Origin of the sequence: Flavobacterium hydatis, assembly GCF_000737695.1 — a bacterium.
GTDB classification, from domain to species: domain Bacteria; phylum Bacteroidota; class Bacteroidia; order Flavobacteriales; family Flavobacteriaceae; genus Flavobacterium; species Flavobacterium hydatis.
The window spans coordinates 1-57671 of sequence record NZ_JPRM01000009.1; the positions used below are offsets into that span (position 1 = coordinate 1).

Sequence of the window (57671 nt, forward strand, 5' to 3'; positions counted from 1 at the left end):
ATTAAACTTTGCGAACCTTTGTGTAAGCCTTTGCGCTCTTTGCGTTAAATTATTTTTGCCCAATCCAAACTTTAGAGCATAAAAAAAGCTGTCTATAAAGACAGCTTTTTACCACTACAAATTAAATAGCCGTTATTAATTAAAATAACGGCTATCAACCTCAACTTAAATAAACCAGTAACATAAAAAGGGTCTTTTAATTTCCATTCTCTTCTGTAAAAAAAAATAGATTCAATTATATTTTTACGAAAATATTAGTGTAATATTTTCTTCCATTTACGGGATCTTGTTTTATTGCTATACCAAAATGCGTATAATCGCCTACGATATTATGTTTATGTCCTTCGCTGTCTAACCACGCTTTTAATACTGCCTGAGGCGTATTGTAATTGTAAGCAACGTTCTCTCCTACTTTTTGAGCTCCCAAAGCTTTTATTATATTTTCTGAACGAGCTACAAAATCATCATGATTCACAACATCTTTAGCAATCATGTAATCATCATGCTCTTGAGACTTAAACGAAATGTAATCCACTGCTTTTAGAGCGCTTAATCCCACACTAACTCTATAATCATTAATTAGTTGCATGGTTTCAAGCTCTGCCTGAGTATAAGTATAATTTATGGATTTTACTGATGAAACATCTGACTCTGAATTAACGGAGTCAACCGAATCAGATGCACAAGAATTCAGAATAAGCGCTATTACCATTAGCGAAAAAACACGAACTCTCAAATTCATAATATCAGTAGTTTAAGTTTAAAGTAGAATGTGGGGCAAACTCTTTAAAAAATTATATTTATTTTTGTATGCTTCTTAATTATTAGTTAAATCTACATCTTTTATCGTTTAACTACCAAAAAAAATCGACGAACTACATCATAAAAATTATTTATAATGTATTTTTCCTACTTTTAAGACGAAAGTCGCTCTATCTTCCAAGAGTAATCATCTTGAGCAACATATCTAATTCTGTCATGCAAACGATTTGGTCTTCCTTGCCAAAATTCTACCTCAACAGGAGTAACAAGAAAACCTCCCCAATGTTTAGGTCTGGGAATTGGTTTTCCTTCAAATTCTTTCTCTAGTTCTTTTAAGTTTTCTTCCAGAAACGTTCGTGACGGGATAACTTCGCTTTGGTTAGATACAATTGCACCTAGTTTACTTCCGTCTGGTCTTGAATCAAAATAGCCATCAGAAACCGATTCAGATGTTTTAGCAGCTATTCCTTTTATAATAACTTGACGTTCTGAGTTTGGCCAGAAGAAAGACAAACAAACGTGAGGATTATTTTGTATTGCTTTTCCTTTTTCAGAATTATAATTGGTGTAAAAAATGAAACCTTCTTCAGAAAATTTCTTTAATAACACAACTCTCGATTTAGGAAAGCCATCCAATCCTATTGTCGAAACCGTCATTGCATTTACCTCATCAACTCCACCAAAGTCTTCTACTTCATGAAACCATCTATTAAAAAGGTTAATAGGATCTTCTGGAATATTAGTTTCCAATAATTCACTTTTCTCGTAGGATTTTCTATAATTACTTAGATCATTCATTCTTTTAAATTTTAGATTGTTGATTTTAGATTTTAGATTGTTTTATTTCAGGTTTGTCAGGCTGAGCGAAGTCGAAGCCCAATTATTATAAAAGCCCTTCGACTTCGCTCAGGGTGACATCCGTATATTTGCTTTCCAAAACAAAACTTAGAAACTTAGTATCTCAGAACCTTAGTGCCTTAGAACTAAAATTCAAAACTCTTCCCATCATCACCTAACAATACATTAGGAAAAATAGTTTCGGCTTCTTCTTTAAACAATTCGATACTTTCGTATCTGGTCGAATAATGTCCGAGAACCAAATGTTTTGCATTCGCTTTTAAAGCAATTGTAGCAGCTTCTTTGGCTGTTGAATGTAATGTTTTAGATGCCAGAGCTTCTTCCGATTGCAAAAAAGTACTTTCATGATACAATACATCTACATTATTTATAATCGGTATTACGGCTTCATGATATACTGTATCTGAGCAAAATGCATAACTCTTAGGAGGCAAAGGATCAAATGATAGTTTTTCGTTGGCGATAATAGTACCATCATCCAACTTTATATCTCCTCCGTTTTTAATTTTCTGATAATAACAAGTCTCAATATTATAATGCTGAACGGCATCGACATCTAGTTTTCTTTCAGATAATTTTTCCTGAAATAAAAACCCATTCGTGTAAACCCGATGATTTAAAGGTATTGTAGTTACGGTTACTTTTTGATCTTCAAAAATAACTTCGCTTTTATTGGACTCCAATTCATGAAAGTACAAACCATAGTTTGTCCACGAACTTGATAACTTTAATTGTAGTAAGATGATTTCTTTAATTCCTTTTGGACCATGGATATGCAAATCGGTAGTACGTCCTAAAAGGCTAAAAGTAGAAATTAACCCAATGAGTCCAAAGAAATGGTCTCCATGTAAATGCGAAATAAAAACATGATTTATCTTAGAGAATTTCACCTTGTTTTTACGCAATTGTACCTGAGTTCCTTCGCCACAATCGATAAGGAATAATCTATTTTTTATTTCTAATACCTGCGAAGTCGGATTGGTAAAAGTTCTGGGAGTTGCGGCATAACAGCCTAATATGGTTAGTTTCAATTTTATGTTTATTTGTTTACTGGGCAAATCGTTTAATCGTTCAAGAATAAAACATCAAAATAAATCGACTAAACAGTTAAACAAATAAACAACTAACCCATATTTTATATTAATATATCTAAAATTAAGATTCGTTTAGTTTTCAAAATCTAAAATCTAAAATTAAAATCCAAGGTCTCTTTCTATTTCGTCCATCTCAATAATATCATGTGCTTCTAAAACAGAAGGAACAACAACTAGAGCGCCTGGTACGGCATTATAATCTATATCAGAAACAACAATTACAAAAGATTTCTTAGCTTTTTTTTGTTCCTTAGAAAGTGGCAATAATAATTTGATATCGCTTATGGTTAAATCCTTATGTGCCAATAAATCGATAATAATATTATGACTTCCGAAGGTTTTAAACTGCTGCGTTATTTTTTCCAGAAAAGAAGTAAAATCTCCCTGAGTATCTTTAATTATTGTTGTATGTCCTTTTTGATCTACTTTCATTTTTTCTCTTGCTATACATTCATTAATTCCCAAATATCTCTTTGGAATAACGAAGGTAGTTTCTTTTTCGAATTTATTGGATTTTTGAAGCCAAAAGATAAATAACTGCCATACGAACCGCTACTCCATTTTCGACTTGATTTAAAATAACCGAATGTTCAGAGTCGGCTACTTCAGATGTTATCTCTACTCCTCTATTTATTGGTCCGGGATGCATGATTACAATTTCTTTGTTTAAAGAATCTAATAATGCTTTGTCTACACCATATTGTTGCGAATATTCTCTTGTAGAAGGGAAAAAGTTTACATCCATTCTTTCGTTCTGAACACGTAACATATTAGCAACATCACACCATTCTAGTGCTTTACGCAAATTAGGTTCTACAGTAACTCCTAAGGATTCTATATATCTAGGAATTAATGTTTTTGGACCACAAACCTTAACCTCAGCGCCTTGCATTTGCAAAGCATATATATTAGATAAGGCAACTCTTGAGTGCAGAATATCACCTACAATTACAACTTTCTTTCCTGCTACATCTCCTAGTCTTTCTCTAATAGAATAACTATCCAATAAAGCTTGTGTTGGATGTTCGTGCGCTCCATCTCCAGCGTTTACAATACTTGCTTTTACATTCTTGGATAAAAAATAAGCTGCTCCGGGATTGGCATGACGCATAACGACCATATCCACTTTCATCGAAAGAATATTGTTTACCGTATCGATAAGTGTTTCTCCCTTTTTTACTGATGATTGTGCTGCCGAAAAACTAATTACATCGGCTGATAATCTTTTTTGTGCTAATTCGAACGAAAGTTTTGTTCTGGTACTATTTTCAAAAAATATATTGGCTATAGTAATATCTCGTAATGAAGGAACTTTTTTAATTGGTCGGTTAATGACTTCTTTAAAATGGTCGGCTGTTTCAAAAATTAGGTTAATATCATTCTCATTGATATATTTAATTCCTAACAAATGATTTACGCTTAATTCTTTCATGTTTAATGTTTAACTGTTTATTTGTCTAATCGTTTAATCGTTTTCTTTGCGATTAAACAGTTAACCGATTTAACGGTTCAACTTTTTTTATTTCTTCAATCGTTTAATCATTTCGTTTTTCCGATTAAACAATTAACCGGTTAACCGATTAAACTAATTTGTCACTAAGTAAACGACATCTTCGCCATCATTCTCTTTCCAACTCACAATCACTTTCTCATTATTGATAGCATCAACTTGTCTGCCGCGATAATCGGGTTGAATTGGTAAATGTCGGCTAAAACGCCTGTCGATTAATACCAATAATTCAATTTCTGCTGGTCGGCCAAAGGATTGAATAGCCGTTAAAGCCGATCGAATACTTCGTCCTGTGAATAATACATCATCTATAAAAATGACTTTTTTATTCTCTACAATAAAGTTGATTTGAGTTTTATTAGCTTCTAGTGGTTTATCTGTTCTTCGGAAATCATCTCTAAAAAAAGTAATGTCTAAATAACCCAATGTAATCTCAGGCGTTTTATATTCTTTTTCTAATAATTCTTTCAGTCGCTCTGCCAAGTAAACACCTCTAGGTTGAATTCCTACCAAAATCGTGTCTGAAAAATCAAGATGCTTTTCTATCAATTGACAGGCCAAACGATGTAATATGATAGTAACTTCTTTTGAATTAAGTAATACTTTTTGACTCATAGTAAAGTGTAGTGTTTGGTTGGGCAAATATACAAAATCAGATTTTATTTGTTGGGGTGTTCGGGTGGGAAATATTTTTTTTTGATTTTGGGAGGGAATTTGGGAGGTTTGGAAGTGTAATCTTTCTACTGTTATTAAAAAAAATAAAATCTTACTTTTCAAAAGCCATTTTAGTTAAAAAAATTATATTTTAGCAAAAGCATATAGATTACATAATTGACAATGAAGCAATTTATAAAAAACAGTAAGATGCTCGCATTTATTAAATAACTAAAATTGAGCATTAAAAAAAATTAATTAAAAAAAATGTAAAAAATGAAAGTTACACAAAATGAATTGCTACATGATATAGAAACAAGTAGAAATACTCTTCAAACTGATAAGTTAGATATGTCATTTGGTGAAATAATGAGTATGTACGAAAAAAAAGAGATTATTATTAATCCCGAATTTCAAAGACTTTATCGATGGACAGATTATCAAAAAACCCGCTTTATAGAATCAATTATAATTGGAATACCCATTCCTCCTATTTTTGTAGCTGAAGATAAAGATGGAAGATGGGAACTGGTGGACGGTTTGCAAAGATTGTCTACACTTTTTTCTTTTTTTGGAATACTAAAGACTCTTCCTGAAAAAAATAATTGGAAATTAACTGATGGTGATTTAATTCAATCATTAGAAAAATATAGCTGTCTTGACCTCCCTCTTAAAATACAACTAAATATAAAAAGAGCTGCTTGTAGAATAGAAATCATAAAATGGAATAGTCAATATGATTTAAGATTTGAATTATTTAATAGACTAAATACGGGAGGTTCTCCATTAACAAATCAAGAAATAAGGAATTCTCTTTTCCGTGAAACGTCAACAGAATTTAATTCGTTTTTAAAAAAACTTGGGCAAAATCAAAACTTTATAAAACTAATAAATGTTGGTAATGATCAATTAGATGAATTATACCATGAAGAATTAGTTTTAAGATTCATGTCTTTATATAAAAGTTCTTCTAAAGTAAAAAAAAGTATAGCTCAACATATGACAGATTTCATGAGAGATGCTGCTCAGAATAAATCTTTCAATTATGATTTATATGAACAAGTTTTTAATAAAACTGTAAATATATTAGCGCCATTAGGTTCTAATGCCTTCAGAGCAAAAGGTACTGTTTTTTCTACTGCTGTCTTTGATACTACAATGATTGGAATAGCTGAAAACATTCACTTATATGGCAGTGCAAAAATAGATAAAATAAAATCAAAGATTGAGATAATCAAAAGCGATGAAAAATACAAAGCAATGACTCGCTCAGGAGGTAACAATTCTATAGAAAGAGTTCGTAAAAGATTAATGTTCTCAAAAGAAATTTTTGGAAGATTATGACAACATTAAATGCCATTCAAGCGGATATAAATTGGAGGATGTCCGAATTAGGTTCTTTAAAAAGTATCCCTGTAAGATATAATTTATTATCACATCACAAAGAAATGATTATTAAATATACTATTCCTTCTATATATTCATTATGGGAAGGTTTTGTAAAAAATTCATTTAGAAAATATATAGATGAAATCAATTCTCTAAATCTTCCAATTAACGAAATCCATATAAATCTTTTAGTTCATTCTTTAACTACATTAGACAAACTACGTTTAGAAAACCCACGAAATTCTTTTAAATCAAAAAAAGAATTTACCAAATATTATTTTGAGGTAATTTCACAACCTTTTGTAATTTCAGAAATAATACCAACAAGATCAAATGTTAACTTTGAAGTCATCAATGAAATTCTTTTATTATTTAACTTAGAATCACTTCCAAAAGACTTTGAAAAACCATTGAGTAAATTAGTATTATTTAGAAATAGTATTTCACACGGTGAAGTTCGCATACCAATTAAAATTAAAGATATAGAAATTTTTGCTCAATTGTTAAATGATTTGATGGTAGAAATTATTTTAAGAATTGAAAAAGGGTTGGTTTTAAAAACATTTCTAAAATAAATATTACTCAACGATGCGCGGAAATTCTTTCCGTGCCCACTAAATATATTCACCTATCGAAGTATTAATTTATAATATCCTAAGTCCCATATGGACGCTATATTTATAGGAATTCACAAAACCAATTAAAAAAACCCATCGGGGTGATATATTAATCTAAAGGTAAAACCCAAATATCGCTACGCTGTAGCTTTACCGAAAAACCTATAAATTAGCTATAAATATGATGCTCCTCTGGAGCAAATCCCCGTCGTGTTTTCTAAAACTAATAAAACAAAAAAAAGGCTATCCAAAAATTACTTTTCGAATAGCCTTTTACTATTTTAAATATTCTTGTTTTATTATTTCACAATTAATTTAGCTGTAAACAATTTGCGAGAATGTATTTTTAGGATATAAACTCCTTTTGGTAAATCTTGGTTTATAAGAGAGAACTTATTGTTGTTTACATTTTTTGTAGCATACAATAATTTTCCTTCCATATTATAAATTTCAATTTCATCAATAGGGTATTCCGACTGAATAAAAGTTTCCGCATTACTATTCGTAGGATTTGGATATACTTTTAATCCATTATCGATTTTAAACTCATCGTTACCTAGAGAACTATCAATTACTTCAAAAGAAACTCTGTTCGACACTTCGTTATAAGAATCATTGGTAAACATTACCAAAAAGTAATTTCCTTTTTCGGTAGGTAACTCTGTAGTAGCAATGGCTTTAGTTCCTTCCGAAAGTCCTTCAAAATAAGTATAACTCACCAATGGCTTTTCGTTAGGATTATCGCCTTCATGGTAAATTCCCAACCAATCTTTTACAATTCCTGGAGCATCAGTCCATGAAGCTGTAATTTGTTCGCCAAGATCATATACCGGTTTATTAATCCATAATTCGGTAACCACTGCTCCAACTTTAAAGAATACTTTATTCCCGATAGCATTAAAACTATCCTGCAAATAATATTCGGCGTAATAATATCCCTTTGGTAAATTATTAAATGACTTGGTATCTGCAACTGTGGTAACATATTGCCAACTTGTAGACGTAACTCCTGATCCTGGATTTACTCCCATTCTGTATATACCAATCCAATCTTTTGCCAATTGTGGTCCATTAGTATAATTAACAACTATTGGTGTTCCTACCGAATATTCTGTATTATCTGTAGTTAATACAGGAACTGGTCCAACATAAAAATATTTTCGTGGTGCAATTTCTGTATAACCACCATTAGAGAATATTACGGCATAATAACGTCCTTTATTAGCCAATCCGTTAGGAAAATTAATAAATCCGCTTGGGCTACCATTAGTATATTGCCAAGTTAGCGATGGTGTTGATGATCCCGGTGTTTGCCCTTCTTTATACAATCCTATCCAAGTTTTTGTACTCGCTGGAGCATCAGTAAAATCAACTTTAATAGGTGCGCTTTGTGAATAAGTTAAAGCATCGGTAACAATCTCAGTATTTACATTATTACTTCCTGTTACAGTAAATGCTTGAGCATCACTCCAAGGAGACCATTCTAGATTACGGTCTCTATATCTTAATTTCACATAATACTTCCCATTAGGAAGCGAGTTCGAAGCTAAATCCATCTTGGTAATATCTATACCTAGATTTATATCGACAGTTGAATCTTTTTGAGTCTTATATTTTCCATATAAATTTTCGAAATCACGATATACTTCTTTTTTAATTATATCGAATGTTGGCGTTTGCGAAATTAAAAACTGACTTGTATTTAATAACTCATTTGTTGTAGTGCTATATGCCGAACCTGATATCGTTAAAGGCAAAGTAACATTTGCTGCAAAAGTATTTGTGATTGCTGGTTTTACTGGTGCAACTTTGTTTTTATATCTATGAAACTCGTCCATTAACTGGTTGTTTTTCCATTTATCAACGCTTCCGATAGAATAGCTTTCGATATCCATTTTTCCGTTGGTAACATCAATATCTACAATTTGGTAAATCCAGTTGCATATTGTTTTTTGTACATCTTCAAAATCTTGTTCTGTAGATGATCCCCAATATTGATCCCAAGCTGTTCCTCCCGAAATAATATTATAGGTAGGTGTGTTTTTTAATTGTCCTCTGTGATACAAATGATGGTGCGCCCCAATATGCATGGAATATTTTGGAGAAGTTACCAATAAAGGAACGGCTGTATTACGAACCCATGTAGAGATATCTCCAACATATTGCTCTGCCTGATATGGTCTGTGGCTAAGTGAAAAAATCCACTCTACGGTATTATCAGCATTTGCAGCAGCTAGAACCTGTTGTAACCAAGTTAACTGTGCAGCTCCTGTATGTTCTGAACTTAAACTGATAAATAAAACATTACCCGCTTGTTGTGCATAATAGTTTTCTGTCCCTGATGAAATCCCTTTATAGGAAAGCTCACTGATATAAAAATGATCGTAATACGAATTCATACCAAGTGTTCCATATGTTTCATGGTTTCCCACTGTAGTCTGAATCGGAATATTACCAGATAATCCTCTGTTCTTCTTGAAGTGTACGTTTTCGTAATGATCTAAAGTTCCTACATCGACTTGATCTCCAACCATAAATGTCATCGAAATATTATCCTCTGGAGATAATTTAGCACCCCATTTTTGTTTTATTTTTCTTTTTGCAGCCGATACTAATGAATCGTAACGAGGTACAGCTTTTAACTGATTATCTCCCATAATCAAAAAGCGAATATGTCCATCGGCAGTAGCTGCTTGCCCAGGATTAGGCAATGTTTTAAAGGAATAAACGGTAGACACATCTGCGCCTGTTTTTATTCTGTAGTAATATTTTGTGTTTGGCGAAAGGTTCATCAGTTTCGCGCTGTGATAAAAGTAATTTCCCGGATAACCTGAATCTGTAAAAACATTGGTATTACCTGTAACTGTAACATTAAGATTAGCTTCTGTTGTTCCGTATTCTACTATCGTTTCTGGATTGCTTTCTGTTTTCCAGTTAACATAAATAGATGTGGGGGTTGCGTTTTGCAAATAAGGAAATAGTTTTTGTGCCTGAGCAGTAAAACCTATTCCTAAAAGGGATAATAGTAAGTAGATTTTTTTCATGGGTTGTTGTTTCGTTGTTAGACGAAGCAAAAGTATTCTACCAAAATCCAAATACTTTTAAGACAACATTACCCTTATTTTATCTTTACTTCTCTTTATTGTAAAGTTAAAAATGCATTGATTATCTGAAAAATGGAACGCGGATGACGCGGATTCGCCAAGGCGAAAACGCAGATAAAAACGGATTTTTTCTCTTTATAATCTTAAGAAATCTGTTTTTATCCGCGTCTTTACTTTAGTAAATCCGTTTCATCCGCGTTCCTTTTTTAAGTTACAGTATGTTAAGCTGCAATTGTCTAGATTGTCTAAAAAACAGAACACGGATGATGCAGATTCGCCAAGGCGAAAACGCAGATAAAAACGGATTTTTTCTCTTTATAATCTTAAGAAATCTGTTTTATCCGCGTCTTTACTTTAGTAAATCCGTTTCATCCGCGTATCTTTTTTTAAGTCACAGAATATTTATGCCGCAACTGTCTTTTTCTCTTTTCCGAAAGAAATCCAAGTTGCTTTATGCCAGATGTATTCTAATGGTCCTTGTTTGTGTGTTTTTAACCACCATGTACAAAATCCTAATTGTAGCAAAAACAAAATAATTCCTATTAGTAATCCAAATGTTGCACCAGTATATTGGTAAAGTCCTAAACCAAAACGGTAGTATATAAATGATCCTAAGATTGATTGCGAAAAATAACTTGTTAAGCTCATTTTCCCAAAAGGAATTAATTTTACTAGTACTTTGTTTATGGCTTCTTTTTGATATAGTAATACAAATGTGCTTACTAAAACAACCATAAAGGTAACATTAGACCAAGATGTAAAAATGATTAATAAACTGTTTACTATGTCTTTGTTTGCTATAAGTTCTGGCAAATACGTTTTGAACGCAAATAACGGAATGAATAATATTATAGCGTATAGCAATGCTTTTTTCCAAAATGCAATACTAGCTTCCGAAATAACAAAAAGTTGTTTTCTTCCTGCAATCATCCCAAACATAAACAATGCTGGCGCCTGAAAAAATCTTCCGTTTTCCCATGACCAAAATACCGATGCCCATCTTCCTACTGATATATTCCCCACTGCGTGATCTACAAATGAATTACTCCCTGTTAAGTAGGTGTACATATCTCCATAATATGCATTTGATCTGTTAAGAGGAAGTATATAATCGGGATTAAAAAGTATATTGAAAAAATTGAACCATTCCATTGGTAGCATCAATAAGAAAGTTGCTATTATTAATACATACTTGGTATTTAAATTACAAATGGGAATTAATATTAATCCTAAAACGGCATACATCATTAATATATCGCCTGAGAAAAATAGTGTATTTACTATTCCGAAAATAAATAATATAGTTAGTCGCCAAACATATCTCCATCTAAAATCATTTCCTTTTTTACGCTGATTATCATATTGTATAAAAAAACTAAATCCGAAGAGTAACGAAAAGATTGCATACGATTTTCCTGCAAAAATGAAGAATAATGTATCCCAAATTATCTTGTCTAATACCTTGATAGGTTCGGGTAAATATTCGGGCAAATAATAAAAATCAAAGTGTTCTAAATTATGAAGTAACATAATCGCCATAATGGCTAAACCTCGTAATGCATCTATGACTTCTATACGGGGAGTTTTTAAACTAAAAGCATTTTCTGACATAATTTTTTAAGGATTAATTTATAGTATATTAGCTCAAATATAATTTTATTTCGCTAAAATCTACAATCGAAATCCTCAATTATAGCGGGGTCTAACAGTCTAATTTTCAATTATTCTCAACTATTTTTCATAAAATTAAAAATCAAATAATAAAACATTTTACAGGAATTATATAACGTTGTTTTTGTGGTATTTGTTAATTTCACAATAAGGCAATAGTGATTGTCATTTTTAATTAATTTAAAAACCCTAAATCATGAAAAGTAAGTTATCTACAATATTAGTCGCTTTAATTATCTCGTTATCCCTAACTAGTTGTGAGGCTATCGAAGGCATTTTTAAAGCAGGAATGGGTGTCGGTGCTTTTGCCGTAATTATTATAATCGTTCTTATAATTTACCTGATTATTAAAATTTTCGGTAAGAAATAGAATAAAAAAAATCCCATTTGCCGCTGCAAATGGGATTTCAAAAAAGATATTTTTAAGTATTAAGAATACATTTTAACTCTTAATTCTTGTATTTTTTCATCATCTAGATATTCATCAAATGTCATGTAACGATCGATAACTCCATTTGGTGTAAGCTCTACTACTCTATTACCTACAGTTTGAGCAAACTCGTGATCATGTGTTGTAAATATCACTGATCCTTTATAGTTTTTTAATGAGTTGTTAAATGCTGTAATCGACTCTAGATCTAAGTGATTTGTAGGTTCGTCTAGCATTAATACATTTGCTCTTTCCATCATCATTCGAGATAACATACAACGTACTTTTTCTCCTCCTGATAAAACTCTACTTGTTTTTAAAGCTTCTTCTCCAGAGAAAATCATTTTCCCTAAGAATCCTCTAATAAAAACTTCGTCGCGCTCTTCTTCTGTTTTTGCCCATTGACGTAACCAGTCTACCAATGTTAAATCATTTTCAAAAAATGAATGATTCTCTGCAGGCAAATAAGCTTGATTTGTTGTAATTCCCCAATCAAAAGTACCTTCGTCTGCTTTTTGATTGTTGTTTAAAATTTCGTAAAATGCTGTTGTTGCACGTGAATCTTTAGAGAATAAAACAATTTTATCTCCTTTTGCCATATTCAAATCAACACCTTTAAATAAAACGTCTCCTTCGATTGAAGCACTTAAATTTTCAACATTCAAGATTTGATCTCCTGCCTCTCGATCCTGATCAAAAATAATCGCTGGGTAACGACGGCTAGAAGGTTTAATCTCAGAAATATTAAGCTTACTAATCATTTTTTTACGAGAAGTTGCTTGTTTAGACTTTGCAACGTTGGCACTAAAACGACGTATAAATTCTTCTAATTCTTGTTTCTTTTCTTCAGCTTTTTTGTTTTGTTGTGCACGTTGTTTAGCAGCTAATTGGCTAGACTCATACCAAAACGTATAGTTACCTGAATAATGGTTGATTTTACTAAAATCGATATCTGAAATATGTGTACAAACCGAATCTAAAAAGTGACGGTCATGCGATACTACAATTACTGTATTTTCATAATTCGCAAGGAAGTTCTCTAACCAAGCGATTGTTTCAAAATCCAAATCGTTGGTAGGCTCATCCATGATAAGTAAATCTGGGTTTCCAAATAAGGCTTGCGCCAAAAGGACACGCACTTTTATTTTACCCTCTAGATCACCCATTAATGTATAATGGTGTTCTTCTGAAATACCTAAGTTAGACAACATCGAAGCAGCATCAGAATCAGCGTTCCATCCGTTCATTTCTTCAAACTGAACTTGTAACTCCCCTATTCTATCAGCGTTTTTATCGTTATAGTCTAAATAAAGTTCATCCATTTCTTTCTTAACCGCGTACAATACTTTGTTACCCATAATTACGGTTTCTAGTACGGTATGCTCATCGAACATGTTGTGGTTTTGGTTTAAAACCGACATACGTTTTCCTGGCTCTAAATGGATATGTCCTGAAGTAGGATCCATTTCGCCTGAAATTATTTTAAGAAAAGTTGATTTTCCAGCACCATTGGCTCCGATAACTCCATAAATATTTCCGTGTGTGAAAGTTGTATTTACTTCGTCAAACAAAATTCGTTTGCCAAATTGTACCGATAAATTATTGACTGTTAACATGAATGTCTATATTAATTAATTTTGTGCAAAAGTAGTGAAAAAGGTTCAGAGGTACAAAGAATCTAGGCCGCTAAGTTTTTTTAATATGAAAATAGCTAAAAATGTTTTGCCACAGATTAAATAGATTAAATAGATTAAATAGATTAAATAGATTAAATAGATTAAATAGATTACAAATAATAGCGGACTCCAATTATCTAAAAGGGAACGCGGATGATACGGATTCGCTAGGGCGAAAACGCAGATAAAAACGGATTTTCTTTCTATTGTTTTTAAAATCTGTTTTTATCCGTGTCTTTACTTTTGTAAATCTGTGTCATCCGCGTTCCCCTTATAGACAATCTTTGCTTACTTTGCGGTTAAATTTTACAATTTACTTTCTTTTTCCAAAGCCTCTTCTAAGCTTTTATAGTTATTTAAAACTTTGACAATTAATCCTTCTTTGTTGATGATGAAATGTGTGGGAAAAGCATTTAGCTGTAATGTTTCATTCATATAGATTTTCATATTTGGAATAACGGAATATGATAATGGTTTTCTAGCCAAAAATGTTTTTAATTGTTCGGGGGTATCTTCTGCTAAACTCACAAAAAGAATATCTTTTCGATCTTTATATTTCTCTGCCAATTTATTTACATCTGGAAATTCTTTTATACATGCAGCACAATGTATATACCAACATTTTATTACTATAATTTTTCCTTTCATCGTTTCATTAGAAACCAAATTTCCGTTTAAATCCTTAAAAGAGAATTTAGGGAAAGGCGTATTTTCCATTTTGAAATTCTTATACGCATCAAAAGCTTCTTGGTTTATTGTTGCTTTTATACTCGTATCGGAATTGGGATTGATTTTAAATAATTTATAGTAATAAATGGCATCATCCGATTGTAATCGAATTGGAATATAATTACTATTTGCTAATTGATCTAAAAAAGCCTCTTTTGGTATTTCTCCCGAAAGGGTGTCTAGCGCAACAAAATCTCTGGAAAGCATTATGTTTTTACTCTGATATGTCCACCAACTGCTGTAGTCTTTCTGAATTTGTATTGGGTCAACTTCTGGATTTCCGTATTTTGTTTGGGCGAAAGAAAGTGTAAAAAATAAAAATGTGATGATACTGCTAATCGATTTCTGCATGAGTTTTTTAAGATACAATTGAGTTTCAAAAGTAAAAAATTAATCTTAAAAACATTTTTAATTAGATTTACCTATATTCGTTAAAAATTCTGACTAAAAATGACATTCCCCTTTCAGTTTGAAATCTTTGAAAAAACATTTTACTGGCATTTTATTTTTGAAACATTAGCTTTTTTTGTTGGTATAAGAATTTATTATTTTCTAAAAAAAAGAATTCAGGATCCCATATCAGATACGAATCGTTTAATAATTATGATTGGTGCTATGATTGGTGCTTTAATAGGATCAAGAGTAATTGCTTTACTTGAAAATCCTTCACAAATTGCTCATCAGACTTTTCTAACTTTATATCAAAATAAAACTGTTGCCGGCGGATTTTTAGGTGGGTTAATGGGAGTTGAATTAATTAAGAAATGTATTGGTGTAAAAATCGCTTCGGGAGATTTATATGTTATTCCAATTATCGCAGCTTTATTTATTGGTCGAATTGGCTGTTTTTCAATGGGAATAGCTGAACCGACTTATGGCAATGAAACTACTTTTTTTACAGGAATGAATTTAGGCGACGGATTAAAAAGACATCCCATTGCCTTATACGAAATGGTATTTATGGTTTTGCTTTTTATTTTTTTTGAAAAGATAAAAAGCAAAAAGCTAATTAATGGTGATCGATTTAAACTCTTTATGGTTTTATATTTTCTCTTCCGATTTTTAGTCGAATTCTTAAAACCTTATGAGCCTTTATTTCTTAATTTAAGCAGTATTCAATGGAGTTCTATATTTATTTTTGGATACTACTGGAAGTTTCTTTGCCGAATATTTGCCTTTAAAAACAATTAAATTTTACTTTATAATATAAAAATATTTTAATGAAAACTCGCGATTATATATTTTACGACTATACCAAAAGCTTATGCCACCATTGTCTGGCTCTTGTAGATACTAAAATTGTATTTCAGGATGACAAAGTTTGGATGCTGAAACATTGCAAAACACATGGCGAAATGAGATCTATGATTGCAGATGATGTCAATTATTATAAGCAGTTGCGTAATTACAACAAACAGTCTGAAATGCCATTAAAGTTTAATACAAAAGTGCATTACGGCTGTCCTTATGACTGCGGATTATGCACAGATCATGAGCAACATTCGTGTTTAACAATTGTAGAAGTCACAGATAGATGTAACCTCGCCTGCCCTACTTGTTATGCAAGTTCGGCTCCTAATTATGGTAGACATCGTACTTTAGAAGAAATTGAAAAAATGTTTGATACCGTAGTGGCAAACGAGGGTGAACCTGACGTGGTTCAGATTTCTGGAGGAGAACCAACAGTACATCCGGAATTTTTTAAAATTTTAGATATTGCCAAAAGTAAGCCCATTAAACATTTGATGTTGAATACAAACGGTATTCGAATTGCAAAAGACATTAAATTTGTAGAAAAACTGGCTACTTATATGCCTGATTTCGAAATATATCTACAATTTGATAGTTTTAAACCCGAAGTATTAGAAAAATTAAGAGGCGAAGATTTAACTGAAGTTCGCAAAAAAGCAATCGAACATTTGAATCTATTTAATATTTCGACCACGCTAGTAATCACGCTTCAAAAAGGAGAAAATGACGACGAAATTGGTCAGATAATTGAATATGCATTAAAACAAAAATGTGTGCGTGGCGTTACTTTTCAGCCTACACAAGTTGCCGGACGAAATGACAATTATGATGATATTTCAGGAAGAATAACATTAACTGAAGTTCGCAGAAAAATTTACGAACAATATCCTGTTTTTACTCCACAAGATTTAATTCCGGTTCCTTGTAATCCAGATGCTTTATGCATGGCTTATGCACTAAAAATTGACGGAGAAGTATTTCCGATGACTCATTTGATAAATCCGGAAGATTTATTAAATAACTCAAAAAACACAATAGTTTTTGAGCATGATGAAAAACTAAAAACCCATATGCTGAATTTATTTAGTACTGGTATTTCTGTTGATTGTGCCGAAGGTGAATTTAGCGAACTAATGTGTTGTTTACCAAGAGTTCAATCTGACACACTTAATTACAATAATTTATTCCGAATTTTAATTATGAATTTTATGGATGCTCATGATTTTGATGTTAGAGCCGTTAAAAAATCATGTGTTCATATTGTAAGCGATAAAATGAAGATTATTCCGTTTGAGACTATGAATTTATTTTATAGAGATAATAAAATTGAAAAAATAAGAGAAAAATTAAGTGTTTAATATAACTTTTAAAATATGGAAGGTTTAATATTTATCGGGTTTCTTCTTGTAGCGATGTTTTTAATTGGTCTAATTGGTTTGATCTTTAATAAAGAAAACAAAAAGTTTTTCCTGACGCTTTTGTTAATTCCAATAATCATTGTCGTAATAGGCTTTGGAACGTGTGTTGTAATAATGAGTAATTGATAATTTTTGATTTAAAATCAGACAATAAATAAAAAAGAATATGGAAGATTTTTTAGTTTTAATTGGAGTGTTAATAGCTTTGATAAGCGTGCTTGCTTTTTTTTTCGGAATTGGTCGTTTGATCTTTATAAGTGATGATAAAAAACTTTCATTAAAAATTATTTTATTTTCCATAATAGCCTTTGTAATTGGTTTTGGAACCTGCGCTGCAAATTTTTCTTTAGGCGATATGCATTAATAAAAAAAACCTGGCACTAAGTGCCAGGTTCATAATGATTTCCTCTAGGTAAAAACCAAATAACAAATTACCCAGATTCAATACATTTATCCAAAATATGAAAAATCAAATTAAAAAATAAATAACCAAACTCAATTTTAACTGCCCCAATTTTTCACTTTTTTGAATTTTTAAATTCTTAATTTAAGAAGTTCATTACCTTAAATGATTTTCTGTTTCCAGATTTATCAGTCACAACTACGATAAATAATTGTTTGGTTATGAAGCTTCTGTTTTCTAGCAACAAATTGTTACTATTTTGTATGTTTTCGTAACTTAATATCGATTGTCCGATTGTGTTATACACCTCAACTTTACCGATATTATTTGCTTCGTTAGATATTGCTAGTGCATTACCTTTAAAGTATGCAATTGTTTTATTGCTTGTTACTTCTATCATGTCTTCGGCTTTTATTTTAGCAGTTAGTCCTGCAAAATATGCTGCATACGCTTTAGATAATTCAGATGAATTACCACAAGAAGATGCATCCCAGTTTACAGACCAAGTCATTAAACCTCTTAAAGATGGGTATGGTCCGCCTGGCTGCATAGTATAGGTTCTTCCTGTAAAAGTAGTTCCAGTTCTTAAGTAATGCATCGCATTAATTCCTTCTGTAGGAGTTAAATAACCACTACCTGCTGCACTTGGACAAGCTGGTAATGCAATAAGAACTTTTGAAGCTGGTAAACCATCAAAACGCATTCCTGTTGTACCAATGTTATACCCTTTTATGATCATATCTGTTAGAGCTGTTACCATGTTTGATTTCTTAGCTGAACCATAATATTGACCATCTAATCCGTTTTCTCCTCCTGTATTATACAATTGTACAGCTAACAAATCTAATTCGTTACGCAAGTTTTGTATGATTGGAAGGAAAGAACCAAATGTATCATTATAGGTAGAATATCCTCCTTGTACATATTGTGTTTCTGGAGCTGCAGTTAATAAAAATCCAGGACCATAGTAAGCTTTTAATTCTTTGAAAGCATCTACTACATTTTTTAATCTTGGATAAGCAGAAATACCAGCATAAGAAATATCTCTTAAAGCTCCTGCACTAAAATTCATCGATCCGCCTTCAAAATCAATATCAACTCCATCAAATTGATACTCATCAATAATTGCTTTTAGACCATTAACAAAAATATTCTTTTGTGTTACATTCTCTAAAACAACATGACCATTCTGACCTCCAATAGAAACAATAACAGGAACTCCGCTATCTCTTAAAGATTTTATATCATTTTTCAATAATTGTTTATCGAAAACACCATTGGTCAAATATCTAGTATCATTTGTAGTTAATACTGGTGTATAACCATCACGATTAACTGTTTCTACGAAAGCATAATCAACTACGTTAAATTTACTTCCCACCATTTGAGAAAAATATAAAAATGGAGCACCAGTATTTTCCCAAGAATGTGCGTATCCTAAAAGAACTTTAGCTGGAAGCGGAATGAATATACGTGTTGAATTAGTAATCGTAATCGATTGATTTAATAATTTTTCGCCCCCTGCATTATCTATCGCTTTTACTATTAATGAATATGTTACATAAGCATTTGGAGTAAATGTATAGTTGTATGCATTTCCTGTGCCTTTTGTCATAGGAAAAGAAGTTCCGTTTATGCTTACCGAAACGCTTGCAATTGTACCATCGGCATCTGTAGCATTAACACTTATTGCCACTGGTTGGAAACCTGAAGGCTGATTAATTGTTGTCGTTGCTGGTGAAACCCAAGTAATTACTGGCAACGAATTAGGACAAGTTGTTCCTGAACATTGTAAAGAGAACGCTTTTGTATTTTCGGCAGTTGTACCGCTTGAAGCCGTTACTGTAGCTTTCAACGTATAATTTTTGTTGAAATCTGCTGCAACTGGTGTCCAATTTGCCACATATTCTGATCCTGAAAGTGCTGCTGTAATATTTTGTCCGTTGATGTTGAATATAACTGACGAAATAGTTAAGCTAGCATCTACACTTGCAGTTGCTTTCAGCTGAATCGCTGTTCCTGGAGCAATCGCTACAGTTGCAGCTGAAGGAGCCGTAATAGTAACCTGAGGTGGTGTAACTGTATTTGTATTAAAGTTATAAACCTGAGGCGTTGTTGGCATTGCAAAGTTGGCCAGATTATTTGGAAAATATGCAGTATTATTATTTTCCCAAGCATTTAATTTTAAACTTAAAACTTGTGTATAACCTGCTGTAACTGTATTATCGTAGCTAAAAACTCCTTGTGCATCTGTTGTTGCAATAACACTTTTCCAGTTGTGCGTGCTATCTGTCCAAGGCACAACTAATTCTACTTTAGCTCCTGATACTGGAGTTGTTCCATTCTTAACTGTTCCGCTAATTATAGTACCTGGTGTAACTAGCTCTTGTGTAGCGCTTAAAACTTTGCTTTCTACCAGGCTTTTATCAACTGTAGTCGCTGATGGTGTTTTAGTTTCTGATACCGCAACTACTTCGCTTGGTACACTTTCGCCTGCAACTTTTAATGGTGCTACTGTTCCTGTACTAAAGTCATAGACTTGTGAAGTAGCTGGAATAGGCAAATTTGTAAGATTAGAAGGAGAATAGTTAAGACCATTATTCTGCCATGAATTCATTTTTAAACTAGCAATGACAGTATATCCTGAGAATATTGCATTATCAAAACTATATTTTCCTTGTGCATCTGTAGTAGCTAGGAAAGTAGCATAAGGATGAGCATTATCTGTCCAATTAAAGATTAACTCTACCTTGGCACCTGCTACTGGATTTCCACTATTCTTAACTGTTCCGCTAATTTTACTAGCTGGAGCTGCATTTTGTGTAAAGTTTAAAACTTTACTTGCTGTAAGATTGTTGTAAACTGTAGATGCTGGTGAGAATGTTACTCCTGCTTTTGCAATTGTTACTGTATAGTTTGCTCCCGAAGGTAAATTAGCAATACTATACGCTCCTGTAGCATTAGATACTGATGTAAATGTTGCTGTACCAGAAGTCGCTGTAACTGTAGCTCCAGAAACTGCTGTAGCTCCATCTAATACAGTTCCGCTAATTGTATAATATACTGTTTGAGTAAAATTTAAAACTTTGTTCTCACTCAAAACTGAATATACTGTAGATGCTGGTGTAAATGTTACTCCTGTTTTTGCAGCTGTAACTGTATAATTTAATCCTGCTGTAAGAGCTGTAATAGTATACGCTCCGCTTGCATTACTAACTGCAGTAAATGTTGTTGTTCCTGCTGTTGCTGTAACTGTTACTCCCGAAACTGCTGTAGTTCCGTCTAATACTGTTCCGCTAATTGTATAAAGCGGTTGTGTACCCTGAATAACAACATTAGCTTGATTTGCAACAAGATTTGTTAATGTTACTGGCGTAAAAGTGTATGATGCTTTTAAAGCTGTAACTGTGTAATTTGCTCCTGAAACTACATTGTTAAACGCATAATTTCCATCTGTAGAATTAACTGTTTGAACAATGGCATTGGTAGCGTCTTTAAGCTGAACTGTTACTGCTGGAACTAAATTTGTGCCATTTTTTACAGAACCACTTACTGTTAATGTTCCGATAACGGCAGCACTAAAAGTAGTATTTACTTGTCCTAACAATGCATTAGGTATTGCTCCTCTTGTATCTTGAGATAGTTCCCAGATCATACCTCCTCCAAGATTTTTGGATTTAATATACTCTGCTTTTAACTCCATCGATTGTTTATCTTCATAAGTAATAAACTGACGTAAAGAGGCATTGTATAGGTAAGGAACTTTGGTTGTGTTATCCCAATATCTTACCCATCCTGCAGATGCTGCTGCTGGAGTAACCAACATAGTGTTTGGGTCTAAATATGGATGCGGGTTTGTTACCGGATTACCTACTAAATCGCAAATCTCGATACTTCCTGATTTTTCGCAAGCTGCGGGACCATCCCAAGTTCCTGTTGGATTTTGCGGATTAGTACATCCTGAAACGGCATCTCTTGGTGCTGTAACAAATAATCCTGGCATATTAGGCACTGTATTAGTTGTTCCAACATTTTTAAATATTTTTCCGTAAAATGGTAATCCCATTACTAGTTTATTAGCAGGAATACCTATAACGTTTAAATATTGGTTTGTTAACTCATCTAGTGATTCTGATTGAGTTGCATTGTATAACGGATCATTTGTATTTCCGCTTGGATATAAAGGGGCATTGTAGCATGTTTTATCATACCAGTTTCCTCCTAAATCATATCCAAAATATGTGATATAATCGCAATAAGTCGAAATATCTTCTGTCATTCCGTATTGTGCTCTATTGTTTGGGCCTAAATATTGTGCTCCTACTTTTCGAACATTATTACCTGCGGCAATTGTAATTAATTTATTAGGCATTGCTTGTCGCATTGCTTTTAATAAATAAACCAAATTCTTGTTGTCATCCGGACTGTATTTTTGAGGAGGTATTGGAGCTCCGTTAATAACTTCTGTTCCATCTGTTCCTCCAGAAAGGGGATATTCCCAATCGATATCAAATCCATCAATAAAAGGATAAGTTACCAAGAAATTAGCCATATCTGCTGCCAAAGCTGCTCTTGCAACTGGGCTTGCAGAAATTGGAGAAAGATCTTGTCCTTTTGTCCAACCTCCTACAGAGATTAAGATTTTTAGATGTGGGTACTTTTGTTTAAGCTTCATTAAATCATAAAAATTTCCTTTAACTGGAGCATCCCACGGTATTCCACCTTCCATATGCTCAAAATCGGCATAGGTATCCAAACATTTTAATTTGGTGTTTTCGGGGCGTGCCGGATCAAAAGTTGTTCCGTAAAAAGAATAGTTTAAATGGGTTAATTTACTTCCGTCAATTTTTGGGACATTAAAATCCCTTGCGTAAATGGCCCATTGAGCATAGTATCCGACAACTTTTTTATTATGTGCTGGTTGGGCAAATAATAAGATCGGAAACAAAAATAAAAACAGCAATCTGTAATAATGTTTCATAATAAATAATAGGTTGGTTAATAAAAAATAAATATCCAATTGCATCAAATGAGTGATTGATAATACAAAAACCAAAAAATCACTTTAAACAAATGGTAATCACAAAACCCAGTTACATTTGGGGCAACTGAATCATTTTTAAATTAAAACAGATAAACTTGGGGCTTAGCAATCTTAATGTAAATCTTTATTATATTTTAAATTTTAATATCTATTTTATCATGGATTCGATATTCTAAAAACATCTAAACCGAATCTTTACCATAATTTATCTCTCCTGAAAATTCCAGAAGAGATAAATAAATTACTAATTAATTATGGCAACTAAACTTCAACTAATTCAATTATTAATCTAACTCAACTTTTAATTTTACTCTTATACTAATTTTACTCTTATATTAATTTTTTTAAGCTTTCATATACTGCCAACTCTACATCTCCGTAATCTTTAGAGTTACATTTCTCTAATAATTCATTTAGAACTGCTGGTGCAACTGTTGCTTTATTATCCAAAACATTTACTAATTGCTGTGATAAATCACTAAGATTACTAGCAAGTGGCAAAATTGGTTGGATTAAAGGCGCATTTTCACTTAAACTTGTCAGGCTTGCTTTTAAACCAATCCATTTATTTAAGAATGAAGTTACTTTGGCTTTATTAGCTGCTGATTTGTCTGCTAAATATTCTTTTACAACTCCATCAAAAGCTATTGCATCTGAAGCATCTGGTGTACATGCATCTGCAAAAAGTGTAAATGGTGAATACGTTTGATATTCAACTCCTCCTTTATTTCTCTTATATCCTTTTAGAGGTTCACATACATTAGAGAAATCATTTAATGCTGTAATGTTTTGATTATTTGTAATATTTCTTAAGATTACATCTTTGTTTCTTATATGTGTAATTCCTAGTTCTTCAAGTCTAAATGAAACAACTGCTAATCTTTTGCGCATGCTGTTTAAATCTGTAATATCTTCTGCAGACCATAATCTTTCGGCAATAGCTGCTGTTCTTGGCCAAAGTCTTGAATCTATAGTTAAAGGTGTTACAAGTTCTGTCCACATTGTAGCTTCACCTCCTAATACTCTTGCTTTTTCTTCTGGTGTAAAGTTTGCACTTTTAGGCAATGGATCGTTTAAATAATGTGCTTCTACTCCTTGTACTAAATCAATATAATAACCATTAGATAAAACTGTTTTGTAACCATTTTTTACAGATTCTGTTAATGATTTTCCAACTGCAACTCCTTCATTTGGTCCTCTCCATGCATGAATAATTGCATCTTTAGACATGTCTTTTGTCATAATCTCTTCCCATCCCATCAATTGTTTTCCGTGTTTTTTAAGCATCGGAACTAATTGCATTGTAAAATAAGTTTGCAAATCATGATTGGTTACTAACTTATTTTTCTTTTTAAACTCTTGTATTTTAGGGTTTGAATCCCAGTCTTTACCTTCGTTTTCGTCTCCTCCGATATGAAAGTATGCTCCTGGAAATAACAGACATGCTTCATCAAAAATCTCGCTTAATAATTGGTATGTTTTAGGATTTGATGGATCTAATGTTGGACTAAAAACTCCCGCATTACGTTCTATACTATAAGTAGATACCACTGCTGCTTTTGAGCTATTCTCTGAAGTTCCGTTAGATATATTTACTACTTTACTTCCTATTTCTGGGTAAGCTGTTAAAATTGCTGATGCATGCCCTGGAACATCGATTTCTGGCACGATCAAAATTCCTCGCTCATCAGCATATTTAACAATATTTTTAATTTCTTCTTGTGTATAATAAAATCCATCTGAAGCTAAATCTGTAAGCTTAGGATGTTTTTTCAATTGTATTCTCCAACCTTGATCATCTACTAAGTGCCAGTGAAAAACATTCATTTTCATAGCTGCAAGCGCGTCCAGGTTTCTTTTAACTACATCAACAGGTTGAAAATGTCTAGCAACATCCATCATTAAACCTCTCCATGTAAATCTTGGAAAATCTGAAATTTGAGAAACTGGAAAATAGTAAGAAGTACTATTATTTTGTAACATTTGTAACAATGTTTCAAGACCATGTAAAGCTCCTAAGTCACTTGTTGCATTAATTGTAATTTTATTTTGCTTTATATCAAGATGATAACTCTCGTCTTCATATAAACCAATTTTACCACTTTTGGTGCAATTTATTTGTAATTGTGCTGTAGGTGCTGAATTAAGCTTGGTCAAAAAATCTTGTTCAAAAAACAATCCTGTTCTACCATCTAATCGTCTTAAAAAACGAGTTGCCCCGCTAAAAATTCTCGGATTAGGATTTCCTGTAATATTTATTCTAAAACCTTTTGTTAAAGCAAATGTACCCTCGGATAAATTTATTGTTTGTGGCCATGGCATAAGGTTTAATTGCTCTTTTTTGATTTGAGCATTAGCTACTATACCTGAAAATAATAAGATCAATATATATTTCATACTTTTTGTTGTAAAAGAGTCTTTTGCAATCAATACATATTGACTTAAAAACTCGGGTAAAAACAAAACTCAGAATAAAACCTAATTGAACCTCTTTATCATCAAGGTATCACTCTGAATTTTGTAACTTAAATTATTCTAACTCGTGTATTCTTTTAATAATCAAAGCGTTTAAAAGCTTCGATTGCTTCATATTCGGCAAGTCCTAAATCATCATATAAAATCGCTGTGTTTTTATTACGATCTTCGGCTCTTACCCAAAACTCTCTCGAGTCGTTTCCTTGAAACATTACTCTGTCTTTTTGAGATTGGTGGTATAAAATAGCGTGACGTTTTAATAATACTTCTGATGGGCTTAATGGTACTGCCATGTCTATTTCATGAATATCCCATTCGTGCCAAGCGCCTCGGTACAACCATAACCAACAATCATCCATGTATCGTTCTGGTTTTAATTCTTTCATTGCCGCAAATATGGCGTTCAAACATACTTCGTGCGTGCCGTGTGGATCTGCAAGGTCTCCTGCTGCAAACACTTGGTGTGGTTTTATTTTTTCGATAATGTCCTTTACAATTGCAATATCTTCCGGACCTAACGGATTTTTCTTTATTTGTCCTGTTTCATAAAATGGTAAATCCAGGAAATGGGTATTACTATCTTTTAAACCAATATATCTTGTAGCTGCATAAGATTCTCTTCTTCTTATTAGCCCTTTTAGTTTGCGAACTTCTAAGGAATCAATTTGATTCTCTGATTTATTGTTCAAAAACTCTATTACTGATTTAAAGTTAACCTTGGTATCTGCATCAGTTATAAAATCATTACTTACTTCTGCAAACTTTAATGCTTCATCATCGGTAACGGCAATATTTCCTGACGTTTGATATACTACGTGTACATCATGCCCTTGTTTTATTAATTTTGAGAATGTACCTCCCATCGAGATAACATCATCATCTGGATGTGGACTAAAAAGAATAATTCTTTTCTTAGCAGGGTTAGCTCTTTCTGGACGGTGTGAATCGTCTGTATTAGGTTTCCCTCCTGGCCATCCTGTAATGGTGTGTTGCAATACGTTGAACATATTAATATTCAAATCGTAAGCAGAACCTTCTTGAGCCAATAAATCGGACATTCCGTTATTGTTGTAATCTCTGTCGGTTAATTTTAAAATAGATTGTTTTGTTTTCTGACATAACCAAACAATCGCTTTGCTTTTTAGTTCTTGGTTCCAAATACACTCTCCTACCAACCATGGCGTTTTAAAACGGGTTAGTTCTGATGCAGCCGATTGATCTAAAACAAAAGTTGCATTGCCATGATTTTGTAAGAAAGTAGCCGGAACTTCTGAGCTGATATCTCCTTGAATTGTTCTCTTGATGATATCGGCTTTGTTTTGTCCCCAAGCCATAAGTACAATTCTTTTAGATCTGAGAATTGTAGATACTCCCATTGTAATGGCCCTTTTTGGCACATTATCAATTCCGTTAAAATCGGAAGAAGCATCTACTCTCGTTATATGATCTAAAGTAATTATACGTGTTCCTGAATTTATGTGAGAACCTGGCTCATTAAATCCAACGTGTCCTGTACGACCGATTCCTAATAATTGGAAATCTAATCCTCCAGCATTTTTTATGTTCATTTCATAATCAATGCAATATTGATTTAACTCATCGATTGCAACGGTACCATCTGGAATATTAACATTATCCGGATTAATATCGATGTGGTTAAAAAGATGCTGATGCATGAAATGATGGTAGCTCTGATTATTCTCTTTTGTCATTGGATAGTATTCATCCAAATTAAAAGTAATAACATTGCTAAAACTTAATCCTTCTTCTTTGTGCATTCTAACTAATTCTTCATAAACCTTTATAGGCGAAGAACCTGTGGCTAAACCTAGTACGCAAGTTTTATTTTTTTCTTGCTTAGATCTAATTAATTGAGCAATTTCCTGCGCAACAATTATCGATGCCTCGGTAGAGTTCTTGAAGATTTCATTATGAATTTTTTCAAATCGAGTCTCTTCAAACTTACCAGCACTTTTATAACTAATGTCAGGTTTAATTTCTATAGCACTTTTCATTTTATATTTTTTATAATATTTATTATAAAGACATGCGCGTTTAAAAGAGGCATAAGTAATTTTCATTACTTATGCCGCTTACATTCTTTTTTAAAAAATCAGTTTTTAATTAGAAGTTTGGACCTGTAGTATCCCACCAAAGTCTAGTTCCTCCATTATCTGGTCCTCCTAGTTTGGCTAATCCTGAAGCTACACCTTGAGGGTTGTTTGCTTTTTCAGATTGAGAAAATTGCATTCTTCTTACACCAAATTCTGTACTAATTATACCTCCACTTTGGTTGTTATTAATTCTGAATAATTTAGGATAACCTGTTCTTCTATATTCAGACCAAGCTTCTTGTCCATCAGGATATGTAGCAATCCATTTTTGAGTAATAATTTTTTGAAGATTTATTTCTCTGTCAGCACCCCACGCAACAGTAACATTATTAATTGCTGGTGTATTGTTTTTCGGTTCAATTAAATCAACATAATCTTTTGCAGTTTTAGTATTATCAGCAATATATGCATCTGCACCAGCTACTCCGTTTTGTTCGAAAGAAGCTTTAATTCCTCTTTCATAAAGAGTTTTAGCATCTCCTTTCATATCCCAACCTCTTAAAGCTCCTTCGGCTCTTAAGAAGTAAACCTCAGCAGTAGACATCCATGTAACTTCTCCTGTTCTTGTTCTTGGACCAGTTTGTGAAAATTTAGCATAGGTAGTGTTATTTGGGTATACAATACCAGTTCTAACACCTTTATACTCACCTGGAGCAATTGCAGATGTTTCCCAATATTTAGCTATTCTAGGGTCATCATAACCTCCTAAAATAGATTCCATATCTGCTCCCATAAATAAACCTCCCCAAGCATGACTCATTTGGTCGATTACATTAAGATCTACTGGAGACTTAATTTTCATCACATCACCATTTGTTTCTAAAACTCCAAATGGATGATTTATTGCTTTTTCAGCTTCAACTTTAGCTAATGCCGGATCAATTTTAGAAATTCTCATTGCTAATCTTAATCTCATAGAATTTGCATATTTTATCCATTGCAAATACTTACCATCATAAGATGATAAATCTGTTCCTGTAAATACTGATTTTTCTCCAGCCTTTTCTCTTGCTGTTAAATCATTAACTGCAAAATCTAGATCCTTAAACATGTGCGTGTAAATTTCTTGTTGAGAATCATAAAGAGCTGCCCCTTCTGTTCCGTAACTTGAATATACTGCCGGCCCATACATATCTGTAATTCTAGCCATTGCAACTGTTTTTATGATTAATGACCATGAATAGAAATTATCATATTTCCCTTTTGCTCTTTGCTCAACTTTATAAAGATATGATATGATGTTAAGGTAAGCATCATCCCAAGCACGGGTATTAAAGTAATCGTTTAAAACGTAGTTATTATTAATCTCAATATATTTAAAAGGATTTGGAGTAATCATATATCCAGACCAAGCATCTCCTTGTAAACTTTGTTGCTCTTGGTATTGCCAAGTTATATCAGAAATATACATTCTGTTAAAACTTGGTACGAATAAACTTTTTATATTATTAAAATTTTGCTCTAAATCTGCAGGACTTGCTCCAACAGGATTAGTATTTATTTCCTCAAAATTATCTGTACAACTAAATGCTGCAAGTAAAGAAAGGCATATTGCACTTCTTTTTATTTTATTTGATATCATGACTTTTTAAATTAGAAAGTTAAGTTTATATTAAGACCAATACTTCTTGTTGATGGTAAACCATACACATCAACACCTTGTAAACCTTGACCAGTACTTAATGCAATATTTGGATCAAAAGGAGCATCTTTATAAATAAAGAATAAGTTTCTTGCGATTAACGATATACTCGCTGATTGTACAAATGGTAACGTTTTTCTATTAAAAGTATATCCTACAGATACCTCTCTAACACTTACGTTTGTAGCGCTATAAGAATATTCTCCAGTCGCTCCATTTCTACCTCCTACACTATAATAATATTTATATGCATCCATAGTACTCACAGCAGTTCCATCAGGTTTTACAGCATTAACAGCAACTCCTCCTGCATTTCTTGCATCCCCAGTTCTTTTAGAAACTCCATTTGCATCATTCATTGCTTCTGTTAAACTTAAAACTTCACCTCCAAAACGACCATCTAACAAGATATTAGCTGTAAAAGCTCCAAATTTGAAAGTGTTTGAAAAACCAATCATAAAATCAGGATATGAACTTCCTATCTCTTCCCAATCAGTTTTTTGAACGTTACCAGCATCATCAAGTACAATTCTGCCTTGTGCATCTTTTAATATATTTTTCCCTTCGATTACTCCAAATGGTCTACCTTCAATAAGCGAATATCTGTAATTACTTGATCCTGCTGTAGTAAGAATGATTCTTCCTCCGTCTAAACTTTCTTTCGGTATACTATTAACTTTGCTTTTATTTGTAGAAAAGTTTATGCTTGAATCCCAAGAGAATTTATCTCCTTTAATTATGTTTGCATTTACAACAGCCTCAAAACCTTTGTTTGTAATACTACCTGCATTAATTGCGTAGTTAGTATATCCAAATGGGTTTGTAGCTGGTGCTGCAACTTGAATAAATTGGTTTTTAGTTTCTGAATCGTAGTATGATAATTCAAAACCAAATCTGTTATTAAACATTCTCCATTCTGTACCTATCTCAACCTCTGATTTAAGCTCTGGTTTTAATGAAGTCCCAGGCATTGGTCCCACTAGAGGATTTACTGAAACTCCTGCAACAATTGTAGTTGTTGGACTTGTCATAGATATAGCAATATCATTACCAACTTGTGCATAAGTAGCACGTACTTTACCGTAGCTTATCCAATCTGGCATTGAAGTCATTTCGCTCAAGATAGCCGATACCCCTACAGAAGGATAAAAGAAACTTGGATCTTTTGTATTTACTAATGTTGAAGACCAGTCATTTCTAGCTGCAACATCTAAATATAAGTAGTTTTTGTATCCAAAAGTAGTAGCTGCAAATATAGATTGTACTTCTCTTTCAGAACCTGTTTGTACGTTTCCGTTATTAGATTTAAAATTTCCTAATGTAAAAATGTTTTCATAAGCTAAACCTCCACCAATTCCTGAATCCAAAGTAAGACCAGTAGATTTAGAGTTATTAATACTTGCTCCTACTGTAGCATTAAAAGAGAAATCCTCAGAAAAATTAGTACTAATTAAACCTATTAAATCAGCATAATTTTGAGTTCCAATTAAGTTAGCATTAATATATCTTCCTGTTGGATGAGCCAAAGCAGAAGCAGTTGATGCAAACATTTTCTTTTGGAAATTACTTTCACTTCTGTTATAACTATATCTAGAAGTTAAACGAAACCAGTTATTTACTTTATAGTCTAATGCAATTGCTCCATTAAAAAAGTTATTCGTATCAAGCGATGCTTCTCTATTAATTACCCAATACGGATTCTCATTACTATCAGAAATAATCATACCTGGATAGTTTTGCACCATCATGTTTTTTACTGGATCAAATACCTCATAAGTTTTTAAATCATTTAAAGAGTAAGCTCTAGGATGAGAATAAATAGCATTTACTGGATTAAAATATAACCCGTTTGTAGGTCTGTTATTAATTGTTTGCGAAGTATAGTTACCTGTAACTGCAACACTTAATCTATCATCAAAGAATTTACCTGTTTGGCGTACACCAAAATTATTTTTCTTTAAACCATTGTTAGGAATAATTCCAGAAGCACTTGTATTAGAATATGTTAAACTAGTTGACATTCCCTCATTTGCTTTAGAAAAAGCCATAGAAGTAATTTGCGTTACACCAGTTTCAAAAAAATCTTTTACTTCATCTTTTACTTTTTCTTTAGCTCCCCAAGTTACATCACTTCCTGCTGCAGATGTATAATCTGACTGGAATTTAGGTAAGTAAGCTGCAGTATCAAATGTAGAAACTGAATTTACATTAAATGATTCAACTCCAACTTTTCCTTTTTTAGAAGTAAGCAAAATTACCCCATTTGCTCCTTGGCTACCATATAATACAGAAGCTGCAGCACCTTTAAGAACTGTCATACCTTCGTAATCATCAGGATTAATAAGAGATACAACATCTCCTCCATCTCTGTTACCTCCAGCTAAATCTCCAAAAGTTCCGTTAGGCTGTCCTGAACCTACATTGTACAATGGAATACCATCAATAACATATAAAGGTTGAGTATTAGTAAATGAAGAGTTACCTCTAATCGTTACCTTAGTAGAACCTCCTGTACCAGAAGAACTTTTAGTAACAGCTACACCGGCAATTTTACCTGCAATAGTATTAATAACGTTAACATCTCTTACTCTAGTTAATTCTTCTCCTTTTAATTCCTGAGTAGCATAAGTCAAAGATTTTTTTGCTTTTTTGATACCAAGAGAAGTTACAACAACTTCATTAAGAGAATTTGATAAACCTTGTTTTAACTGAACATTAACTGTTGTAGCATCTCCTACAACAATATTTTGTGTTTCTAAACCTACATAAGTAAAAACCAAAGTTTGGCCTTTTTGAGCATCAATTGAGAAAACACCATCAAAATCGGTAACGGTACCTTTTTGCCCCCCTTGTACTGCAACGGTAGCCCCTGGCAACGGCATCCCATCAGAATCTGTAATCACACCTTTGATATTTTTTACTTGTGCAAGCGAAACCTGCGCCGTAAAAACAATCATAAAGATTAAGAAAATTTTTTTCATGTTTATTTATTTTTGTTAGTTATGGTGTAAATTTATTCTTAACGGATTGTTAATAAAAATAAATTATACCAACAACAACAAACTTTAAACAAACGACATAAAATATTCAATAATACGTTATACGAAAACGTTTTCCTATGGATATTATGACGCATTTTTTATTTTTTTTAAAGTTTAATGTAAAAAAAAGTTGGTTTTATTAACTAATTATTCAAATTCTTAAATAAAAATATTTTTCGGCTTTAAAGTTTCCTGTTAATTAAAACAGAACCAGCAAAATAAGATTTTATGACGATCTTAACTTTTACTTAATTACAATCAAGTCTTCTACTATTATTAATCTGCTATTATTAATCTGCTATTCGATTAAAAAACATTAAATACCCATTCTATTAACTCTTTTAGCATAAAACCAGAATAAAATAAATCCTGATTAAGCTTCTTTTTTACTAAAGATGCCTGATTTAATTTCTATAATACATTTTATATTTTTTATACTATTTATTATAAAGCTGTGTATGTTAAAAAAGGCATAAGCAATTTTTATTACTTATGCCTTTTACATTCTTTTTTAAAAATCTGTTTTTATTAGAATTTATTAACTCCAGTATCCCACCAAAGTCTGGTTCCTCCTGTATCTACACCACCCAGTTTTTGAACTCCTTCTGCGTATCCTACTGGATTAGAAGTTTTTTCCTGAACTGGAAAGTTTAACCTTCTTATAAAAGTTCCTGCAGGAATTTTACCTGAAGAGAAATTATTTGTTGGTAAGAATAATTTAGGATAACCTGTTCTTCTAGTCTCAGCCCACGCTTCTTGACCATCAGGAAAAATAGCTAACCATTTTTGAGTTTGAATTTTTTGAAGCTTAACTTCATTAGATGCAGCATCTGACCATTTAACAGTAACAAGATTTTGTCCAGTAATATTATTAGCCGCATTTAAAGGATCTGTAAAATTCGCTGCTACTAATACATCATCATTAATATAAGTATCTGCACTTCCTGAACCATTTTGTGCAAAAGAAGTAGTAATACCTGACTCATAAAAAGACTGAGGAGTCCCCCCCATATTCCATCCTTTTAATGCTCCTTCAGCTTTTAAGAAATGAGATTCCGTTGCTGTAAACCAAGGAATTTGTCCATTAGTTACAATAGTTCCTACTTTTGAGAATTGATCCGCTTTTGCAAATCTGTAATCATCATCAACAAGACTTCCCAATCTAATAGCTTGATAATTGCCACTACTAACAGCTCGGCTAAAATATTGCTCTCTTCTTGGATCATTATAACCATTCATAATTGACGCAATTGCAGCTCCCACATTAATATCTGCCCACTCATTAGTATAAGTATTAACTGGATGGTCTGCTAAATAAAATATATTGTCAGCATTTAAATCAATAACACCAAATCCCGCAATAGCTGCTTCTGCCTCTGCTTTTGCTTTTATTGGGTCAACATTTGAAATTCTCATTGCTAAACGAAGACGTAGTGAATTAGCAAATTTAATCCATTTTACAACTACTCCTTTTGCAGTTGTACCATCAGTTGCATCTTTTGCATCTACGAAAAAAGTACTTTTTAAATCCGCAGTAGCCAAAGGTGTTAATATATCAACAGCCGTTTTTAACTCTGTAAAAAACTGATCATAAACTTCTTTTTGAGAATCATAAGGAACTGTTGCAGCCTCAGATCCAAAAGCAGAATATACCATTGGTCCGTGATAATCTGTAATTTTATGCATTGCATATACCTTTAAAATTAAAGACCACGCATAATACCTAGGGCCTTTTTTCTCTACTAATCTCTTAACTGTAAGAGCATTCACCATTTCTCTTCTGTAAGCTTGTTCCCATGCAGCATTATTCCATCCGTCTAGAAGTACATAAGTTGAATTATTATTATTCCCTTCAAAATTGTGAGGCGTACCCATATAGCCAGCAAAAATATCTGCATTTAGGTTAAATTGAATATCTCCTTTCCAATCATCTTCAACCAATATATACATCCCTCTTTGCATTGCCTTAATAGGTGCCTTTATATTATTAAAGTCTTGCTCTAATTCCTTATCAGTAAAAGCAGTGTCATTAGAATTGACATCCTCAAAATTACTTGTACAACCTCCAAAAGCAAAGGCTAAGACTGCACTAAAAATTAATAATTTATTTTTCATTTGTAAATTTTTATTGTTAATTAAATTATTTTTATTAACCTATGATTAAGTCCATTAAGACTAATTAATTACCACTAATTTAATCTCAGTAATTAAAACATCATAAATCAAAAGGTTTTATCCTTTCATAAAAAAACATCCTTAAAATGTTAAATTCAAGTTCACACCTATGCTTCTTGTAGATGGAGCACCGAATATATCTATACCTTGTAATCCTTCACCAGTACTTAAAGTTACGTTTGGATCAAATGGAGCATCTTTGTAAAAGAAAAACAAGTTTTTTCCAACAAGAGAAAGATTCACCGTTTTAAAGATAGTTTCTTTACTAAAATCAAAAGTGTATCCTAATGAAAGCTCTCCTAACCTAACGTTTGTAGCTTTGTACATATATTCTCCTGTAGCACCACTTCTATCTCCCACTACATTATAGTATTTTTCAGTATTGTATAATCCTTGAAATTTAGTACCATCTGCATTTACTGCATTTATAGCAACTCCACCAGCTTGTCTTTGTTCTCCCGTTTTTTGAGAAACACCGTAATTATCTAACATTGCTTCTGTCAAACTCATTACATTTCCTCCAAATCTTCCATCAATAAGAACATTTAAGAAAAACTTCTCATACTTGAATGTATTAGAGAACCCTAACATAAAATCAGGATTAGAAGTTCCCATTTCTTGCCAATCTGTTTTTTGAATATTCCCACTATCATCAAGCATAATTTCTCCTTGATCATTTCTTAAAATATTTTTACCTTCGATAATTCCAAAAGGCTTCCCTTCTACCAAACGGTATCTGTAACTATTTGGATCACCATCTGTTAAAAGAACTCCATTAGCTTTAATTTCCTCTCCTAAAGATTTTACTAAATTTTTATTTGATGCATAATTAAGAGCTATATCCCAAGAAAATTTATCAGTAACAATAGCCTTTGCAGATACTGTAATCTCAAAACCTTTATTTTCGATACTACCTGCATTAAATGCATAATTAGTATATCCAAAAGGGTTTGTTAACGGAGCTGGAATGGTTACCAATTGATTTTTTGTTTCGTTTTGATAATAAGTAAAATCAATTCCAAATCTATTATTTACAAATCTCCACTCAGTACCAATTTCAAATGAATTTTGTTTTTCTGGTTTCAAAGAAGTTCCAGGTCTAGGACCAGTTATAGGGCTAACCACATTTCCAAAAGAAATTGTATTTGATGGAGAAGTTAAAAAAGGAGTAACATCGTTACCTACCTGAGCAAAAGATGCTCTAACTTTTCCGTAGCTTATAGCTTCTGGAAGTTTAACCATTTGGCTTAGGATAGCTGTAAGACCAACAGATGGATAAAAGAATCCTAAATTTTCTGTATTAACTAATGTAGATGACCAGTCATTTCTTCCTGTAACATCTAAGAAAAGCATATCCTTATAACCAAAAGTTGCACTACCAAATAAAGATTGTACGTCTTTTTCTGCTCCAATAGTTTGGCTATTTCCTGAAGTAGCAACAAAATTATTGATATTAAACCAGTTTGCATTTATCAAACCTTTTACACCAGAATCATTCGTTACTGCATTATTAACTGTTGACTTTGTAATACTCGCTCCTAAAATAGCATTGAAACTAAAATCACTATTAAATTTTGTATTTACAGTACCAATAAAATCACCGTACAATTGAGAACTTTCACTATTTGACAAAATATATCTACCAGTAGAAGCTGCTAAAGTTGTATTAGTACCTGCAAAAACTTTTTTGTCAAACTTACTATACATCTTATTGTAACCACCTCTAGTTTTAAAACTCAACCACTCATTCGCTTTAAAAGTTAACGCGATAGAACCGATAAAAGATTGATTAATATCAGTAGATACGTTTCTATTCTGAATCCAATATGGGTTTTGAATGATATCACTTGTCCCACTTACCCATCTTTGCGTATTTAAGTTTCTAATAGGATCAAATACTTCATAATTATTCTTGTAATCATTAAAATCATTTCCTCTTGGAAACAAATACACCCCTGTTAAAGGATTATAATATAATGCATTCGTTGGTTTGTTTGTAATTTTTTGATCTGCGAAAGAGAAAGCTGCATCTACAGTTAATTTATCTTCAAATATTTTTACACTTTGACGAATACCGATATTATTTTTCTTCAATTCATTTGTTGGCATCACACCAGCAATATTAGTGTTTGCATAAGTAAGACTTGTAGTCGCTTTTTCATTTCCACTATTAATTCCAACTGAGTTTATAAAAGTCATCCCCGTATTGAAAAAATTATCTACATGCTCTGGAGAATCTTTCGCAGCTCCCCAAGTTTTTGTTGCACCTGCATTTGCTCCATAAGTTGTTTGAAATTCTGGTAATGAAATTACATTATCTACAAAAAGACTTGAAGTATAGTTTGCAGTTACAGTTCCAACTTTACCTCTTTTGGTAGTTACAAGAATAACTCCATTTGCTCCCTGACTACCATATAAAGCGGCAGCAGAAGCTCCTTTTAATACCGTCATAGATTCGATATCCTCAGGATTCATCATAGATACAGCATCACCACCATCTCTATTACCACCTGCTTTATCTCCAAAAACTTGATTCCCTTGCGCAGTTGAAGAGTTTAACAATGGAATTCCATCAACAACATACAATGGTTGGTTGTTTGAGATTGATGAATTACCACGAATAGTTACCTTTACAGAACCTCCAGAACCAGAAGCACTTCTTCCCACAACTAAACCTGATACTTTTCCTGATAAACTATTAATAAGATTCGCATCTTTTACACGAGTCATTTCTTCTCCTTTTACCTCTTGTGCTGCATAAGTTAAAGACTTTTTAGCTTTCTTAATACCTAACGAAGTCACAACAACTTCACTCAACGCATTCGAAGCAGCATTTTTCAACTTCACATTAACCGTAGCCGCATCACCCACAACAACATTTTGTGTTTCCAATCCTACATAGCTAAAAACTAAAGTCTGTCCTTTTTGAACCTCAATAGAAAATACACCATCAAAATCGGTAACTGTACCTTTTTGTCCTCCTTGAACTGCAACTGAAGCTCCTGGCAACGGCAATCCATCAGAATCTGTAATCACACCTTTGATATTTTTTACCTGAGCAAGCGAAACCTGCACCGTAAAAGCCATCATAAAGATTAAGAAAATTTTTTTCATGTTTATAAATTTTTGTTAGTTATGGCATAAAATTATTCTTAAAGAATTGTTAAAAAAAATATTTTATACCAACAACAAAAAACCATAAACAAACGACACTAAATAATCTATAATATGCTAAACGAAAACGTTTTCCGTATACAAAATACCCAATATTTTAAGTTTTAAGATACGATATAATCAAAAATATAGCCTTTTTAACAAATTATTACATATTCAAAATAAAGCCAAGCCAACAAATATGCAACATCAAGCATACAATCAAGAAAAACATTATACGAAAACGTTCTCTAAACTAAAAATTTCACGTTTTAAGATATTTTTAAAAATTTTATTCAAAAAAATTGTGTTTTCATTAACTAATTGATTAAAGTTGCAAAATAATATTTCATTCATTATCTAACCCTACCAAAAACCTACTATATAATTGAATAGAATCAGTAAAATGAAATTTGATATAAAACTTCAAAACCACCTTTGGTTTTGGGGAGTTTATTTTTTATTAAATTTCTTAAGATGGGGAGCTTACTTTAACAACTACCAATATTCATTCAAGTCGAATCTTATTGAATTCTCCTTACACATACCTTTAGTCTATTTTAATTTATTTGTTTTAGTGCCACGTTATGTATTAAAATCGAAATACATAACATACACTTTCAGCCTTATAGCAAGTTTGTTTGCTATTTATTTAATAAAAACCGCACTTACTTACTATATAATATCACAAAACATTTGGCCAGAAGCAAATCGTGAATACAAACCATTCGAAATAAATCATATAGTAGCTGTATGTATTGGAGAATTATATGTATTAGCAATGGCATCATCTGTTTACCTAACCCTTACTTGGTTGCGAGAAAGAGAAAGAAACCGATCCTTGAGAGAAAACCAGTTTAAGATTAAACTGAAATATCTTGAAAATCAAATACAACCGCATTTTTTCTTTAACACCCTAAATAATCTATACGCACTATCGCTAGAATCATCAGATAAAGTTCCAGATGTAATTATCAAACTTTCCAGACTAATGGAATATGTTTTATATGACATAAAAGGAACAAAATCTGTTAAATTAATTCAGGAAATCGACTATATACATAACTATATAGAAATAGAAAAACTACGATTCCAGAATGTAGAAGTTAGCATTAATTTAGAGTCAGATATCGATGATGTAGAGGTTCCACCCCTAATTTTCATCTCATTAATAGAAAATGCCTTTAAACATGGCGGTCTCAACAACCCAAATTTAAAGATAAAAGTAAACTGTAAAATCATCGACAACAAAACACTGGATTTTGAAGTATTAAATAATTTCGTACATTCACAAAATCTTAAAACAAAGAAAGGAATTGGCTTATCCAATACCCAAAAAAGACTAAAACTAATCTATAAAAATAATTACAATTTAGAATATAAAACTAAATTTAATTACTATATAATTCGCTTGCAAATACCTATTAATAATGAAGATTAAATGCGTATTGATTGATGATGAACCATTAGCAATCAAAGTTCTACAAAATTACTTTACAAATTTTACCGATTTTGAAATTACCGGTACATTTGTTAATGCGCTAGAAGCACTAGACTTTATAAACAACAATAGTGTCGATGCCGTTTTCCTAGATATTAATATGCCAATGATGACTGGCTTTGAACTCATTAGTTTAATAGAAAACAAAACCAAAGTTATAATAACTACAGCTTTTAGAGAATTTGCAGCCGAAAGTTATGATCTGGAAGTTTTAGATTATTTGGTAAAACCAATCCCGCTTCCCCGATTTATAAAATGCATCAATAAAATTACGACCGAGTACAATTTAAAAAACAATATCAAGGTCGAAAATCATCGTGTTGAGCCACATCTTTTTATCAAAGTAGATAAAAAAATGATTAAGATAAATATTGATGAAATTTTATTTGTAGAAGGAATGAAAGAATACATCAAGGTTGTAACACTCGATAAAACCTACATTACACACAAGTCATTAACCGCTTTGTCAGACGAGTTACCGGCCGATAGATTTATGCGTATTCACAAATCATACTTAATAGCAGTCAATAAAGTCAAATCTATTGAAGGAAATCGCATACAAATACAATCCTTTACTTTACCAATAGGTAGGAATTATAGCAAAGATGTAAAAAGCAAAATACTCGAATAACAACCTAACAATCATACATTTTACGACTTAAAAAAATAACACTTTGTTGAATAATTCATGCCGTTGGTATAAATTTAACATTATTTGTTCTGTTTTATTTTTTTTTAAACGAGTTTACAAATATATTTACGCTCGTCAAAAAACAAATAAAAACAAATAAAATTAACCTAATCGCATTATGAGTTCAGAAAATGTACAAACCAAATGGGGACAATTTATCTCATTGATAATAGTCTTCTTCTTTTGGGGCTTTGTTGGATCCGCCAACGACATCCTAATTCCAGTATTCAAAAAAGTATTTACTTTATCTCAAGTACAATCACAACTAGTAGCTTGGGCTTTTTATGCTGCGTACTTTGTCGGATCTATGATTTTCTTCCTAATATCTCTAAAAACGGATGTTCTTCAAAAATTTGGATATAAAAAAACACTTTCTGCTGGTTTAATTCTTTCTGCTGTAGGTTCATTTTTATTTGTTCCCGCTGCAACTATGGAAAGCTTTCCTTTCTTCTTAACAGCATTATTTACTGTAGGTTTAGGATTTTCAATTCAACAAATTGTAGCTAACCCATTGGCAATTAAAATGGGAAGCCCACAAACTGGAGCTCACCGTTTAACTTTAGCTGGAGGAATCAACTCTTTCGGAACAACAATTGGAGCTATTTTACTAGGAATCGCTTTATTTGGAATGGGAGATAACAAAAACACTTCACTTTCATTAGAGGACATCAAATTGCCTTTCATAATTTTAGGAATTGCTTTTATTGTAGTAGCTATTTTCATGAATTTTTCTAAAATTGAAGATCCTGCAAAAGAAGACGAAGAAGAAGTTAAAGTAGCACACGAAAAATTCAACATTTCAGACTATCCACAATTATACTTAGGGATGTTAGGGATCTTTATCTATGTTGGAACAGAGGTTACAATTATTAGTAATTTACCAGCTTTACTTCATACTGCCGAATTTGGAAACATTCTAGAAGATGCAATCGCTCCATTTATAGCTCTTTATTGGGGAAGTTTAATGATCGGACGCTGGAATGGTGGTGTAAACGTTTTTAACACCTCAAACCTAGTAAATACAGCCTTAAAATTCATTGTTCCAGCCGTAGCGTTTGGAGTAATTATCGGAGCTAACATTTTTGCTGCGCATGATGTATCTTCATTCTACATTTACCCAATCTGGATTTTAGCATTCATTGCAGTAAGTTTTGTAGGAGGTAAAAATGCTGGAAAAACATTAATGCTTTTCGGAATATCAGGTTTAATAATGATGTTAGCCGGATTAGTTTGTCCAGACCCATCAATTGCTAAATTCTTCTTTATCTCTGGAGGTTTATTCTTATCAATTATGTGGCCGTCTATATTCGATTTAGCTATCGCTGGTTTAGGCAAAAACACAGGAAAAGCATCTTCATTCTTAATCATGATGATTCTTGGAGGAGGAATTATTCCTTTAGTTCAAGGAAGTATCTGCGATATTGACCTTACTAGTCCAGAAGGATTTTTTGGAATAACATGGACACACTTTTCATATATCGTTCCACTACTTGGTTTCGCATATTTAGGATTCTACGGCTACTATTGCCCTAAAATATTAAAAAGACAAGGAATTAGTCATATCCAAAGCGAAGGCGGAGGTCACTAATAACTAAACCGAATAGAAAAAGTCCCATCTCACGATGGGACTTTTTTATTTATATTTTACAACTTCCTAAATAACAATTAAGGATTAGGTAAAAAAAGTTCCCAAAACTTAATGATTAAGCTTTGGGAACTTTGCGTTTTCTAATTTTGCGAACTTTGCGGTTAACTTACACACCACCAGTTCAAAAGAAACAACAACTATTTAGCACTAAGAATATTCTCTAAATTCTTTTTAAAAATCACCCTATTCTTTTCAGGAATAGTATATACAACATCTTTATTAGCATGTACTATAATTTGCTTGATGTCTAAATTCAAAAGCTTTTTAGGATCTTTCATTTTCAGCGTACAAGCCCCGTCAAAATAACCATCCTCTTCAATAATTTTCTCCGTTTTAAGAATAGTTCCATCCGCGAGTACTGCCGATATTGTCATTACACTATTAAGAGTCGTAGTATAAAAACCATCCATTACCAACATAATACGGTAACTATTTTTCATCTCCTCCCCTTTAAACTCATGCCGTACAATCGTATAGCGCAATCCCTTATCAAGAACCTGAAAACTCTTAGAACAATCCAGCTCAAATGTTGCCACATCGCCCGCATCATTAAGTCCTTTTATAATTTTTGCCTGCGCATTAACCGACAATCCAATTATTGTAAACACAAACACAACCAGTAGCTTTTTCATATGTAGATAATTAATTATGAGACATATAAAAATATAAAAAAAATCGCCATGTTTATGACAAACATGGCGATTTAAAATTAATTTTAAGGATAATTATTTATTTCCTTTTTCAAAATCAGCAACAAACTGTGCCAATCCGATATCTGTTAATGGGTGTTTTAATAAACCATAAATTGCAGAAAGAGGTCCAGTCATAACATCAGCACCAATTTTTGCACAATTTACAATATGCATAGTATGACGTACAGAAGCAGCTAAGATTTCAGTTTCATAACCATAGTTATCATAAATCAATCTAATCTCTTCGATAAGCGCTAAACCATCTGTAGAAACATCATCCAAACGACCAATGAATGGAGAAACATAAGTAGCTCCAGCCTTAGCAGCCAATAAAGCTTGTCCCGCAGAGAATACTAAAGTTACGTTTGTTTTAATTCCTTTATCCGAGAAATATTTCGCAGCCATAACACCTTCTTTTGTCATTGGCAATTTAACCACAATTTGCTCGTGTAATTCCGCCAATTCTTCACCTTCTTTAATCATTCCGTCGTAATCCAAAGCATTAACTTCGGCACTAACATCACCTTCAACAAGATTACAAATATCAACGTAATGTTTCAAAATGTTGTTTTTTCCAGTAATTCCTTCTTTAGCCATCAATGATGGGTTAGTAGTAACTCCGTCTAAAACACCTAAAGCTTGTGCTTCTTTAATTTGAGCTAAATTAGCTGTGTCAATAAAAAATTTCATATGTATTATATTTAATTGTGTTCCTAAATAGGGCGTGACCACAAGGGTCGGGTTTTTCATTACAATCTTTTATTTTTCCTAAAGAAAAAAAATAAAAGGATTTCCATTTCACCCCCTCACGCAAAATGAAAAATCGCTGCAAAATTACAACTTATAATGATTCATTAACATCTTTTCATAAACTTTATCAGGAAGAATACGTTTCAAAACAATTGAAAATTTCTGCATAAAAGCGCCAACTTTATAATGCCCTTTAGGATGCTTAGTCAGCATGATTTTATAAATAGCCTCAGCCATTTCATTAGGGTTTCCACCCGCATCTACATGCTCGTTCATAGTTTCAAGCGTACGTCCGTACACCGCTTCATAAGCCGAACCTTTTATTACAGGAGCATGATAACGTCCTGCAGCAATATTAGTAGCAAAATCACCAGGAGCAACATTCGTAATATTAATTCCAAAAGACTTCACCTCCATACGCAAAGCTTCCGTAATTAACTCCAAAGCTCCTTTCGAAGCCGAATATACACTACGATAAGGCAATCCCATATAACCAGCAATAGAAGTAATATTAATAATCAAACCCGATTTCTGCTCACGCATTTGTGGCAAAACAGCTTTCATTACCTCAATTGGACCAAAAAAATTAGTTTCAAAATTATTCTTGATTTCCTCAGTCGGAATTTCTTCCAAAGGACCAGTAATCCCCACACCAGCGTTATTAATAACAACGTCTAAACGACCGCTAGTTTTTATAATTTTTGCAACAGCAGATTTAATCGACTCTACATTACGAACATCTAAAGCGATTAAAGGAAATACAGAATTTAAAACATTCTCAGGAGTTCTGCTAGTTCCATACACCACAAATCCTTTGTTATGCAAAAATTCTCCAATAGATTTCCCAATCCCAGAAGATCCTCCGGTAATTAAAATGACTTTGCTCATTAATTTTTAGTTTAAGATTTAAAGTTAAAAGTTTCCGACATCTTGTAAAAACTACAAATGGATCAACGCTAAATGTTGTGGAGAAACATAAAAAAATATACTCATTAATTATTTTTCACCGCAGAGAACGTAAAGATTTTACGCAGAATTTACTAAGATTTAAGTTGTGTTTACACAATTTAAGCACACAAAGCTTTGTGAACTTTATGTTTTTACTAAACTTAACATATTTAAAAACTTTGCGTTCTCCGTGGTATTTTTTTTCTCTCCACAGGTTTTTGTATTGATCCCTACAAATACCCAAACCCAACTCATTATGAAAGGTCCAAAAATAAAAAAATCCTCCCGAAGGAAGACTACTTTTAAATTAATTCTAAAAAAAAATCCCGATACATCGGGAAAATTAAAAAAAGGCAAGCGACCTACATCGCATCGCTCAACCACTTACCCTTGCTATGTTCCCATCCTGGGGGAGTCTGCAGGAGCAGATCGTGTAGGACTTGCCGATGCAAATATACAATCTTTTTATATTTTTGCAAGAGCTTTGTGCCTATAAAAATAACATTGTATATTGGCTACTTCAAATTTTAGACTATGAAAAAACATAACTTACTAACTTTCATTTTATTAGGAATAACACTAATTGGTTGTAAAGACACAAAAAAAGATGAAAATTCTATATTTTCTTTTGATGATTCTAATTTTCCTGCCCATTTTTTAACAAATCAGTCCGTTTCTTTGGGTATTTCAAACCCAAATTCGAAGCAAATCGACAGCATTGTCTACTTTGTAAACGACAAAAAAGTTGGTGCAGTAAAAGGTTTAAATAAATTAAACTTTGAATTAAAAGATCAAAAACTAGGTTACCAAAAACTAAAAGCATTAGTTTATTACGATGGAGAAAATGCTGAAGCAACTTCTAGAATCGAATTAGTTTCGGATGTACAACCTAAATTATTAAAATATAAAATCGTTAATACATATCCTCACGATGCAAAAGCATTTACTGAAGGTTTAGAATTCTTTAGAGATACCCTTTACGAAAGCACAGGACAAAAAGGAGATTCGTACTTTAGAAAATACGATTATAAAACAGGTAAAGTATATAAAGAGATTACACTAGATAGTAAATACTTCGGAGAAGGAATCACAATTATCAACAACAAACTATACCAATTATCTTGGCAAGAAAGAACAGGTTTTATATATGACATCAATACATTAAAACTTGAAAAAACTTTCACTTACGACAAAGAAATTGAAGGCTGGGGAATGACAAATGACGGAAAATACATTTATCAAGGTGACGGAACTGAAAAGATTTGGAAAATGGATCCTGAAACTCAAAAAATGATTGATTACATCAATGTATATTCAGGAAGTTCAAAAATTAAAGCTATAAACGAATTAGAATTAATCAATGGTAAATTCTATGTAAATGTGTTCCAAAAAGATGCAATTGCAGTAGTAAACCAAACAACTGGTGCTGTCGAAGGAATCCTTGATATGTCTGGATTACGCAAGCAACTAGCTCCTAGTATAACAATCGATGACGTTTTAAACGGAATTGCTTACAACCCAAAAACAAAAACAATCTTTGTAACAGGAAAAAACTGGGACAAAATGTTTGAAATCACAGTTTCTGAATAATACACAAAATAGATAATGACAACCTTAATCATCAATATAAAAGAGCTTATACAAGTTCGGGAAACTCCAATTTCTAAAGTTTCTGGAGCCGAAATGGCAATACTTCCAACCATAAAAAATGCCTATTTAGTTATAAAAGACAATCTAATAGCAGGATTTGGCGCAATGGAAAACATTCCAGAAATAAAAGCCGATTCGACTATTGATGCAACAGGAAAAATGATTCTTCCTTCATGGTGCGACAGCCATACACACATTGTATATGCTGGCAACAGAGAACAAGAATTTGTAGATAGAATTAACGGACTCTCTTACGAGGAAATCGCTAATCGTGGTGGCGGAATTCTAAATTCTGCAAAAAAACTTAACGAAACCTCCGAAGATGAAATATACAACCAGTCTAAAGCCAGACTTGAAGAAGTGATACGCTTAGGAACTGGAGCTGTCGAGATAAAATCAGGCTACGGACTTACTGTAGATGGTGAGCTAAAAATGCTAAAAGTTATAAAAAAGCTTGCCGAAAACTATCCAGTAACTATAAAAGCAACTTTTCTTGGTGCACATGCATTCCCTTTAGAATTTAAAGAGAATAAAAAAGGATATATCGATGAAATCATCCAAAAAATGCTTCCTGAAATTGCCAAAAACAAACTAGCCGATTACGTAGATGTATTTTGCGAAACAGGTTATTTCTCTGTCGAGGAAACAGAACAAATTATGGAAGCAGGTATCCAAAACGGATTAACCCCTAAAATCCATGTCAACCAGTTTAATTCTATAGGCGGTATACAAGCGAGCGTTAAATATAAAGCCCTTTCTGTGGATCATCTCGAAATAATGAACCCAGAAGACATTGAGGCCTTAAAAAACACCGAAACGATGCCTGTAGCCTTACCATCATGTTCTTACTTCCTAAGTATCCCATATACACCAGCAAGAGAAATGATAAAAGCAGGATTACCATTGGCATTAGCCACAGATTACAACCCTGGCTCTACTCCATCAGGAAATATGAATTTTGTTGTTGCAACAGCTTGTATAAAGATGAAAATGACTCCCGAAGAAGCAATTAACGCAGCTACAATAAATGGTGCTTACGCAATGGGAATTTCAGATTCACACGGAAGTATTACCGTAGGCAAAAAGGCTAATTTCATCCTAACAAAACCTATTACTTCTTACAATCAATTACCTTATGCTTTTGGTACTAATTTAATAGAAAGTGTTTTTGTAGAAGGAACAATCTTTGAATAATCAAAGTTGTTTGATTGATAAAAATAAAGCTATATAAACCAATAAAAAAAAGGGCAGTAAAACTAAGTTTTACTGCCCTTTTAATATATCAAGTATTTTTTTATCTTAAAGTAAAGCTTGTTTTAGAAACCAACTCGTCATTATCAAAAACATTGATAAAGTAAGTTCCTTTTTCGAAGTTTTTACCTGGTAAATCTTCAGAAACATTAACTGTTTTGTTTTCATACTGAACTTTAGTAAGGAAGCTATAAGTTAAGCTTTTATCACCAAAAGATTCTGTTTTCTTATCACCTAAAACATTGTTTTTACTATCGATAACTTGTACATAATACGTTTTATCTCCAGATTTAGCAATTTGATTTTCAGCGATTGTAAAACTAATTTTTAACACGTCAGCTCTACTAGCTTTATCAGTTTCAATTTGTTTTCCTGAGCTTCTTAATTTGTAAGCTGCAGTTTTTGTATTAAGAATAGATAATTTCGATCCTTTTTCAACAGTTTTAGCCAATTCTTCGTTTTGACCTACTAATACTTCATTGAATTTTTTAGACTCTCCTAAAACAACAATTGTACTATCACGTTGTACTGTTAACACTCCATTTTGTTTTTTCAACTCATCGTTTTCTGCAACTAAAACTTTCATTTTACCTTGCATAGCCTGAACTTGAGATCTGAATTTAGATACATCTCCTTTAGATTTATTCAAATCATCCATTAAAGTAACTACTTTGTCTCTTTCCTGAATTAACTCATCAGACATAGATGTATTTTCAGCAATTGCAGCATCATAAGTTGCTTTTAATTCCTGTAAATCTTTCATTACAGACTCTTTTTCTGTTAATGTAGTAGTAAGTTCAGTTTTTACAGCATCAGTATCAGATGTCATTTTAAATATATATACTAAACTACCTACTAATAAAATTGCTAAAACAGCTATTACAGCTTTTAGACTTGAGTTGTTGTTCTTTTGATTTTCCATATTTAAATAATTTTTGTAAACAAATTTAATAATTAATATAAGCTAATAACGTAAGTTGCTACAAATATATTATTTTTGGAAAATATATTTTTTTTTATGGAAAAACTAATCCCTTTTACTATTAACGACTTAGCCAAAGTTACAAATCACAGAAGTGGCGAAATAAAATTTGGCGAAAAAATGATAATAGTCCCAAAAGGAGCTGACACAATTGAATTTCTTAAAAATTGCGAAGCAAAGTATGTCCTTTTAGGAATTCCAGAAGACATCGGAATACGCGCCAACTACGGAAGACCCGGGGCTGCATCTGCTTGGGATAGTGCCATAAAGAGTATTGCAAACATCCAGCACAATCGTTTTTGTAAAGGAAATCATATTATAGTTTTAGGGCAAATTGATGTGCAAAAAGAGATGAAGGAAGTAGAACATCTTGACTTTAACGACATCGATGACCGATCAAAACTTAGCCAATTGGTAGAACGTGTAGACAAAGAAGTTTCTCACATTATATTTAACGTTATCAAAGCAGGAAAAATCCCAATTATCATAGGCGGAGGTCACAATAATGCCTATGGAAATATAAAAGGAACGGCTCTTGCAAAAGGAAAACCTATAAATGCAGTTAACTTTGATGCGCATTCAGATTTCCGAATTCTGGAAGGGAGACATAGCGGAAATGGTTTTTCTTACGCTTACGAAGAAGGCTTCTTAAAAAAATACTTCATATTTGGTTTACACGAAAATTACACCTCTAAAAGTGTACTCGATATTATCAAAAAAATTGAAGATCGAGTTCGCTACAATACTTATGACAGTGTAAAAATTAGAAAAGAAAAGGATTTTAATGCCGAAATGCAATTTTCTTTAGATTTTGTAAAAACTGATATCTTCGGGATCGAAATCGATTTGGATGCTATTCCTAATATTGCAAGTAGCGCCATGACTTTAAGCGGGTTTTCTATTGAAGAACTGCGCCAGTTTGTATCTTATTTTGGTCAACATAAAAATGCTGCTTATTTACATATTTGTGAAGGTGCTCCAGATTTAGGCGAAGAAAAAAACAATCATTTAATCGGAAAATTAATTGGTTATTTAGTTACAGATTTCATAAAAGCGAACTTTGAAAAAATCGAAATAAAAAGCTCAATAACTAAATAAACGCATATTCAAATAAACGATTAAGCGAATAAACCTATCTTTGCACAGAATTTTAGTAATTAAAACTAAATTCCTAATACCGAAAATATGTTATTCGAAGACTTATCACTTTCTAAAAGTATACAAAAAGCCGTATTTGAAGAAGGCTACACAAACCCTACTCCTATCCAAGAGCAATCTATTCCGATTGTATTAGCAGGTAGAGATTTAATTGGGTGTGCCCAAACAGGTACTGGAAAAACTGCAGCATTTGCTATTCCTATTATACATCAATTACACAGAATTGTAGGTTCATCTAAAAAAGCCAAACAAATCCGTGCACTTATAGTTACACCAACAAGAGAATTAGCGGTGCAAATTGGGCAAAGTTTTGAAACTTATGCAAAATACACCAACCTAACTCAACTTACAATATTTGGGGGAGTATCACAAAATCCGCAAGTAGATACGCTTAAAAACGGAGTAGACATTCTTGTGGCAACACCAGGAAGATTACTTGATTTACAAAAACAAGGATTTATAGATTTAGATCATTTACATGTTTTAGTACTAGATGAAGCAGATCAAATGCTTGATATGGGTTTTATAAACGATGTAAAAAAGATTGTAAAACTTGCTCCAAAAAACAGACAAACCTTGTTATTCTCGGCTACAATGCCAATTGCAATTCGTGAACTAGCCGAAATGTTCTTAAAAGATCCAGCAAAAGTAGAAGTTTCGCCAGTATCATCTACAGCCGAAAACGTAGAACAACGTGTTTATTTTGTTGAAAAAACAGAAAAAAGAAATCTTTTATATCATTTGATAAAAAATGAAGACTTATCGAATGTTTTGGTTTTCTCGAGAACAAAACATGGAGCCGATAATGTTGTAAAAGCACTTAGAAAAAACAATATCGCTGCCGAAGCAATTCACGGTGATAAATCTCAAAATGCAAGACAACGTGTTCTTGATGCTTTTAAAAACAAAGAAGTTGGAGTACTTGTAGCTACAGATATTGCTGCACGTGGTATTGACATTGACCAATTACCATTCGTAATTAATTTCGACTTACCAAATATTCCTGAAACTTACGTACACCGAATTGGTAGAACGGGGCGTGCAGGAAATGGCGGAATTGCAATTTCTTTTTGTAGTAAAGACGAACACGGATATTGGAAAGATATACAAAAACTAATAAAAGTTGATGTAAAAACCGTAAGCGATCATCCGTACCAATGGCATGCAGGAAGTCCTGAAGCAGCAGCGACAGCAAAGCCTAAAAACTCAAACAGAAGTGGCGGAGCACATAAATCGAGAAAATCAAACGCATCCAAACAAAACAAAAAACGTTGGTACTAATCCTATCACGTAAACATAAAAGCTAAACTCGAATTTTATCAATTCGTTCATGAAATTCGAGTTTTAAATCAATCTAGATTCAAACGTTGGCATAGCGCCAACGTTTTCTGTTTCTACAATAAGGCAATTTATAATTTTGAATAATTTTACCGATTCAAAAGGCTTAATTATAATATCATTTATTCCGGCAGAAATCGCTTCATCCGTAATTTCATCCTTATCAAAAGCAGTTAATGCCACAATAGGCGTTTTTATGCCTTTTAAGCGTATTTTTCTAGTTGTTTCGAATCCATTCATCATTGGCATGTTAATATCCATTAAAACCACATCAAAAGATTCCGTATCCAATATTTCTAAAGCAGCAAACCCATCATCTACAACAGTACAACTATAATTGTTTTTTTCGATAATTTTTTTGGTAACAAGCTGGTTAATTCGGTTATCCTCAACAACCAAAACCCTGAACACCTGATTAGAAGTTAAATCAACCTGAATTTCATTAATTATGCTTTTGGTTTTCTCAGGATCATACTCAAAAGCTATAGTAAACGTAAATGTAGTTCCTTCCCCAACATTACTTTCTAATGAAATCGAACTACCAAACAATCCTAATAATCGTTTTACAATAGTTAATCCTAAACCTGTTCCCTGATAATCTTGTTCGTTGCGACCAACCTGAACAAACTTCTCGAAAATCTTATCCTGATCAGGAACGGCAATTCCCATTCCGGTATCTTTTACCTGAAACTCAATATAATGTTCCTTACCAGCAACTTTAACCAAATTTGCAATAATAAATACTTCGCCTCTTTTAGTAAATTTTAAAGCATTACTAACCAAATTCATTAATATTTGAGCAAGTCTTAACTTATCACCAATTAAATATTCAGGAATATCCGAATCGATAATTACCGTAATATAATTGTTGTTTTTTTGAGATAAAAAAGACAAAGAGTTCTTTATCATATTAATCTCATCAGATATATTAAAAGTTAAACTCTCGAGAACAACTTTATTTTCTTCAATTTTGTTGATTTGCAGAATATCATTAACCAAGGATAATAAATATCTAGCCGAGAATTTTAGAGAGCTTAAATGCTGACTTCTTGCAAGCTCTTTATGTTCCTCTAGCAACATATTAGTTATACCCACAACGCCATAAAGTGGCGTTCGTAATTCATGACTAATGGTAGATATAAATTGAGTTTTAAGTACCGAAGCCTCTTCTGCCTGCTCTTTGGCTTTTATTAATTCCTCATTTGTAAACAATAACTGCGCATTCGTTCTCTTTTTAAAAACAACGTTTTTGTATAACGTAACTATCAGAATAAGAAAAATACAAGAGGTTAAAACAAATAGTAAAACAATAATCCTAGACTTTCTTAAATCCTGATATTGAACCCCTTTTTCAATTTCAATTTTTCCAATCTGCCTTTTATACTCATCCAGTTCCAGATTAAAACCTGCCTTTTCTGCACTTTTTAATTTACGTTCATTATAAAGAATTTCCTTAACCGAATTGTGCTTAATAATATTTTGATAAGCTTGCTTATAATCACCTATTTTATTCAAGAACTTAGAATATTCAAGATAAGAATTCAATAAATCAGATTTTTCAGTTCCCGCTTGACCTTCCTTAATTGCCTGAATAAAATATGCCGAAGCTTTATCGTTATCTCCGATATGAGAATAATACATTCCGTTAAGCAAATTAAAGGCTACAATTGTAGATTCGCTAGGATGATCCTCATGATGCTCATTTATATATTTAAAATAAGGCAATGCCAATGAAAACTCTCCAATATCAAAATAAGCCCAGGTAATATTTAAATTAATCAAATAAACAAGATCAGTATCATTTTCTTTCTTACTGTAATCGAGTGATTTTTTATAATACTCGATTCCTTTTTCATATTGCTTTTTCTCAAAACAATACATATTGCCTAAGTTATTATTAATTCTGTTTTTTAAAATATTGTTAGTTGTTTTATTGGCGAAGGATAATGCCTTTTTATAGTAGAATATTGCTTTGTCAAATTCCGAAAACTCATTGTAATTTGCAGCAATGATATTGTATGAAACAGCTATTAGGTTATTGTTTTTAGCTATTAATGCTTGTTGTAAAACTATTCTGGAAACGATTAATGATTTTTCAAAATCAGATTCTTTCAAATATTTAAGCGCTTTATCTGCTGTTCTTGTGATATCTTGTTCTGTTGGTAAATCTGTCTTAGCAATTACAGGCTTTACAAAACAAATCAGCAAAAATAACGATAAAACAATCCGAATCTTAAACATAAATTAACTATAGTTTTATCAAATATACATTTAAAAATAAAAAAGGAGTTGTATTTTATAAATAAAATACAACTCCTTATAATATATTTTGAATAAAAAAGAATACAAATTACTCTTGCAAATAGTACTCTTTTTTAACTATCTCGTTATTAAGATTTCTGCCCTTAATTATTAGAATCTACTGCATCAAAATTCATCTCTTTTCCATCTTCCCATTTTCCTACTACCGATGTAGCAAGTGCATTACCTAATACGTTTGTAGCACTACGGAACATATCGCAAAAATGGTCAATTGGCAAAATTATAGCAATACCTTCTATAGGAATGTCAAACATACCACATGTTGCAGCAACAACAACTAAACTAGCTCTTGGTACACCTGCAATACCTTTACTGGTTAACATTAAAACCAAAAGCATAACCATTTGAGTTCCTATATCTAAATGTACTCCGTAGAATTGAGCAATAAATATACTAGCAAAAGTCATGTACATCATACTACCATCAAGGTTAAAAGAATAACCTAAAGGCAACATAAATGAAACTATTTTATCTTTTACTCCAAATTCTTCCAGCTCTTCTGTTAATTTAGGAAAAACAGCCTCACTACTTGTTGTACCAAAAGCAATCGCTACAGGACCAGTAATACGTCTTAATAATTCAGTCATTCTTCCTTTAAGGAAAATATAACCTACTACAATTAGAACTACCCATAAAGTACTTATACCAATTAAGAATGATCCAAAGAATTTAAAATACGTAATCAACAATTCCTCAGCATCTCTTACTGCAAACACTCCTGCAATGGCTCCGAAAACTCCAATTGGAGCAAAGTTCATTACATAGTTTACCATTTTAAGAACGATATGCGACATTTTATCCAGCGCATTAATAACAGGTTTTACACTCGTTCCTAATGAAGCTGCCGCTAATCCGAAGAAAATTGAAAATATTACAATTTGCAAAATTTCATTGGTAGCCATTGCTTCAAAAATACTTTTAGGAACAATATGTGCAATAAAATTCTCAAAAGATAATGATTGTGTTTTAGCCGTTACCTCACTTGCAGCCGACATATCTACGTGGTCTAATTTTAAACCTACTCCTGGTTGCAAAATATTTATATAGAATAAACCAATTAGTAACGATATAAAAGAAGCGGTAAAAAACCAAGCTAATGCTTTTCCTCCAATTCTTCCTACTGTTTTTATATCTCCCAGTTTAGCAATACCTACAACCAAAGTAGTAAATACTAAAGGCGAAATAATCATCTGAACCAAACGAATAAAAATAGTCGCCAGCATCTTTATTTTATTACTAAACTCTACTGCCGCATCATGCGAAATATAATTATGTAATATAATACCTAATGTCGCGCCAAGAAACATTGCAATAAGAATTTGCCCCGTTAAGCCTCTGAAAAAAGATTTTTTTTTGATTTCTGTATTATTGTTCATCAAGTGTTTTTTGTATTATTAATTAAATATAAGACGCTCGCATGTCTTACGTATCTCTCTAATATGTTTTATTTATCAAATGGAAATCTGCAAGAACAATTGCAGCCATAGCTTCTACAATTGGTACAGCACGAGGAACCACACATGGATCATGGCGTCCTTTACCAGTCATAGGTGTAATATTTCCTTTGTTATCCAATGAATCCTGAGTTTGCATAATTGTTGCAACAGGTTTAAAAGCAACTCTAAAATAAATATCCATTCCGTTACTAATTCCACCTTGGATACCTCCAGAAAGATTAGTTTTAGTAGTTCCGTCAGGATTATATAAATCGTTATGTTCGCTACCTTTCATTTCAGAACCAGAAAAACCACTACCATATTCAAAACCTTTTACAGCATTGATAGAAAGCATTGCTTTTCCTAATTCGGCATGTAATTTATCAAAAACAGGCTCTCCTAAACCTACAGGCACGTTTTGAATCACACAAGATACAACACCGCCTACAGTATCGCCTTGTTTTCTTATATCCCTAATATATTCTTCCATAGTTTCAGCTGCAGCTTCATCTGGACAACGAACTGGGTTGCTTTCTGTTTTAGAGAAATCTAATTCCTGATACGGCGTATTTAAATGAATTGGACCTACAGACGAAACGTAGGCATTGATTTTAATAGTAGGTAACATTTGTTTTGCAATTGCACCAGCAACAACTCTACTGGCAGTTTCGCGGGCAGAGCTACGACCTCCCCCACGGTAATCGCGAAAACCATATTTTTTGTCATAAACATAATCAGCATGACTAGGTCTGTAATTATCTTTTATATGCGAATAATCATCTGACTTTTGATTTGTGTTCGGAATAATAAAACCAATTGGAGTACCAGTGGTTTTTCCTTCAAAAACTCCAGATAAAAATTGTACATCATCTGGTTCCTTCCGTTGGGTTACTATTGCAGACTGCCCAGGTTTTCTTCTAGACATTTCAAACTGAATCGCTTCAAGATCTAGTGTTATTCCCGATGGACAACCATCAATAATTCCGCCTAAAGCTTCCCCATGTGACTCTCCAAATGTTGTAATTTTAAATAGTGTTCCGTAGCTATTTCCCGCCATTGTAATTAGTTTTGAGCAAATGTAAGTTTTATGAATTAAATTAAAAAATTTTAAATTGGTATTATTATCTAAAGGTTAACTTGCATTATCGTCACGATTTCTTAAAATTGAAGAACAATTGATAACTATTTATTAAAAACAAATCATCAGCAGATTCTTTAAATTTGTTAAACACCAAATCAAAAACAATTGAAAAAAAGAAATGTTGAAGTTGTAGTAATATCAGATGTTCATTTAGGAACTTACGGAAGCCATGCCAAAGAGCTAAGCAACTACTTATCAAGCATTAAACCAAAAATTTTAGTATTAAATGGCGACATAATTGATGCATGGCAATTTAGGAGATCTTACTTTCCGAAATCTCATTTAAAGGTAATTCAGAAAATTATTGGCTTTGCTTCCAAAGGAACTAAAGTGTATTATGTAACAGGTAATCACGATGAAATCCTAAGAAAATTCAGCGAAATGACTATGGGAAGTTTTGCCTTAGTCGATAAATTAATTCTCGAATTAGATAATAAAAAAGCTTGGATTTTTCACGGAGATGTATTCGATGCCTCTGTACAACACTCAAAATGGATCGCAAAACTAGGCGGAATAGGTTATGATTACCTCATTTTAACCAATAGATTTATAAACTGGTGTCTATCAAAAGTAGACAGAGAACCTTATTCTTTTTCAAAAAAGATAAAAGCTAGTGTAAAGAAAGCTGTCAAACATATATCCGATTTCGAAACTACAGCAACAGATTTAGCCATCGAAAAAAAATACGATTACGTAATTTGCGGACATATTCATGAACCAAAAATTGAAAAAAAAGAAAACAAAAACGGATCAACACTTTATCTAAATTCAGGCGATTGGATAGAAAATCTAACTGCATTAGAATACCATAAAAAACGATGGAAATTATTTCATTACTCCCAGATGAATTTCACCGAAGAAGAAAATCTCTTTGAAATGGAAGATAGCCTAAGCGGACAATTAATCGCATCTCGTTTTATCCCTAAATAAACCTAACACGACTTTTATCAAGTATAATTTGACAAAGTAAAAATGTGAATTATGAAACATTTAATATAATTTCTATAATTTTAACATTTTGTTTATACAATAACTTTGTTTAAATAAATACTTACTATATGAGAAAAATAATTTTGTCAGCTATTATGTTGCTAGGATTAGCATTTACTGCACAAGCACAAGACATTTCTAAAAATGCATTAGGATTACGTTTAGGTGATAACCACGGATTTGGAGGAGAGATATCTTACCAAAGAGCATTATCTAAAAACAATAGAATTGAAGCCGATTTAGGCTGGAGAAATAGCAACGATGTAGATGCTTTTAAATTAGTAGGTCTATACCAATGGGTATGGAACATAGATCAAGGTTTTAACTGGTACGCAGGTGTCGGTGGTGGTATCGGCAGCTGGGATCATGATTACCATGGATATAGAGACAGCGGAACTTTTGTATTTGCTGCTGGAGATATAGGTATTGAGTACGGATTTAAAGAAGTGCCAATCTTACTTTCGTTAGATGCAAGACCAGAAATAGGTTCTGGATATTACGATGATGATAATTTTGGATTTGATATCGGTTTAGGAATCAAATTTCAATTTTAATAAAATGTATTTATAAAAAATCCTGTCATTGTTAATGACAGGATTTTTTTTATTTAATGATAATTTCCTTTTTCGAATTTATTTTTACCACCGCATAAGGATAAGTAATTACTTGCATTACCATGCTATCAGGAGCAGGAGCAGTTTCTTTAACCGTTATGATGATATTCTTATCTGTTTCCTCTACTTTTTCAACACCTATAGAATAACCTCCGGTATTTTTCTCTCCCATATTCAAGACAATATAATTTGCCTTTTTTACATCCTCTTCTTTTATTTTCCCTTTTAAACTCTCATCGCTCGTAAGCATCTTGATTTCGTTAGGTTCGCTCAATATTTCAAAAAAATGAATATTTCCACCACCATCACTTTGCTGAGTCAATACCTCATAAAGAGCACTATTTTTATCTCCAGATTTTGTTGCCCCACAAGAAATAGCAAAAACAGAAACAAACAATACTAGCAACTTTTTCATTGTTAATCTTTTAAATTAATATTTTACTGTACTCCTTTATGATCTTTATAATCGTTAATTGCTTTTTGATACAATGCCTCATATTTTGGTAATACGTTTTTAATATCAAATTTCTTAGCAACCTCAAGCGCATTAGCCTTAAACACATTCAGTGTTGCGTCATCTTTAAGAATCTTTAGCGCATTTACAGCCATTTCTTCCACTTTACCCACATCGCTTAAGTAACCCGAATAACCATCAAAGTTTACCTCAGGCAAACCACCCGAGTTACTAGAAATCACAGGAACACCACAAGACATTGCTTCAAGCGCAGCCAGACCAAAACTTTCCGTTTCAGACGGTAACAAGAATAAATCCGTAAAACACAAGATTTTATCAATCTCGTTACTATTCCCAAAAAAGATTACTTTATCATAAATCCCTAATTCCTGACATAAATTTTCGGCTTTCTCCTTTTCAGGCCCATCACCTACCATCATTAATTTTGCTGGAATCTCTTTCTGGATATTATAAAAAATCTTGATAATATCCGGGATACGTTTTACTTTTCTAAAATTACTAATATGTGTAATAATACGTTCGTTTTCCTTTGCCATAACATAACGATGACAAGGAGCATCAGGATCTTTCTTAACCTTATCCAATTCAATAAAATTAGGAATCACCTTAATCTTATTCTTGATATTAAATAATTTTAATGTATCATCTTTCAAACTCTGAGAAACCGAAGTCACATAATCTGATTTATTAATACTAAAAGTTACAGCAGGTTTATAAAACGGATGATTTCCTACCAACGTAATATCCGTTCCGTGAAGCGTTGTAATCATCGGAATATGAATCCCTTCATTTTTAAGCATTTGCTTCGCCATATAGCCCGCATACGCATGAGGAATAGCATAATGCACATGAAGCAACTCAATCTTATACAACT

The 57671-nt window shown here is 32.4% G+C and carries 41 protein-coding genes and 1 other RNA gene (1 of these 42 running past the window's edge); 15 read left to right on the forward strand and 27 right to left on the reverse strand.

Annotated features, from left to right (window positions below):
- Positions 1-235: 235 nt before the first annotated feature.
- The 6 genes from IW20_RS07230 to pyrR form a co-directional block, all read right to left on the reverse strand.
- Positions 236-742 carry a CAP domain-containing protein gene (locus tag IW20_RS07230; protein WP_051885624.1) on the reverse strand — a complete coding sequence of 169 codons (507 nt, stop codon included), beginning with the start codon at positions 740-742 and terminating at the stop codon, positions 236-238.
- A gap of 173 nt (positions 743-915) precedes the next feature.
- The gene (pdxH, locus tag IW20_RS07235) at positions 916-1560 is read right to left on the reverse strand and encodes a pyridoxamine 5'-phosphate oxidase (protein WP_035620396.1); all 645 of its coding nucleotides are present in this window, start codon (positions 1558-1560) and stop codon (positions 916-918) included.
- A gap of 185 nt (positions 1561-1745) precedes the next feature.
- Positions 1746-2651, reverse strand: a complete 906-nt coding sequence (locus tag IW20_RS07240; protein ID WP_035620399.1) for a ribonuclease Z — start codon at positions 2649-2651, stop codon at positions 1746-1748.
- 162 nt (positions 2652-2813) lie between these two features.
- Positions 2814-3146, reverse strand: a complete 333-nt coding sequence (locus IW20_RS07245) for a hypothetical protein (RefSeq protein ID WP_035620400.1) — start codon at positions 3144-3146, stop codon at positions 2814-2816.
- Positions 3147-3219: 73 nt separating this feature from the next.
- Complete coding sequence (locus IW20_RS07250; protein ID WP_035620403.1) at positions 3220-4146, reverse strand: aspartate carbamoyltransferase catalytic subunit; 927 nt, start codon at positions 4144-4146, stop codon at positions 3220-3222.
- A 153-nt stretch (positions 4147-4299) separates the two neighbouring features.
- Positions 4300-4839, reverse strand: coding sequence for a bifunctional pyr operon transcriptional regulator/uracil phosphoribosyltransferase PyrR (gene pyrR / locus IW20_RS07255; RefSeq protein ID WP_035620405.1), 540 nt, complete (start codon positions 4837-4839; stop codon positions 4300-4302).
- 315 nt (positions 4840-5154) lie between these two features.
- Here pyrR and IW20_RS07265 point away from each other — a divergent pair, with 315 nt between their 5' ends.
- Both IW20_RS07265 and IW20_RS07270 read left to right on the forward strand, forming a co-directional pair.
- The gene (locus IW20_RS07265) at positions 5155-6222 is read left to right on the forward strand and encodes a DUF262 domain-containing protein (protein WP_051885626.1); all 1068 of its coding nucleotides are present in this window, start codon (positions 5155-5157) and stop codon (positions 6220-6222) included.
- The gene (locus IW20_RS07270; RefSeq protein WP_035620410.1) at positions 6219-6842 is read left to right on the forward strand and encodes an MAE_28990/MAE_18760 family HEPN-like nuclease; all 624 of its coding nucleotides are present in this window, start codon (positions 6219-6221) and stop codon (positions 6840-6842) included. Before IW20_RS07265 ends, IW20_RS07270 begins: the two co-directional genes overlap by 4 nt.
- A gap of 341 nt (positions 6843-7183) precedes the next feature.
- On the opposite strand, the gene IW20_RS07275 is transcribed toward IW20_RS07270, so the two are convergent.
- Positions 7184-9928 (reverse strand): fibronectin type III domain-containing protein, encoded by a 2745-nt coding sequence (locus tag IW20_RS07275; protein WP_035620412.1) that lies wholly within the window; start codon positions 9926-9928, stop codon positions 7184-7186.
- Between the two features lie 462 nt (positions 9929-10390).
- A complete protein-coding gene (locus IW20_RS07280; RefSeq protein ID WP_035620414.1) occupies positions 10391-11599 on the reverse strand; it encodes a DUF418 domain-containing protein in 1209 nt (402 codons plus the stop codon).
- Between the two features lie 256 nt (positions 11600-11855).
- On the opposite strand from IW20_RS07280, the gene IW20_RS26200 reads away from it, so the two are divergent.
- Entirely contained in the window at positions 11856-12029 is a 174-nt protein-coding gene (locus IW20_RS26200; RefSeq protein WP_165571412.1) for a hypothetical protein, read from the forward strand.
- A 59-nt stretch (positions 12030-12088) separates the two neighbouring features.
- Here IW20_RS26200 and IW20_RS07285 read toward each other — a convergent pair whose 3' ends face one another.
- Complete coding sequence (locus IW20_RS07285) at positions 12089-13705, reverse strand: ABC-F family ATP-binding cassette domain-containing protein (RefSeq protein WP_035620415.1); 1617 nt, start codon at positions 13703-13705, stop codon at positions 12089-12091.
- A 366-nt stretch (positions 13706-14071) separates the two neighbouring features.
- Positions 14072-14845, reverse strand: a complete 774-nt coding sequence (locus tag IW20_RS07290) for a TlpA family protein disulfide reductase (protein ID WP_035620418.1) — start codon at positions 14843-14845, stop codon at positions 14072-14074.
- A 99-nt stretch (positions 14846-14944) separates the two neighbouring features.
- Here IW20_RS07290 and IW20_RS07295 point away from each other — a divergent pair, with 99 nt between their 5' ends.
- The 3 genes from IW20_RS07295 (at position 14945) to IW20_RS07305 (ending at position 17527) form a co-directional block, all read left to right on the forward strand.
- Positions 14945-15685 (forward strand): prolipoprotein diacylglyceryl transferase, encoded by a 741-nt coding sequence (locus IW20_RS07295; protein ID WP_035620419.1) that lies wholly within the window; start codon positions 14945-14947, stop codon positions 15683-15685.
- A 29-nt stretch (positions 15686-15714) separates the two neighbouring features.
- Entirely contained in the window at positions 15715-17103 is a 1389-nt protein-coding gene (locus IW20_RS07300; RefSeq protein ID WP_035620421.1) for a radical SAM protein, read from the forward strand.
- A 226-nt stretch (positions 17104-17329) separates the two neighbouring features.
- Complete coding sequence (locus IW20_RS07305; protein WP_035620422.1) at positions 17330-17527, forward strand: hypothetical protein; 198 nt, start codon at positions 17330-17332, stop codon at positions 17525-17527.
- 178 nt (positions 17528-17705) lie between these two features.
- Here IW20_RS07305 and chiA read toward each other — a convergent pair whose 3' ends face one another.
- From chiA to IW20_RS07340, 7 genes are all read right to left on the reverse strand, one after another.
- Positions 17706-22547, reverse strand: coding sequence for a T9SS-translocated chitinase ChiA (gene chiA / locus IW20_RS07310; RefSeq protein WP_035620552.1), 4842 nt, complete (start codon positions 22545-22547; stop codon positions 17706-17708).
- Between the two features lie 393 nt (positions 22548-22940).
- Complete coding sequence (locus IW20_RS07315; RefSeq protein WP_035620555.1) at positions 22941-25007, reverse strand: beta-N-acetylhexosaminidase; 2067 nt, start codon at positions 25005-25007, stop codon at positions 22941-22943.
- Positions 25008-25162: 155 nt separating this feature from the next.
- Positions 25163-27100: a glucosamine-6-phosphate deaminase gene (gene nagB / locus IW20_RS07320; RefSeq protein WP_035620557.1), complete on the reverse strand. Its 1938-nt coding sequence runs from the start codon at positions 27098-27100 to the stop codon at positions 25163-25165.
- Positions 27101-27209: 109 nt separating this feature from the next.
- The gene (locus IW20_RS07325; protein WP_035620425.1) at positions 27210-28781 is read right to left on the reverse strand and encodes a SusD/RagB family nutrient-binding outer membrane lipoprotein; all 1572 of its coding nucleotides are present in this window, start codon (positions 28779-28781) and stop codon (positions 27210-27212) included.
- Positions 28782-28792: 11 nt separating this feature from the next.
- Positions 28793-31822 carry a SusC/RagA family TonB-linked outer membrane protein gene (locus tag IW20_RS07330; protein WP_035620427.1) on the reverse strand — a complete coding sequence of 1010 codons (3030 nt, stop codon included), beginning with the start codon at positions 31820-31822 and terminating at the stop codon, positions 28793-28795.
- A gap of 588 nt (positions 31823-32410) precedes the next feature.
- Entirely contained in the window at positions 32411-33997 is a 1587-nt protein-coding gene (locus IW20_RS07335; RefSeq protein WP_051885629.1) for a RagB/SusD family nutrient uptake outer membrane protein, read from the reverse strand.
- A 141-nt stretch (positions 33998-34138) separates the two neighbouring features.
- On the reverse strand, positions 34139-37171 hold the full coding sequence (locus tag IW20_RS07340; protein ID WP_035620429.1) for a SusC/RagA family TonB-linked outer membrane protein: 3033 nt from the start codon (positions 37169-37171) through the stop codon (positions 34139-34141).
- A gap of 445 nt (positions 37172-37616) precedes the next feature.
- Between IW20_RS07340 and IW20_RS07345 the strand changes: the two genes are divergently transcribed.
- From IW20_RS07345 to IW20_RS07355, 3 genes are all read left to right on the forward strand, one after another.
- Positions 37617-38651 carry a sensor histidine kinase gene (locus tag IW20_RS07345; protein WP_240478466.1) on the forward strand — a complete coding sequence of 345 codons (1035 nt, stop codon included), beginning with the start codon at positions 37617-37619 and terminating at the stop codon, positions 38649-38651.
- A complete protein-coding gene (locus IW20_RS07350; RefSeq protein ID WP_035620432.1) occupies positions 38641-39342 on the forward strand; it encodes a LytR/AlgR family response regulator transcription factor in 702 nt (233 codons plus the stop codon). The genes IW20_RS07345 and IW20_RS07350 overlap by 11 nt, the downstream gene beginning before the upstream one ends.
- A gap of 178 nt (positions 39343-39520) precedes the next feature.
- Positions 39521-40990 carry an MFS transporter gene (locus IW20_RS07355; protein WP_035620434.1) on the forward strand — a complete coding sequence of 490 codons (1470 nt, stop codon included), beginning with the start codon at positions 39521-39523 and terminating at the stop codon, positions 40988-40990.
- Between the two features lie 197 nt (positions 40991-41187).
- On the opposite strand, the gene IW20_RS07360 is transcribed toward IW20_RS07355, so the two are convergent.
- The 4 genes from IW20_RS07360 to ffs form a co-directional block, all read right to left on the reverse strand.
- Positions 41188-41682, reverse strand: a complete 495-nt coding sequence (locus IW20_RS07360) for a hypothetical protein (RefSeq protein WP_035620437.1) — start codon at positions 41680-41682, stop codon at positions 41188-41190.
- A 93-nt stretch (positions 41683-41775) separates the two neighbouring features.
- Positions 41776-42432, reverse strand: coding sequence for a fructose-6-phosphate aldolase (gene fsa / locus IW20_RS07365; protein ID WP_035620438.1), 657 nt, complete (start codon positions 42430-42432; stop codon positions 41776-41778).
- A gap of 144 nt (positions 42433-42576) precedes the next feature.
- Positions 42577-43380 (reverse strand): SDR family oxidoreductase, encoded by an 804-nt coding sequence (locus tag IW20_RS07370; protein ID WP_035620441.1) that lies wholly within the window; start codon positions 43378-43380, stop codon positions 42577-42579.
- Between the two features lie 408 nt (positions 43381-43788).
- Positions 43789-43886: signal recognition particle sRNA small type (gene ffs / locus IW20_RS25750), an RNA gene on the reverse strand.
- An 88-nt stretch (positions 43887-43974) separates the two neighbouring features.
- Between ffs and IW20_RS07380 the strand changes: the two genes are divergently transcribed.
- Both IW20_RS07380 and hutI read left to right on the forward strand, forming a co-directional pair.
- Positions 43975-45030 (forward strand): glutaminyl-peptide cyclotransferase, encoded by a 1056-nt coding sequence (locus IW20_RS07380; RefSeq protein ID WP_035620444.1) that lies wholly within the window; start codon positions 43975-43977, stop codon positions 45028-45030.
- A gap of 15 nt (positions 45031-45045) precedes the next feature.
- Complete coding sequence (gene hutI, locus IW20_RS07385; RefSeq protein ID WP_035620447.1) at positions 45046-46284, forward strand: imidazolonepropionase; 1239 nt, start codon at positions 45046-45048, stop codon at positions 46282-46284.
- Between the two features lie 100 nt (positions 46285-46384).
- On the opposite strand, the gene IW20_RS07390 is transcribed toward hutI, so the two are convergent.
- Entirely contained in the window at positions 46385-47263 is an 879-nt protein-coding gene (locus IW20_RS07390; protein WP_035620450.1) for a hypothetical protein, read from the reverse strand.
- A 96-nt stretch (positions 47264-47359) separates the two neighbouring features.
- Between IW20_RS07390 and IW20_RS07395 the strand changes: the two genes are divergently transcribed.
- The gene (locus IW20_RS07395) at positions 47360-48421 is read left to right on the forward strand and encodes a formimidoylglutamase (protein ID WP_035620453.1); all 1062 of its coding nucleotides are present in this window, start codon (positions 47360-47362) and stop codon (positions 48419-48421) included.
- An 87-nt stretch (positions 48422-48508) separates the two neighbouring features.
- Complete coding sequence (locus tag IW20_RS07400) at positions 48509-49762, forward strand: DEAD/DEAH box helicase (protein ID WP_035620455.1); 1254 nt, start codon at positions 48509-48511, stop codon at positions 49760-49762.
- Positions 49763-49825: 63 nt separating this feature from the next.
- Here IW20_RS07400 and IW20_RS07405 read toward each other — a convergent pair whose 3' ends face one another.
- From IW20_RS07405 to aroC, 3 genes are all read right to left on the reverse strand, one after another.
- A complete protein-coding gene (locus IW20_RS07405) occupies positions 49826-52060 on the reverse strand; it encodes a response regulator (RefSeq protein WP_035620458.1) in 2235 nt (744 codons plus the stop codon).
- 164 nt (positions 52061-52224) lie between these two features.
- On the reverse strand, positions 52225-53517 hold the full coding sequence (locus IW20_RS07410) for a dicarboxylate/amino acid:cation symporter (protein ID WP_035620461.1): 1293 nt from the start codon (positions 53515-53517) through the stop codon (positions 52225-52227).
- Positions 53518-53575: 58 nt separating this feature from the next.
- On the reverse strand, positions 53576-54634 hold the full coding sequence (gene aroC / locus IW20_RS07415; RefSeq protein WP_035620464.1) for a chorismate synthase: 1059 nt from the start codon (positions 54632-54634) through the stop codon (positions 53576-53578).
- Between the two features lie 189 nt (positions 54635-54823).
- Here aroC and IW20_RS07420 point away from each other — a divergent pair, with 189 nt between their 5' ends.
- Together IW20_RS07420 and IW20_RS07425 are read left to right on the forward strand one after the other, a co-directional pair.
- On the forward strand, positions 54824-55648 hold the full coding sequence (locus tag IW20_RS07420) for a UDP-2,3-diacylglucosamine diphosphatase (protein WP_035620468.1): 825 nt from the start codon (positions 54824-54826) through the stop codon (positions 55646-55648).
- A 128-nt stretch (positions 55649-55776) separates the two neighbouring features.
- Entirely contained in the window at positions 55777-56262 is a 486-nt protein-coding gene (locus IW20_RS07425; protein ID WP_035620470.1) for a hypothetical protein, read from the forward strand.
- A gap of 49 nt (positions 56263-56311) precedes the next feature.
- Here IW20_RS07425 and IW20_RS07430 read toward each other — a convergent pair whose 3' ends face one another.
- Both IW20_RS07430 and bshA read right to left on the reverse strand, forming a co-directional pair.
- Positions 56312-56737, reverse strand: coding sequence for a protease complex subunit PrcB family protein (locus tag IW20_RS07430; RefSeq protein WP_035620473.1), 426 nt, complete (start codon positions 56735-56737; stop codon positions 56312-56314).
- A gap of 23 nt (positions 56738-56760) precedes the next feature.
- Positions 56761-57671 carry the 3' portion of an N-acetyl-alpha-D-glucosaminyl L-malate synthase BshA gene (gene bshA, locus IW20_RS07435; RefSeq protein ID WP_035620475.1) on the reverse strand. 241 nt of this gene lie beyond the right edge of the window, so the window shows 911 of its 1152 coding nt (coding positions 242-1152); the start codon falls outside the window, past its right edge; its stop codon occupies positions 56761-56763.

What these genes read in the sequence shown, in the direction of transcription:
- IW20_RS07425 (WP_035620470.1), top strand. Translation starts at nt 55,777, where the DNA reads ATGAGAAAAATAATTTTGTCAGCTATTATGTTGCTAGGATTAGCATTT.
- IW20_RS07230 (WP_051885624.1), bottom strand. Translation starts at nt 742, where the DNA reads ATGAATTTGAGAGTTCGTGTTTTTTCGCTAATGGTAATAGCGCTTATT.
- pdxH (WP_035620396.1), bottom strand. Translation starts at nt 1,560, where the DNA reads ATGAATGATCTAAGTAATTATAGAAAATCCTACGAGAAAAGTGAATTA.
- IW20_RS07360 (WP_035620437.1), bottom strand. Translation starts at nt 41,682, where the DNA reads ATGAAAAAGCTACTGGTTGTGTTTGTGTTTACAATAATTGGATTGTCG.
- nagB (WP_035620557.1), bottom strand. Translation starts at nt 27,100, where the DNA reads ATGAAAAGTGCTATAGAAATTAAACCTGACATTAGTTATAAAAGTGCT.
- IW20_RS07280 (WP_035620414.1), bottom strand. Translation starts at nt 11,599, where the DNA reads ATGTCAGAAAATGCTTTTAGTTTAAAAACTCCCCGTATAGAAGTCATA.
- IW20_RS07275 (WP_035620412.1), bottom strand. Translation starts at nt 9,928, where the DNA reads ATGAAAAAAATCTACTTACTATTATCCCTTTTAGGAATAGGTTTTACT.
- IW20_RS07340 (WP_035620429.1), bottom strand. Translation starts at nt 37,171, where the DNA reads ATGAAAAAAATTTTCTTAATCTTTATGATGGCTTTTACGGTGCAGGTT.
- pyrR (WP_035620405.1), bottom strand. Translation starts at nt 4,839, where the DNA reads ATGAGTCAAAAAGTATTACTTAATTCAAAAGAAGTTACTATCATATTA.
- IW20_RS07290 (WP_035620418.1), bottom strand. Translation starts at nt 14,845, where the DNA reads ATGCAGAAATCGATTAGCAGTATCATCACATTTTTATTTTTTACACTT.
- IW20_RS07400 (WP_035620455.1), top strand. Translation starts at nt 48,509, where the DNA reads ATGTTATTCGAAGACTTATCACTTTCTAAAAGTATACAAAAAGCCGTA.
- IW20_RS07335 (WP_051885629.1), bottom strand. Translation starts at nt 33,997, where the DNA reads ATGAAAAATAAATTATTAATTTTTAGTGCAGTCTTAGCCTTTGCTTTT.
- chiA (WP_035620552.1), bottom strand. Translation starts at nt 22,547, where the DNA reads ATGAAACATTATTACAGATTGCTGTTTTTATTTTTGTTTCCGATCTTA.
- hutI (WP_035620447.1), top strand. Translation starts at nt 45,046, where the DNA reads ATGACAACCTTAATCATCAATATAAAAGAGCTTATACAAGTTCGGGAA.
- IW20_RS07295 (WP_035620419.1), top strand. Translation starts at nt 14,945, where the DNA reads ATGACATTCCCCTTTCAGTTTGAAATCTTTGAAAAAACATTTTACTGG.
- IW20_RS07285 (WP_035620415.1), bottom strand. Translation starts at nt 13,705, where the DNA reads ATGTTAACAGTCAATAATTTATCGGTACAATTTGGCAAACGAATTTTG.
- IW20_RS07250 (WP_035620403.1), bottom strand. Translation starts at nt 4,146, where the DNA reads ATGAAAGAATTAAGCGTAAATCATTTGTTAGGAATTAAATATATCAAT.
- IW20_RS07370 (WP_035620441.1), bottom strand. Translation starts at nt 43,380, where the DNA reads ATGAGCAAAGTCATTTTAATTACCGGAGGATCTTCTGGGATTGGGAAA.
- IW20_RS07245 (WP_035620400.1), bottom strand. Translation starts at nt 3,146, where the DNA reads ATGAAAGTAGATCAAAAAGGACATACAACAATAATTAAAGATACTCAG.
- IW20_RS07380 (WP_035620444.1), top strand. Translation starts at nt 43,975, where the DNA reads ATGAAAAAACATAACTTACTAACTTTCATTTTATTAGGAATAACACTA.
- aroC (WP_035620464.1), bottom strand. Translation starts at nt 54,634, where the DNA reads ATGGCGGGAAATAGCTACGGAACACTATTTAAAATTACAACATTTGGA.
- IW20_RS07325 (WP_035620425.1), bottom strand. Translation starts at nt 28,781, where the DNA reads ATGATATCAAATAAAATAAAAAGAAGTGCAATATGCCTTTCTTTACTT.
- IW20_RS07330 (WP_035620427.1), bottom strand. Translation starts at nt 31,822, where the DNA reads ATGAAAAAAATTTTCTTAATCTTTATGATTGTTTTTACGGCGCAGGTT.
- IW20_RS07265 (WP_051885626.1), top strand. Translation starts at nt 5,155, where the DNA reads ATGAAAGTTACACAAAATGAATTGCTACATGATATAGAAACAAGTAGA.
- IW20_RS07305 (WP_035620422.1), top strand. Translation starts at nt 17,330, where the DNA reads ATGGAAGATTTTTTAGTTTTAATTGGAGTGTTAATAGCTTTGATAAGC.
- IW20_RS07395 (WP_035620453.1), top strand. Translation starts at nt 47,360, where the DNA reads ATGGAAAAACTAATCCCTTTTACTATTAACGACTTAGCCAAAGTTACA.
- IW20_RS07355 (WP_035620434.1), top strand. Translation starts at nt 39,521, where the DNA reads ATGAGTTCAGAAAATGTACAAACCAAATGGGGACAATTTATCTCATTG.
- IW20_RS07315 (WP_035620555.1), bottom strand. Translation starts at nt 25,007, where the DNA reads ATGAAATATATATTGATCTTATTATTTTCAGGTATAGTAGCTAATGCT.
- IW20_RS07270 (WP_035620410.1), top strand. Translation starts at nt 6,219, where the DNA reads ATGACAACATTAAATGCCATTCAAGCGGATATAAATTGGAGGATGTCC.
- IW20_RS07300 (WP_035620421.1), top strand. Translation starts at nt 15,715, where the DNA reads ATGAAAACTCGCGATTATATATTTTACGACTATACCAAAAGCTTATGC.
- IW20_RS26200 (WP_165571412.1), top strand. Translation starts at nt 11,856, where the DNA reads ATGAAAAGTAAGTTATCTACAATATTAGTCGCTTTAATTATCTCGTTA.
- IW20_RS07405 (WP_035620458.1), bottom strand. Translation starts at nt 52,060, where the DNA reads ATGTTTAAGATTCGGATTGTTTTATCGTTATTTTTGCTGATTTGTTTT.
- IW20_RS07350 (WP_035620432.1), top strand. Translation starts at nt 38,641, where the DNA reads ATGAAGATTAAATGCGTATTGATTGATGATGAACCATTAGCAATCAAA.
- IW20_RS07410 (WP_035620461.1), bottom strand. Translation starts at nt 53,517, where the DNA reads ATGAACAATAATACAGAAATCAAAAAAAAATCTTTTTTCAGAGGCTTA.
- IW20_RS07390 (WP_035620450.1), bottom strand. Translation starts at nt 47,263, where the DNA reads ATGGAAAATCAAAAGAACAACAACTCAAGTCTAAAAGCTGTAATAGCT.
- fsa (WP_035620438.1), bottom strand. Translation starts at nt 42,432, where the DNA reads ATGAAATTTTTTATTGACACAGCTAATTTAGCTCAAATTAAAGAAGCA.
- IW20_RS07345 (WP_240478466.1), top strand. Translation starts at nt 37,617, where the DNA reads ATGAAATTTGATATAAAACTTCAAAACCACCTTTGGTTTTGGGGAGTT.
- IW20_RS07430 (WP_035620473.1), bottom strand. Translation starts at nt 56,737, where the DNA reads ATGAAAAAGTTGCTAGTATTGTTTGTTTCTGTTTTTGCTATTTCTTGT.